The following is a 43,216-nucleotide window of genomic DNA, read 5'->3' as shown; positions in this document are numbered from 1 at the left end:
ACCGAATGGGGCATAGTTATTAACGGCATAAAGCAATCGAAATCCACTCGTTCGAAAATCATTTTTAAGCAAAAAAACCGGCCAAGATAATTGACGCGAACCGGACAAAGTAATTGACACCTGATACCCTCGCAATCATCCGGGTAAAAATCATCTAAATTGTCAAAAAAAGCCCGTTACCCCTACGCGTTGCGACATCTGTCCGTAAAGCCCACCAAATGGCCTATATTGGGCTTTATTTAAAAGGCATACGCTTGTATGGACCATGGCATAAAATCACTGTTGTAATACGCTGACGGCTTCGTTTTGAAGCGGGTCAAAGATCATTATATTTACGTATGGTTATTTAGAACCGATAGGATGAATTTTGGAATAAGGCCAGATATGAAATGGATACAACCGGATGTCTGGCTTAGGAGTTAACTTGGCATATATAGCAGGTATCTGCAATTGGGGGGGGGAAATTGTTAGGTGGATAGCGATTAACAATTTAATGGCCATAGTCCAGAATTACGTAAACGCTTTGAGCAGTATCATATAAAATTTGAATAGAATAAATGAAGATGCCAATTAAAATCGCCTCGAATATAAACTCAGACGGTTTAAAAGAAGCGCAAACAACCGGACTACCTTTTAAAATTTGAACAATGGCAGCGATGCCAATTAAGCATAAATGTTCAATTGTTGATTGACGCATGGATTTCCGAGTATTTTTAAAATCAGCTTCTGCATTTTTATCAGCAATTTCACGCATTTTTGTGAGAATTACGCTTAATGTTGTTGTATTTATAGCCAGAATGGCAACCAAAATAAGAATTAGATTTTGTTCTAAAAACGTACAAATAAAAGGGCTTTTCAGCAAAACCGAAATCCCATTTATTATCGCACCTGCAACGAAAAAAGTGCATGCCATCATTATCACTTTTTTCATTTCATTAAATCCTTAAATATTCCAACTAAGTTTTCATTCGTTGCACCTTCAATTACTATTTCATCAACACTAATTTCGTTAATACCTTTGGAGGTATGGATTCGCTTTTTAACACCTTTTGCTCTCATAGAAATATCGCCACCACCTTGTGCAGAGTATTCTACAAGGCTATGAACAAGCTCATCCTCTTTGCTCGGTGTTAAGGAGGAGCTTTTATGGCTATTTAACTGTAAATGCGTCGTCTTAGTGTTTGTACTTCTATTCAGCGCTCCCAAATCAAGTTTAAGACCGTCAGATATATTAGACATGTTCGGCGAAATTAGCTCAAAATCAATCTGGGTTATTTTGCCTTCATACTTTTCAATGAGGGACCAAAAATAATTTTTTTCGTAAATCGGTTGAAAAGAAATAGACAGCTGATATTCTTTCAAATGCTTATTAAAATTATCTTCAAGTAATTTTGCTAAGGTCTTTGTATCCTGAAAACCAGCATATTGCTGAATGAGGCATTTTTGAACATCCGAACGATTGTTAATTGCAACCAAAGATGGTTCCCAATTTTCGATATCTTCAATCTCGAACTCCTTAGTTTTTCTTTTTAGATCTCGCTCAACTCCGATCTTTAAAATTAGAATGTCGTCTCTATCCGATAGTTTTTTGTGGATAATAGAACCTCGCGAATAGGAAAATGTATTTATTTTTCTGAATATTTTCGTAAGAATGGAATTCTTATTCTTTTTAAGCTCTTCGATGCTTTTGAACCCGCCGAACATACCAACTTGAAAATGCTGAGAAACAGGTAAAATTTGATATCGATATAAATTGAATGCTATCTGTTTTGCCTTGACCATAATGATTTAACTCCAATGTTCTATATGCAGAACGCTGCAAATAACCGGTGCAAATGGAGCGCAGCGGAATTTGCATCCGAGTTAATTTGTCTTGTTAGGCATTCATTTCAAATCAATTTCGGTAACGCCTTTGCGAACAGGTCACTGAAGTTCGATAGATATGACAGCAGTTCCAGCCACGTTAGCGGCTCGCACTTGCAGCTTTCCGTAAGTATGTGCAGGTGCGAGATCGATCTGGGAAACTCTTCTATATAGGCTCTTCGATAGACCGTCTCTTATTCCACTTAATTGCGCAATACTCGGATCGAAAGTTTTGAGAAGTTCTAATACAAACGACATTTTCGAGCTATCAAGACTGGTCGTTCCTCGAAACATTACTCCAGCGTCGACTATATTTGATCCTTTAGTGCTAGCTGACAACGTAGTCTCTTGAAGACGAGAAACCGATAACTCGTTGTTGTATGAACCATCTCTTAATGCCCACCCATCCTGTTTAGTGATCCCATATTGTTTCGCAAATCCACTCATGAGGAATAAATCTATATTCAAAGTTACACGAGCGCCTTGAGGTGGAAGATCATCTTTTGCCGGGCCTGACGGTGTACCGGCGCAATCTTGCAACATATTGTATGCCTTTGTAAAACCTAAGAGTGAGAACGTATGAATGTCGAGGGGGCCGCCTCCAAAATCTATTGTTATTTTTGCAGTCATCCCTTTCATCATATTGTCAACAATGCTCTTGCCTGGCATAGGTGTTTCCGGGATTATAGCGATTTTCTCTCCATTATCGACTTGCAACATAGCTCGCTTGCTTATTTTGAAATATGCCCCAATATTTTCACCAGAAAATGTGACATTGTCGCTTGGGTAACTTATTTTTAGATAGGTAGTTCCATATTTTGGATTTTTGCCATTATCAAGATAAAACGGTAAAGACCTAAGCGCGCACTGCTTGCTTTCTCCATTTATCCCCACCTCCAATACTGTCCAATTTTTTCCTTTATAAAACGTCTTAACATATGGATCACCGGCATAGGCAATAGTACTCGAAATCAGGATTAAAACGATTAAAATATTTTTCATTATTTTATCCTCCAATTTTCCCTAGGACAGTTCTCTGCCAAGTCGCCTAACGAAAAGCTTAGCCGGAGCGCGCCATGGGCGCGCGATCGGCTGTAGCGAAGGGTTAGGGGCTTGTACTTATGCACGTGACACACGTACGCCCATAGCCCTTGGTCTCTCTGGATCGGAAAATTTGGAATCGCAAACAGGACACTCCCAACCATAAGAGCCATTTTTTAATGGGGACAAATTGTTTTTTGCTTTGCATTTTGCGCAATAGCGTAGACCGTCAGCGGAATTAATAAATGTTCCGGTTTTTTCATCAAACTTGAATGGATCATTATTGTGAGAGAGTTTTTCTTCGAGTACTCGTACCGTCTCTTTAAGCTTGCCGTTATCGCGACGAAGTGTCTCATTCTCAGAGCGGAGAGCATTTACCTCCACTTCAAGAGCCGAATACTTGTCATTCGCCAGAGCAATGCGCTCCTTGAGTATGACCGCAGAGCCGTGTTCGTTAATTAATTTCTCAAAACCATCAAGTAAACCCATGTAATACCTCCTATTGTGGATGCTCCCCTAACGATAGAACTCACCTGCCAAAAAGCGCCAGCTTTTTGGTCGGGTGCAGTGATTTGTTATACGCCTCTGCCGTACCATATCATTTCATCTTGAATGCCATTGGTAGTTTGAAAGCGAAAATAGAAATAATCAAAAAAACTGCAGCTAATAAATCAACCACCATCCATAAATCCCTACCCAAATGTAAAAGAATTAAAGGATTAAAGACAAGTGAAATAAAACCAAAAGTCCAAGTCCAAACTTGTCTTTCGCTTCTATGCGCTAACCAAGAAAGATAAACTGTTGTTCCAAAAACGACCAAGCGAAGCAACGTAAAAAATCCATAAGGCCACCCCTCAATCATAGCCAAAAAGAGAAAAACAACAGAAATAATAATCGCAACGTTTTTATTCTTGTTCACTTTCATACTCAACCTCTTGGACTTTTGGCTTACGGTGGAAAAGTCCAAAAAATCTGCCTATTAAGGCTACTATAAAGAAGGCGTTAAGCCAGAAAATAACTGCTGTTGGTGCTTCAAATTTTTGAAATACTGCATAGAGAATATTTGTAAAAAAGAATCCAAAAATATAAACCCAAACTGAAGGTTTATATAAATATTCCTTCTCTTCTATAGAAAGTTTCTTTTTTAGCGATCTCCATTTGAATGCAGAAATTAAAGCTAAAATCAAAAATATAGCACCGCCTAAATCCGAAACCATATCCCCAACGTTAAACAGTTTGAACTGGTAGAAAGGTAATGCAATAACTTGAAATGAGAGCGCACCAAGTAAAAATATTTGTGGTGAATAGCCCAGAAAATCCTCAGGGGTAGATGAATAATCCTCAGAAAAAGCCAATTTTGAAAATCCAAAACAAAACAAAGTCATCAAAAGGAAAAAGCCAGTTCCTATAAAAAGAGCAAATCCTTCCTTGTACCAAACTAAAAATGGAGCAGATAGAATAGCTATAGGCCCTAATCCAAAAAGAAAGGTTAAAAGAAATGTCCAGAAAAATCCTATTACAGAGGCCCAAATTACAAAACTCAATATAAAAACCCAAATAGAAAGTATCATTTGAGCCGTTGAAAAAGAGATGGCAGAAACCAAAGCCATAGGTATAAAAATATATTTTTTACCAAAAGGCATGCTTTCAGCTTCTCTAAAATGCTCTATTAAAGACGACACTAAAACAAAAGCAGGGGAAAATAACTGAATTATAAACGGTAGAAAAATCATTAAAGCGAACGGAATTGCAATAATGTATACTATGTATTTAAAAATCGGTATATCTGTAAAAAAATAACCGATACCAACAAAGATTAAAAGTGCCCACCAATATTCCCCCAAAATTTCTATAAAGCGTTCTCTTATGTTCATGAAGTTACCCCATCATTCATTTTAGGTATGGCGTATAACGACAAACTCACCGGCCCGGCTTTTTGGGTCCGGTGAAGTGACGGGTTATGGCTTTCCACAAGTTGTAATTAATCCCTAATTCTGAAGCCAACGCTGAAATTGCTAATATGCGGCTTTCCTCGAAATCAATATTTGGGACATTCTCAATTGAGACCTCTTCTCTCATTGCTTTATCAACCTTTTCAAAAGTCTCTTTTGAAAAGAATGCCCTAACCATCCCACGGGCTCTTTCCTTTACAATGATTGTCTCTGGACGAAATTCAACTATACGTGTGCGCCCTTTGTAGGACTTTTTATTTGATTGAAGTTCAGTATCCAAAGCATCTGTTTCAAGTGAACTCAAGGCGGTCAGTGTATCAATGAATGCGTTCATTTTTATTTCATCTCTTTTTTGCGCTTTCCATATAATTTTGTGACGCAGCCAAGCAAGTATTAACGGGGACATGAACCCTGAAATTACGCCAGCAATAATTGCATCTTTCACTGATTCACCTCAATTGTATTGTGAGCCATAACGCCCGTAATGCCGATGTTAGGGCTTTAACGTAAAAGCATAAACGAACCAAGAATTTTATTAAAGCTCGGCTTTAAAATATTAAATCGAGATCTTGTTTCATCTGCACTGAATGATGACGCACCGCAATTCAATGACCAAATTGTACTTGAAGTAAAAGTCAAAACGACAATTTGTTTTCGCAAATACTTTCCTTCAAGGGCTTCTAAATTTGTTTCGATAACACCAATTAGAGCTGGAATATCAATTATATTAGCGATCCGGCTTTCGATCACACGGACTTGGGAACTCGGCAGGCCAATGTATTCTGCCCAGGCATCTTGGTCTTGGGGGAGCGATTCTATTATACGGTTTAGCTCATCTTGGCTCATATCGCTAATTTCTGGATTAACTCGCGCTAAGACATTACAGTTCCCAGGCCCATCGGGAGGGTTTACAGAAAATTTTATATTTCGGCCTTTTGGTTGGACAACTACCCAAGAGGGGGGATAGCTAATTCGAAAGCCTGTTTGATTGTTTCGGTACACAGGCCAAAAGTTAGAGTTTTCTTCTTGTAATTGAGCCCAAATCGACGTTGGAGAAATTAACAAGAGTAAAAAAAAAAGATAATGAAACTTGATTTGGTGGCGACCTAAATATATTTTGAACCAACTCATTTTTTCATATCCTCTTTTTATTTCAATGATGGACGGACTACCAACAGTACGAATCCAATTGCAAAGCCGAATGTGAGAAGTAAAATTGGGATACCCGAAAGATTGTATTGGCCAATAAGCCACAAATTAAAAATGAGAACCGCACCACCGAATAGCCTCAACTTTGCAGCTTTCTTCACCATGCCTCCTTGTTTCTTGACTTGAGCATTATCGTTATCTACAGGTTTCTTTACTGACAACTATCTCAGCAAGCTTTTCACCATAAGTATTTTTGTATATGAACGTATAAAAAAGGCCCCGATCGAAGGCAGGGTTATTTGCATTTTGAAAGCATGCGTTTGGCAATATCTCACGGCGTAACTCATCTGAATATTCTTTCAACTCTGAAGGTGAAAGCCCTTTTTTAACCCGCAGTACATACAAAAACTTAACATTCCTTGAAATCGCAACGGCTCGCGTAGAAACAGTCATGTCGTCTAAGAGTGCTTCTGAGTTTGCATTGTGCTGTGATGCGATAGCCATTGCGATTTCTTCTATTTGTTTAATCTGTGCAGTAGTTAAAGATTCAGCATATACACTCGGACAAAAAATAAGTGCCATCGCGACAAGCAAGAGCAAAACCTGAGCTTGAGTTTTCATGTGCAGAACCTCCCTTAGTTTGTATTTGCCATAACGCTCCGGCTCATGGGCCGCAAAAGGGACTGGGTCTTAACCAGAGAAAAATTAAATGATGCTTTCGAAAAACGTACAGCCACCCTGCTTTTGCGGTCCAATGGAGCCGGTTGTTGGGCTTGGTCTGCCCTTTTTTACAACCTGACCTCCAATGACAGATTGGGGAATTCCAGGAACTGAGATAGAAACTTAGCGCTCGGTTCATCAGGATCGATGTCGCTAAGTATGGAGCCGAGTTCGCCAATGCATCGAAAAGCGTTCAGGGCTGCGTCAATAATTGACCAATTCTCGGAGATGATCCGCTCTTTCTGCTGGTTCCACCTGTCAGGTGAAATGTTAACCGCCTTAGCATGAACGATGTCGTTTCGGGCAGCGATAAGCTTCTGAAGAAGAGCGATAGCCTTGTGATCGGCAGGTATTCCTTTCCCAGTAGCCAATTTCGGGACAAGCATCCATTTTGTGTGGTGTCGCATTGAGTCAACGTGTTTCTTGGAGAAGCTCTCGCCAAGCTTTCGAGCGGCGTAGTTGTAGATGTAGCACTCCAAGGCGATGATTGTGTATAAAACCACGATGGTCGCTTGACCGTCCGCTGTATCCTCAAAGCTGTCTGTGTCAAGTGAGGTCTTTCCTGCTGCTTGGATGTAACGCACCAGTTTATCTTGCGCATCAACTGCTATGCGCAAGTAATTCAGGAACGGCGTGTAGATGATTTTGCCCATGGTCTTCCTCGTGAGCCCAACGCAGAACTTTGCTTCCGCACCAGTGACATGTTGGACGCATTTTTTTTACTCGCCATGAAAACCGAGGTAACGTACTGCTCTAGTTTCTTTAGATACAGCAATATATTCGGCACTGCCGATCGATGAATGTCCAACTAACCGAAACCTAAATAAAAATTCCTTTGATCGATTGAACGCATACAGCCCGTCCGGTGGATCAGCGCATTGTTCAATCTCTATATTTTCACAGAGGAATTCATGAGCTATTTTATTTGCCTCTGCCTCGTCCATGGCGCACCTATTATCATTTTTTATTCACCAATGTGATGCCATTCACTCTCTGTCAATTCAACAATAAACCTGTACACTATATCAAGGTCACCATGCGCTGAAGCCCATTTTATATGTTCACAAAAGCGCACCTTTTTTTGAAGCGCTGACGTATCCCACCAAGCTGCCAGAATTAATGGAAGCGCAGGTTCCCACCCACCACCCTTTCGTCTTTTATCAGGCAACATTTCATATAGTTCCTGCCATCGCATAGGCTGAGGACAAACACGACTATTTTTCCGAGCCTCTTTCATTGCTTCTTCGAGGGTTGCCATGAACATTCTCTCTTTACGCCAAGCTTCAGCCGCGCGGCTTTTTGCGTCGGCTGGAAGCTTTGGTTGGGCCAGTATCCTTGTCATAGTCATCGAAAAACACACGATCTCCTATCTGAACCGAACCGTCTTCATTCAACCCAGCAATCTGGCTAAAGGTACGAGTCGGTGTTGGATTATCATGCGACCCTCCCAATATCCACTTTTCACCAAGAATAGTCCATATAAGTCTAAGCCCAAGTCTGTCGAGTCGTTCTAAAAGATCGTCTAAATCCGCAATTAAGGTTCTTGGACCGGCGTCTAAAACCGATATATCACGAAACACGTCTTTTCCATTCTTAATTTTGTAACCATCTTTACCATTCCACCAAAGATCAGAGGGTGAGAAAAAGACACGGGCAGGTACCAGCATATGAAAATTTTCATCGAGAGTTGCATCATATTCCCATTCCACTGCAAGCTCATTCCAAGCAGGAGTATAAATGACAGGAAGCTTATGGCCAAAACCACCTGTGCTATGATACTCATCTCGCTCAATGTTAAAGGGAGTGGCCCAAGGATATTCACCAGCAAAACCATAAAGCCATGAGGCACCTTGTTTCATCCATTGACCAAAAAAATTCCTGCGGTGAATGCATTCATAGCCAATTTTGAAATCATCTTTTGCAACAAGATGACTTTCAATATGCATCCACACTTGACGATATTGCTCATCCCAGCCAACATCCTCGGGTCGATCATCCCAAGCAGGATAACTGACAAGCAATAGCCATCGCTGACCGCCATATTCTTTCACTGATAGCAATTTCTCTAATGAAGGTAAGTCCCTATCTATGTTGACCCAATCTTCATCCGACAGCTGCTCCCCGATTTGAAGGTTTGCTGAGTCACCCATCCACCAGGCATCAGAATTTCTGTCACGACGAACAATTCGACAAGGCAGCGTGGGATCGAGCTTCCGTTCCTCAAGTAGGATGAAAGGTGTTCGTAACGGTGCCGGTGTCCAACTGTCTTGATTCCTCTCTATGTGATCATGTAGCCTCGAAGCCAAATGATACATTCCAATCCACTGATATTTCTTTCCGATTCTTTCAGCCCAACTTGGCTTGGCCCTACCACCTCCATGTTTGCCAAGCATATAGCCATCGTATCCTTCACATCCAGAACCTTCATAGCCGAAGTCACGGGCTATTCTTTGGAGGATCCATGCACCCATATCTTTCTTGGAGAAAGCGTGTACCCAAGGACGAAGGCAGTTCATCGAATACTTAAAGAAATCACTGAAAAATTCATTTGGTCTGAAACGTAATAGCTTGCCCCAAGCTTCTATCTGATCATCAGAGGGTAACACCTGAGGCCATTCTGAATCTATCGGTTGCATCGTCAATAGAGGATCACAGTTTTGAGGGAGAGCGTTAAGTTCGCTGGCCGCTTCGCTGATGCATCTAATCAGATCGCGGATCAACGCATTCTCAAATGCTTTAGGTTCAGACCGGTAAGCTTCCTGTAATGATGCCGTGGCATGTTGTAACATGTTGACATCTTTAGAAAGAATCAATGCGCCGTAGCAACACAGAAGAGTTCGCTCTCGAACCTTGTCATCATCACTAAAAAGCAACCGTTGCAAAACGTTCGGTAATATTCGTGGCTTGGCAGTTAGAATTGCAATCGAAGCCCGTGTTGCCGAGTCTTTTACTCGACGATCAGCGGCTGCGGTAAACCATAGGAGTACCGTACACCATCGTTCTGCGGTCTCATGTTCAAGCTGCTCCAAAGGCAGTTCAAATGCAGCATTTATCAAGCGTCGGACCGTGCTTTTTGATTCAAATCGGTCGTGAAGATATCCACACCAATAGGCGTCACGTTTGGCCAAAGGTTGCTCTTTTAAAAGCGCGTCAAACCATATTGCGTCAATAAAAGAAGGTTGCCATGATATGGCAAGCAAGGAGTCCATGGCTTCAAAGGAGAAATCCTCCCAAGCCAGTGCTTCCCGAATCAGTACTCCTGACCTGGCAGTGAAGGATCTGGGATCTCTTGAAGGAAATGATCGAACCACAATTCGTATTAGTGAGTTTCGTATTGAAGCATCATCAACAAAATTTGGGAGTTCAACTCCAGGATTTTGCTCTGAAGCGAGGATAGAAAGCGCAGCAAGGACACCGCTATGCTGTTCCAGAGCATCATGATCCCCAAACAAACTGTGGAGCACTCCTCCGGGCTGGCACTCCACAACAAGGCCCTTTTGGTTACTTCTTTCCAGCAACTCTGCTGCGATTAGAAAATCTCCTAGTCGCTCAAACGCTGGTCGAACAACACTTTCATCACCAAACAGAGTATCAGTGGATGGAGCATCCTCCACCAGCAAGTCTGCACGCACGAGCCAATCAAGAACAGGCAATGTGCTGGCTTGGGGTCGCACGTCAGAGATTAACCTTTGTGCTTGGGACCATGAAAGTGATGACTCCCCTATGTCAACTATTGCGCGCACGATTGCCATAAGACATCCACTTACAATCTTTGCGCCCTCGCTGGTCTCATATTCTGTTGCAAACTGTCGTTCTTTTTCGTCAAGGAATGCCCGAATGGTTGGTGCTAATCCGTGCCAGCCTGATGGCATACGCCGGAGGCCACGTGAACGCAAAGTTTCGCAGACCAGCCGAAGGTAGAGGGGGTTGGATAATTCGGGTTGTAGGATAGGTGAGATCGGTGGTTCGAGGTCGTAATGGCGAAAAAACGCCTGACATGCGTCCCGTTCGATGCCCGAAAATCCTGTGTGCTCTATGATAGGCAGATTATGGTTTTCAGGAAGGCAATACGATAGAAATGAAGTTCTGCAGGTTACGCAAAGCCGCAAATACTGCCTGCGCTGAATTGCTTGTGAGACTGCGGATATACGATCTCGCCAGTATCGCAAGGGGCGGGTTTCATTTATCGCGTCAATATTTAAAATGAGTAGCGAGCCAGATGCTTTACCAGCTGCGTTCAATGCATCAAGAAAGCCATTCATTCCAAGTGTGACAGGGAGTCCAAGAGTTTCCAAAATCCTTGTCCAAGGATCAGGCTCACCTCTAAATTCATGCCCAAAACATATACACGAAAGGAGATTATCACTAAAGCGATAGTCGGCAGCATCGCATACCCCGTGTGTCTTTCCAGATCCCGCAATACCTGATATCACAAACACCGTATTATACGCGAGGAAGCAAGAGGGCGAAAGAAGCCACTCATGTAGCTCCGTTAGCACGACAATCGCTTCTCGTGTGTAGTCCAAATTGGCAGCAGGAAAAGAAACCATGTATTCTGCCATGAATTGGCGAAAACCAGGTGAGTCAGCTTTTCCCTCACCGTGTTGTGTTTCAAGGTCTTTAATTAAATTTGATTCAACCGACTTAAAGCGGTCCAAAAGGTTACTAAGTTTATCAACAGAGCATTTGTAGAGATCTTCATCGCCAATTGTGGCAAGACTATCACATTCGTTTAGAAGTCCCCCGGTATCTGCTATTAAGGTCTGTATCTGGTCACGTGAGGTCTCCGGCCATGCTGGTGACATCGAATCAGAATCACTTCTGTTTAATGCGGCAACCAAGTTTTCATTAGCTTTCCGGCACGCAAGGATCTTGCCTTTAAACTCATTCGACCATGTGGCTGTTCGACCAAACGCTGCAAACCATTTCCACAAATCCGTTTTAACATTTAATGCGGGCGTGTATCGTGGGCCGGCAGTTTTATTTGCAACTCCAAGATGCTCTAAAAACCATTCGTTTGTTAAGATTGTCTGATTAAAGAAATACTCTCGAACACCTCCATGTACATCATGTTCCAACAGCAATTCTATAAGCCTGGATGCAGGCCAAGCAACAATATCGAGTTGGCGACCTTCCGCTTTGGCTTTCTGCTCATGACTTTTTCGCCAGTTGTCGAATTTCTCCTGGGCACTCAGACCTTTTCTGCCCGTTGGGCCTGTCAGATCGAAAGGGAAACAGACAAAGTATCTTGTCAGCGCAGGGTGAATATTTAGAGCGGTGGTCAGTGATCCAGTGGCTTGTGTGAGGAGAGACCCTATGTCAAATACACATTTCGCTTGCCAGCCAACCCGGCCATCTGAATAATCTGCAAAACATTCTACACCGCCATCGCCTCCGGCACCATGAAGACGGATAAATGCGGCATCGCTTGGAATTGTGCGACGGGCAAGTTGGCAGCAAAGCTCTTCAAACGCCTCACGCTGTCCACCACAACGAGGCGCAATCAGCCTGAAATCTATTTCTGTCACCTTTTCCACCTACTCATAGTTTAACATTTATCAATTAAGGCCCAACGCCAAGTTAAGCTGCAAACGGGTAAAAAAAATAAAAGCAATTTACTTTGAGATCTCTCAGTGATGTAATCCTGCAAATTATCCGAAGCAGCCAGTTTGTCAGCTTGAACGTTTGGTTCAAGTCTACTGACATTATATATGGTGAAAAGTACATAGCGGTTTTATGACCGGCTATGAAGTGTCGGGCAAAACGCCACAATTCATTTTAATATTACTGAGACAGACAATCCGCCCAAACCCATCTTTTATAAACCATGGAACCATCCGGCCTTTTTTACATTCGGGGCATTGTTTATGGGTTTTCTCCGACTTCGTATTATTCTTATCGACGGTATCGCAGTGCAATACCCCTCTGATATGAGAGACCATCTTCTTGCATCGGCCGTTCGCTAAAAATCCGTAATGGCGAATCTTATGAAACCCTTTTGGCAGAACATGAGAAAGAAACCGGCGGATAAACTCCGATGCGCTTAAATCCATTTCCTTCCATGTAAATCTACTGGCCTTGTAATCCTTGTAGCGGAACAGAACACGCCCGTTATTTACATCGATAATCCGTTGATTGCTGATGGCCACCCGGTGGGTGTAACGACCGATGTATCGCACCACCTGCTCGGCATCTCGAAATGGCGTCTTGCAATACACAATCCAGTTGCGGCAGACGAGATCATCGATCCAGCGTTCAAAATGAAATTTTTCCCGCAAATGAGAAAGGTCATCAGGAAAGACGATTTTTTTATCAGCGTATGCTGTTTTTAACCCCTCTATGAATTTACCCCGAAAGACTTTAGACAAGGCACGGACCGGAAACAAAAACTTGCTCTGATACCTTGGTGTAAGCCAGCGATCATCATCACTCAATGCCCCTCCGGGTACAATAAAGTGAACGTGCAAATGCGGCCACATGCTCTGACCCCAAGAATGCAGTATTCCGTAAAATCCGAGTTCTCCGCCCAACCACTTCGGGTCTCGTCCGAATGTCAGAAGCGTTTCTGCCGCAGTAGAAAACAGAAGGTCATATATAAGAGCCCTGTTGTATGAAATGAGGGCGTTAAGAAGATGCGGCAGTGTAAAAACGGCGTGATAGTATGGAACCGGGAGAATATCTTCAAGCCTGGCTTCAACCCATTTGCGCCGGTTTATGCCCTGGCATTTGGGACAATGTCGATCACGACAGGAATTAAAATCGTCTTCAATATGCCCGCAGGCATCACACTTGTCTACATGGTAACCGTAATGAGATGTCCGACAGTGCTCAATCGCATACATAACTTCATGCTGCTTTTTAGTCATGCCGTTCTGGGAACGATATTCTTCACCATAGCAACGAAAAATATCGGCTACTTCTTTATGGTTGGAATGCTCGTCAGTAGTGCATATTTCTTTCATAATTGACCACCAAAACGACACGAAATAGACATAACTATTTAATATTATACACTATCCTGAATTTATTCTTACTTGAACAAGTTATTAAGCAGTTTCTGTTTAACTACACAACCCAGAAATTCTTTCCGACTAATTTCCGGCCAAATCATGTTAATTTCTAACTGGATAACACTCATTCCGGAATGATAACCGGAAACCGTATAACTATTCACGAATTGTGTTTTATCCATTGTCCTGCATGAAAAACCAGCTGCAGACAAATCGAGTACAGATGTAAAGTAAAAAATATTTCGAGATCAGATGAACTGGAATAATGGACAAAATACTGTAGAACTGAGGTGCTGTTATTTTCTCACGATAGGGATAGTATAAACAAGATGGGCAATTTGCAAGGGAGAATGTCTTTTTTCAACTTTTTCCCGGGAGTATGGACTTCAAAGCGTGTTGAGATACCTTGCCAGTGTTCAAAATTGAATAAATTCAGGAATGATGACAGATATGAAACGGACATCTCAGGAAAGGTGCTAAGATTGATTACCCAATTTCATTTAACAACACGTCACACACCTCTTTGTCTTCAATGCCGACATAACGCATGGTAACTGCCGGGTTACTATGATTCAACCGTTTGGTTATGATTTCAATCGGAACATGAAATTTAACCCGCTGCTGATAAGCCCAGGTCTTACGCAGGGTATGGCTGCCATAATTGCCCGACAGGTTGATTGCCTTTGTCCAGCCTTTAATCAATCTACCTGTGGACTGTGAGGACATATGGCTGCCTTTCCGTGAACTGAAAATGTAATCATCTGCATCCGGTTTGATCTGCTCAAGATAAAAATCCAAGACTTTCCGAACTGATTTATTAACAATGAGAATATTCTGCTTGCCGGTCTTCCGTTCCGTAATATGGAAAAACTCCCCGGCTTTCAGGTCTTTCAACTGGTGAACTTTGAGTGGTACTAAATCGGAGCATCTCAACCCGTTATTGATACCAAGTACCCACAACAACAAATTACGTGGTTCAGATTTTAATAGTTTGCCGATTGATTTGATATCTTGAATTTTCCTGACTGGTTCAACCCGGACTTTTGTTCCTTTTTTTATCCCATTCCTGTTTGCTGCCATTAAAGCCTCCTTTAATATGAATGTGTAGTTTATGCCAAATACTATGATAAACTACACATTAAAAAACAAGGATAAAATAAAAAATCGGGTAAAAGCCGTTAAGAGTATCTATCCATGGGCTTCTTGGGTTTTCTGCGAATGTGTAGTTTTATGTAAAAGTACACATTCAGAATTTTTTTCCTCAAATATAAAATTGTCTTTTTCGATAAAATCAAAATTGTCTGTGTCAAATTCTGCCCTGGTATCTTCCTCATTTTTTTTCATGATTTACCTTTTTCCCTTAAATACCCCCATTCAGGGTAATTAAAATTTAAACCGGATTTGAATCCTAATTAATCGGCGCCATTTTGTGCCGATCTTTTCAAAGGGGAGAATCCTCACATTAGAATACCAACAAAACTCAATATCTCATGGGTTTTGTATGCAGCCACAAGCCCTATCAAACCCTACATATCTTGATATCCAGCCACAAGCCCATTAAGCCCTCTAAAATCCTCATATCAGCATTTTATATAAAAGCCTTGCCACCATATGAACAATGTCATGAAGCCCTGATATTTAGCCGCTGAGCTGGTCGTTTTAAAGCTGGGACGGGTTTGAGCTCACGGGAGTTTTATCCCCCTGTTTAAGGCATGAGGTTTGCCTCGTCTTAGCCTCAGCCCTTTACGGAGGCCAGAAATTAACCGTTGCCCTGATATCTTTTAACCGCCTGAACCCCTTTTGCCGACAATCTATGACCACACATAGAGCTCCGTATCATCAACCCCCTTCCCCGAAGCCTGGTTAGTGACCGGGACACAGCAACCGATGCAGCCGAGTATTTTTTTACGCCAATCTGGGCCCGACTAAACTTGATCGCCCGATATGCATATGCAGGTTTAAACTTGTACCATTTGATTAAAATATCGGCATTTTTAACAATGCCATTCAGGTACGCTTCGGATATGATAAATCGCTGTAGCTTAGAAAGCCCCTGGTCTTTGCCCCTTTTTATTGTTGTCATGCTGCCTGAATACCATGTTTCTCGTATGTGTAACGCCGTGCCGTTGCCGATGCTCGAAGCGGCCCGATGTTTGTATCAATATAATCGAATACCCGCGCCTTGGTTTTGCCTGGTGCCGGTCTGAGGACTCGCCCCGCACACTGGATGACTCTCCCGGAAAATCGAATCGGGGTCGCCATGAAAAGCGTTGTCAGGCTTTGACAGTCAAAACCTTCAGATAATAGGGATGTCGTGCTTATCAACACCTTGATATTGCCTGCATTCAACTGTTTGATGATCTCTGCCCGTTTCTTCGTGGACAGGCCCCCGGTCAGAACTGTTGACGGTGTGCGGAAATCATCCGCCAGAATAGATTGAAGCGTTTCACAATGCGTTTTACGGTCGGACAGTACAAGACACACGCCTTCAGCTTTGCGCGTCTCCCGCGCTACATCAGAGGCAATCAGGTTATTCCTTTCGGCATCCGCGCAAAGCTCCGATAACATCTTGCTGTATTCCACTGAAGGATTCAGGTCAGTTCTAAAATCTGTCTCCCGGGTTACGATCTCGGCCCGTAACACATCGCCCGTTTTCTGAAGCGTCCCGGGCTCAATCTTGTGGCATATATCGCCCAAGGATAAAAATATTAAACGACTGAGCTTGTCCCGTCGGTAGCAGGTAGCAGATAACCCGGTCAGATATTTACAGTCAAAGGAGGTTACGCATTCGGTAAACGTCCGGCTCGGCGTTCTGTGGCACTCATCCACCACCACATGGCCGAACCTATCGGATACTTCAGCGGCACATTTGTATAATGATTGAACAAGCCCCACCGTGATCCTGCCCCCGATCTTTTTCTTGCCGCCGCCGATGATCCCGATCTCGTCTTTTGGGACACCAAGAAAAGAAACAATCCGGTCCCGCCATTGGTTCAGAAGCTCCCGGGTGTGTACCACTATCAAGCAGGGCTGCCTCCGTTCCGCTATAATCTTCAGAGCCATGATCGTTTTACCGCTCCCCGTCGGTGCTGATAGAACTCCTTGCGTATGTTTGAGCATATCTTGGACTGCTGTTGTCTGGTACGGCCTGAGCTGTGCTGAAAAGGTGAAGTCAACCTCTGATAGGACTCGCCGCTGATCCACATAAATTGGACTTACGCCATAGGCTCGGCATAGATTAACCAGCTGCCGGCCGAATCCTCTCGGAACAATCAAGCCACCATGGGAAAGTGCTGTGTAAAACCTGAGGAGTCTCGGCGTTTGATAGTTGCTGAACCCGCGCCGGTCATTTTCGATCCATTTCGGATTTGTAAGAGTCAGCTTTTCCCGGATCGCGTGGGGCAGGGAATCCGGAATCTCTGCCAACTCTAAATGGTTTGAAATTCTGATTTTCATGTTCTGCTCCGGTCCGGTATCGGGAAGCCCTTCTCGTCCTTTTCCCAAAAACCAAGAGGGCACCTCGGTAAATCAATAACCGGCCCGCCAACCTTGTCACACCATAAAAAGATAATGTCCTTTTGTTCGTACCGGCAAAATTGGCAGCTGGTTCCCAAACATCGTGGGCGATAGGTGTCCCCTTGGTTGTTTTTATTATCCTTGCTACCGCTATTTCCGCTATTTCCGCTATTGTTATCACTATTTGCAATAAATCCAATGCCTTGACTAATTTGCGAATCTGCTATTCCGTTGCTACGGGCTGCTATTTTTTTGCTATTCTCTGCGGAAGCAGTGGCCTGTTTATCCAAAATAGCAGGCAATAGCAACTCATTCGCAACCGTAACTCTTTGCTTTTGTTCATTAATAGCGGAAATAGCGGGAATAGCAGTAGCAGAGGGTTTAAAAAAGGTATTTTTTGTTTCCAACTCGTCAAGATAGCTCATTGAAACATCTCCCTGCTTCCGGGTTCAGCCGGTAGTATGTTGTTCTGGTTTCGTTAAATTCAATTAACCAAAAATTATCACGTAAGAGATTAACAGCTCCATCCCTGCGCTGTTTTTTCCGTAGGCTGTTAGGCCCGTATCTCAGTAAATCTGCCGGGGCTATTTCCTTGTCTTGGTATTCCCGATCAATTAACCATTGCAGAAGTGTCTTGGCGTCTCGTTCTTCTTGGGTCTGGTCTATAAGGCCAAATACCCGCTTCGACTCTCTGAGAAACCATAGCGCAATCCTGGCCGCGCTTTCCATAACCTCTGATGATATGCTGCCGGTGGCTCCGTGTAAAAAAATATGAAAGAGTCCTGACAGCCTCGCTGCATTCTCTGCTATTTTGGCCCCAAAGTCCGGCACCTCATGAAAGATACCTTCCGGCCCTAGCTCAACCTCAATGGCATCGTGGAATTTAATCCATTTTTGTTTTGCATCTGTGGATAGCTTTAAAATTGGAAGAACCAGACGGCCCAACTCATCCATGGGTAAGGGCATATTCAATAGAGTTTCAATCCTTCTAAAAAAAGGCTTGCTCATAGGCCATGTATCCGGTGGCTCTTTATATGGTCGCTGCCCAATGGTAGAAATGGGATAAGAGATTAGATACCGCGCCAGCATGCCGATACCGCGCGCAATACCTTTTTGACCGCTTAATAGTTCTTCGATAACTGCTGGCTGCATCATAAGCGAACAGGACAACCGCCGCCCCTGGATATCAATGTTTTCCGTTGTTCTTCGGCTGTTTCGGTAGCCACCCCCGTCCCATAATTTATTAAGCATCGACAAGAAAAGCAGCCTGGTTTCCGCTTGAAAACCATTACCGCCAACAACTGAACCCGCCTCATCGGACCATATCGACGCGCTCGGATAGCCTTGTGATAAGTCGGCCCCCAGGCTCGCCGGGTTAGTATCCCCATAAAATATTTCAGGCATTTTTTTTAGTTGAGGTTTTTCTTGATATAAATTTTTAAATTCAGCCTCAAGTTTGGCTGTGGGTTTCCCGGCCTTGGTTGCTGTCTTTAAACTTTCAGATAGCCCCTTGCACTTTGCGGCCCATGCTTCATGCTTGGCCTCGCTTTCGGCAACTTCCGCCCGGCTGCGCTCCCGGAATAACTCAAGCCATTCTGAAATAGGTGTTTTAAAGTGTTTGTCACTCGCCGTTTTACGTTCCCCGGACACACCAAGAATTATTAAATTTAGGGATAACGGCCCTGTTAATGCTGTGTCTCGCCCAACATCTGCAAATCCCTGACACACAAGCGACAGGGCAGCCAAGGCAGAACATGCGACCAAGGATAAAGGTTGTTGTCCATAAGCTTGGTACTCAAGTATTGCGGCCCTGATATTTTCAGGGAAAGCATTCACGGGAAACGGCCCGCCGCCCTTATTTTTTGACCATAAATCAATCGGCGGCTGGATCGTATGGCGTGCTTCTGCCAGCTGCTTTTTCACGGCATCGATGCCCTCCAGGTAAGCAAGATCATTGAAATCTGTCGGCTTGCTGGAAATGTCCTTGAACTTCGGGCTTACCATCCGCGCCCCAATAGCATCCGCCGCCGCTCGTGCAGCTGTCAGTCCCGAATTGTTTGGCTTCCATTGGTCGTCATCGGCTGCAAGAATAATCTTTGAATTAGGGTGTTTTTCCCGGATCACCTCGGCAACTGGTTTCAGGTTCCCGCAATCGAGAGCGCAAACGGTATGGTGCCCTGTTGCCTGGTGGATAGTGGCCCCGGTTGAGAATCCTTCAGCGATGTAAACGGTTTCGGTGCTGCCCGGGATCTCAAAGAAATTTCCCTGCTTTGCACCACCAAGAAGGAAGCGCTTTACACCGTCTGGCGTGATCCTCTCTATTGTGTGAATGGTGCCGTTCGCATCCCTGGCGGGAACCACAAGCCGCCCTTGCTCATCGACCTTGACGCCATGAGGCTGAACCTGTTTTCTTTTCAGATATGGGTTGTCTGCTGTTGCTGGCTTAGCTGATTCCCAGACCTTCAAGGCTTCCTGTCGGGCTTTTCCGTGAATTTTTTTTTTCTCGGCATCCCGCGCTTGCTTCTGAGCTTCGATGTGCCGGGTGTACTCGGCACATTCAGTCTGTGTCATTTTACTTTGGGATTTCGCGCACCAGGTAAAGGACTGCTCGGCCCTCCAGTCCCCGAAAGATCCCGCCGGGATTCCGTCCAGGTGAAGACAATACCAGGCATCAGAATTCTTGCGGCCCTCTGGCTTGAACCTGTGGAGTTCGCCATCCGGTATGATTTCAGTTTGGCAGCTGATCCCGTTTTTCAGCATCGCCGCCCGTAAGGAGGAAATGATTTCGCTGCTGTCGAGCGCTGCGATAATCATCGCTGGATCAGGAGTTACTTTCACGGACGCCTCCATTATTTTTTGGAGGGACAAGTCTTGCGCGCTTTTTCATATAACGGACCAGACTTTTCGTCGGATAGGCAACCGTATTCCCGATTTTTATCCGGCCTTCTGGGCCGGCGCCAAGACTGTCTGCATTTGCCAATGTCCGGGGGTTGAGGATCCCACCGCTGAATTTTCCGACTTCCTTACGCGCTACAAATGGCGCAGACCACATTTCCGCGAACATGTCGAGATTAAGCTCGTTAACCATATTGAAAATATTCCCATCACCATTGAACACTCTTTTAAATACTGATGGCTGTGTTCCCCCTGCAATATTGATTCTGGAACCTTCCAGGGTAAGGGTATCCTTGACCCTTATTTTTCGTGCCCGTTTGCCATCATATAATTTTAACATTCCCTGCCGGTCTGTGCCCTTGCCCCCAGATTTATACTGATTTTGACCATCAAAAAAAACCGATGCCTCATCATTGATAATCATGGTACCCGCATTAAGTGGCTGATCTCGGAAAAGGGCCTCAATTGTGTAATCCGTTGTGTAAAGTCCACCCGGCTGGATGGGTTCGGGAATGTTTTTGCCCGGCCTCTTATCTGGATTGACAAGTTTCATTTTTTCCCTCCAGGGAATTTAGGAGTAGGCTTTAAAGTTTCCGCTGCTTCGGTCTTCTGGATTTTATCAGCTATGGCAGGGTGGAGTTTCGTTCTGATTCTATGAATAACGCTTTGGACAGGGTAGATCACCTGGTTCCCAATCATGTACCGACCCTCGATACCACATCCAAGGGAATCCTTGTTGGCCTCGGTTCGTCCATGCAGAACTTCGCCGGTGGCCTCTGTAAGTTTTTTCCGGGGAATCCCAAACGGGAACCGCTTTTCAAGGTCTGTCTGCAATTTTTGTAAAATTTCTTCGTTCATGGATCTTTTCTCCCATTAATAGACATAAAAAAACGCAAGCATCACAATGTTGCTTTGTGATCTTGCGTTCCGTTTTAAATGAAAATTTAGGAAGAAATAAAGCAGGTGAAAACGACTTTTATTCCGTCGTTTTCACCCTCAGTCTATTGGAGGGCCTTTATCCTCTTGTATAATTTCTCAAGGTCTTTGGCATCTTTGGATAGTGCATATGTTGATGGCTCCATATCAATTAGCATTGCCCTTGCAATGCTGGCCTTTATGGTTTGTGCTGGGCGCTCACCACCATATTCACCCTTTTTGATATGCTCAATTGTCATTAGTTTAAAGAGTGGTTTTTTCATTTTAGAAGCATTTTTTGCATGCTGCGAATTTTCTGCTTTAGAAGCATTTTTTGCATGCTGCGAATTTTCTGCTTCAGAAGCATTTTTTGCATGCTGCGAATTTTCTGCTTCAGAAGCATTTTTTGCATGCTGCGAATTTTCTGCTTCAGAAGCATTTTTTGCATGCTGCGAATTTTCTGCTTCAGAAGCATTTTTTGCATGCTGCGAATTTTCTGCTTCAAAAACATTTTTTGCATGCTGCAAATTTGCTGCTCCTATACCATCATACTTTTTCATGGTATGTTTAAGGAGCTTGTAATAAATCTCAATTTCTGGGAGCACTTTCGTTAAGAAATCATCTAGTTGCTTTTCAGGGTTGTCATCCTTAGCATCTAATCTTTTTGATGGCTTTTCATCTGAGCATGGATAAAGACATTGTTGTTCATTTTCTTTTACAAATTCATCTACGTCTTTATTATAATCTAAAATATCTTCTCCGGGACTAATGGTGAACCATAACCAGTTATCGATACGCTTGCTATATAGAGAGGTATTTTTAATTTCGTAAAAACTCGCTATATATTTTATAATATGTTCGCACGATCCTTGTGTTGCCAAATTATTGTGGTAATCAAGAATATATTCCAATTTTGGATACTGTTGAATCGCTTTATAGGCAAGACTATCAATGCCATCTATTGCCTTGATTTCCAATGTAGCATCATGGCATTCAAAGGTGACTTCCTTCTCCACAATACCCTTTGGGTATCGGGGCAGTTTTGGAAAGGACTCGGTGCATAGTGTTTGTGTGGGAAGTTCCTTTATTTTTGCATCCAATTTGATATCTTTGTACTCAAGGGAAAGATTATACGATCCATCTTTATTCTTTTTAAGAGAAAATGGATTCGGAGGTGCTTTTACAACTATGATATATTTTACATCATTGTCATCTTCGGGAATGCTTTCGAATCCGTGTCCTGCTTGGCACAATAAAACACTTTCAATGCAAGGGTATCTTTGTACCCATTTTTTTGCATGATAACGGAGTACATCTAATCTCAGTTCCTTAAAATGATTTTCCTCGGACATTTGCCAAACTCCTTCGGTTTGCCTGATTTATTGATTCTGGGAAAGGTGCTCAGGATACCGCCAGTTCAACCCTAGTGATTAGCTAGAGTCTATCCCAGGGAATAGAAAATCATATCTGCTTAAATTTTATCACCTTGCAGTCCCTGCTTTCTCTTGCGGACTCTTCAAAACCGGTCATGGCAAGTCGCAAGTGGGCAGCCGAAACATGGGAGTAACGTTCAGTGACCTTAATCGTTGAGTGTCCCATAAGCTCCTTAAGGACATTGGGAGGGGTTCCCCTCTGGGCGTGCCAGCTCCCAAATGTGTGGCGGCATGTATGGAAAACAATTCTCTGACGTGGGTCATCAATGTCATCATTGAGGCCGAGTTCATTTATGACAGTTCTAAAAGTTTGGGGAGTTTCCTTCACGTGTTCACCACGGCCATTTTTAAAAATTCGTTCATTTCTCAAGCCACGTTTACGATTAGAGAACATTCTTTTAACCTCTTTGGTTATGTAGACGTGTCGGTTCTTTCCGTTTTTTGTATCTTTCAAGAGGATTGTTTCTTGATCAATATCAACACACCCCCAAGTTAAATCAAAGACCTCTCGTGCTCTGGCCCCGGTATGAATCGACATCAAAGCCATATCATGCATGTCAGTGTTTCGCTCTGCAAGTCTGGCTATAACCATTTCCGCTTCTGCATGTGTAAGATATCTCAATCGGCCGTTATCGGTCTTGGGAAGCTTGATTTTTTTCCCAGGGTAGGAACCGATAACAAGCCCTCTATCACGGGCCATTTCCCATACGACCCGGAATGTTGAGAGAACGTATTCTTTGTACCGGATGGAAAGTTATGTTAACAGGTGGATCTGGTGTCAGAATTTGGTTTTTATTTCACATTGATTCATTTAGTATCATTTATTTTTGAATTTTTACATATAAAAAAACGACGGTATTTTTGACGGTATTTTTTAAAAATGGTTTTTATAAGCATCTGTTTTTATTTTAGATTATGACCTATTTGGGTGGACGCCGCCTCCACCATCAGAAAAAAATTAACCCGTCTTTCCAGGATCAGATTTCCAGGAAGGGCGGGTTTTTTTGTCTTGTATTCAAAGGGCTTGCGCCCGGCTCATATTTTTTTCAGAATCGCTCTCCGCCCGGCTGTTTTTTTCCATTCTGTCGGCTTTCATTCTCTGCTCGGCCCCAGATATTCGGTTCCGCCCGTATGAAAATATCGGGCTTGATCATAATTGAGGCCATATTTTGCCGTGCGTAGCCTCGGAGTCCCGCCCGTTGCCGGCGTACGACATGGCGCGATCCGGGGGATGTCGGGGCCATGAAGCGTTAAGAAGCGCAAACGGTTTGAGGCTTGCCGAGTTTTTGCGCTTTAGCTTCATGGCCCCGGCATCCCCCGGATCGTGGTGGAGAAGCCGGCAATGGGCGGGACGGACCCCCGTGACATTGTGGCCACAGTTATGATCAAGCCCAAAATATCGATATTAATTTCATGCGGGTTTCAGAGATGCGCTCTTTGGGGGCCGAACCCGTGTTGCCTCAAGCAGGCAAGCGATGGTAAGGTGATCAAAGCGCCGGAGCGCTTCTCCGATATGGTAAAAACCGTCCGCAAGCAACTGGGTCTGAGCCGGGAAAATTTGGTTGAAAAGTTGCCTGATTTATCAAAAAGTTTGTTTTCAGACCCGATGGGGCGTTGTCCCCGGATATTATATTAAAAAACCAGAAAATTATTTCCAATCCTGCTGCCTTCATCCGTTCTTCATCTTGTCCTGCTACATTTCAAATCAAAATCGGCTGGGAAAATGTAAGCCGTTTTTTTAGTGGCCCACTGTGAAAAAAATAGCATTCAAATGAAGGGAAAAAAATGAGGTCCTCTTTTATTCCGTTTTCCAAACCGGCCATCAGCGAGCTGGAGATTCAGGCGGTCGCCGAAGTCCTCCGCTCCGGCTGGATCACGACCGGTCCGAAGACAGCCGAGTTTGAAGCGGCTTTCCGGGGATACTGCAATGCCGAAGGGGCGGTGGCATTGTGTTCAGCCACAGCGGGTATGCACCTTTTGCTTGCCGCACTGGGCATTGGCCCGGGGGACGAAGTGATTACCCCCTCCATGACCTGGGTATCAACGGTGAATTTAATCGTGCTTGCCGGCGCCAAGCCGGTTTTTGCAGATATTGACCGAGATACGTTGATGGTTTCCGCAGAAACCATTGCGCCGCTCATCACCGATCACACTCGGCTGATTATTCCGGTGCATTTTGCGGGCGCCGCGTTGGATATGGATCCTTTGCGGCGACTGGCTTCGAAAAAAAATATCCATCTGGCCGAAGACGCTGCCCATGCGGTCGGCACCGAATACCACGGGGAAAAGATCGGCCGGCACGGCAGCGCCATTTTTTCCTTTCATCCCATCAAAGACATGACCTGCGGTGAGGGGGGGATGTTTTGTTCCGACGATTCTGATCTTGTTGAACGCGTCCGCCGGTTGAAATTTCACGGCCTCGGGGTGGATGCCTATGACCGGACCATCCAGGGCCGATCCCCCCAGGCAGAGGTTCTGGAGCCGGGGTTCAAGTATAACCTGACCGACATGGCTGCGGTCATCGGACTGGGACAATTGGGCCGGCTGGATCGTTTTATTGAAAAACGGGCACTGCTGGCCCGACGCTATCAGGCACTGCTGGCCGACGTGGATGAGATCCTTCCCCTTGCCGTGCCGTTCTACCCCATGCGCCATGCATGGCACCTGTTTATTGTCCGCCTGGATATCGAACGGGCCGGCATGAGCCGGGACACCTTCATGACGGAATTGAAAAAGAGGAATATCGGAACCGGGCTCCATTTCAAGGCGGTGCACATGCAGAAATATTATCGCGAAACCTTGCGGCTTCCGGATGGCGCCCTGCCTGCGACCGAGTGGAATTCGGAACGGATCTGCTCCCTTCCCCTGTTTCCGGACATGGCCCTGGAGGATGTGGATTCGGTCGTTGCGGCCATCAAGAAGGTGCTCGCATGAATGTGCCGGATTTATCCGTGGTCATTCCGGTTTATAACGAAAAAGACAACCTGCCGGAACTTATCGACCGCTGTCTTGCCGCCTGCAAAACAACCGGCCGGCACTTTGAGATCATTCTGGTGGATGACGGCAGCCGGGACGGCTCCCGAAACTTTATTTCTCAGGCCGCGGACCGCCACCCGGAGGTAATCGGCGTGATGCTGAACCGCAATTACGGCCAGCACGCGGCGGTCATTGCCGGCCTGGATCAAAGCAGCGGGGAGATTGTCGTTACCCTGGATGCCGACCTCCAGAATCCGCCCGAAGAAATTCCAAATCTCGTGCGGGAGATGGACCGCGGGGTCGATGTGGTGGGTACCGTGCGTGAAAACCGGCAGGACTCTGTCTTTCGCCGCGTCCCGTCTGCGCTGATCAACTGGCTTGTCCGGCGGACCACCGGCGTCATGATGCATGACTACGGCTGCATGCTCAGGGCCTACCGACGCCCGATTGTCGATGCCATGCTCCAGTGCCGGGAACGCTCCACCTTCATCCCCATTCTGGCCAACAGTTTTGCCGGCAGCACCGCCGAAATCCCGGTCAGGCATGCACTGCGTGAAAAGGGAGAATCCAAGTACGGTTTTTTGAAACTGATTTCCCTCCAGTTTGACCTGCTCACCTCCATGTCCACCTTTCCGCTGCGCCTGCTTTCGTTCATGGGGGCGGTGATTGCGGCATGCGGCATTGGTTTCGGCGTTCTGCTCATGGTGATGCGCTTTGCCTATGGGGATATGTGGGCTGCAGAGGGCGTGTTCACTCTTTTTGCCGTGCTTTTTGTTTTTATCGGGGCTCAATTTATCGGCCTTGGCCTGCTCGGCGAATACATCGGCCGTATCTATAATGATGTTCGATCCAGGCCCCGCTTTTTTATTCAGGAAATCTGTGGCGCAAACCCATCGGCGGTCGAGGGGAAAAGCACCTTATCAAACTGACAGGAGAAACTTATGAGAGCCGTCGTACTTGCCTATCATAATATCGGATGCACGGGAATCAAAGCACTTTTGGCCCACGGATTTGATATCCGGGCGATATTCACCCACCAGGACGAGCCTAATGAAAATATCTGGTTCGAGTCAGTGGCCGAGCTGGCAGCGGCCAATGATATCCCGGTTTATAACCCGGCGGATATCAACCATCCCTTGTGGGTTGAGCGGATAGGGGAAATGGCGCCGGATATCATTTTTTCCTTTTATTACCGGGATATGATCGGCAAAAAAATTCTCGATATACCGCCGGCAGGATGCCTCAACCTGCACGGCTCGCTCCTGCCCCGTTATCGTGGCAGGTGTCCGGTGAACTGGGTGCTGGTCCGTGGTGAAAAAGAGACCGGCGTTACCCTTCATTACATGACACCTCGACCGGATGACGGTGATATTGCCGGCCAGAAGTCAGTTTCCATTGACGATGACGACACGGCCCTGAGCCTGCATAAAAAGCTTGCCGTTGCGGCAGGCGACCTGCTGGACGAGCTGCTGCCGGAGATTCGGGAAAACCGGGCCCGGCGGATTCCGCAGGAACAATCATCGGCAAGTTATTTTGGCGGGCGAAGACCTGCTGACGGTGAAATCGACTGGGGAAAGGATGCCGCCGGCGTCCGGAATCTGGTGCGGGCGGTGACGCGTCCCTATCCCGGCGCCTTTTCCTATCTGGGAAATTTGAAGTGTATGTTCTGGCAGGTCAAGCTGGCGCAAACATCGATGGATGCCGTTCCCGGCACGGTACTCTCCACAAATCCCCTGACGATCGCCTGTGGCGAAGGCGCAGTGGAGGTGCAGTTCGGTCAGAGCGAAAACGGGTTGTACATGAGCGGCAGGCAGCTTGCCCTGGAATTTAATCTGGCAGCCGGCATGCGGTTCAACGGCCGGACTGAACGAATCGTGGAGCGGCAGCGCAAAAAGAACGTGCTCATTCTGGGTGTAAACGGCTTTATCGGTAACCATCTGAGTGAGCGGCTGCTGGAAAGCGGACGCTACACCGTGTACGGCATGGACCTGTGTTCAAATACGATCGAAAGACTACTGGAGCATCCGGATTTTCATTTCAAGGAGGGTGACATCTCCATCATGCGGGAGTGGATCGAATATCATGTCCGCAAATGTGACATTGTCCTCCCGCTGGTGGCCATTGCAACGCCCATCGAGTATGTCCGCAATCCCTTACGGGTGTTTGAGCTCGATTTCGAGGAAAATCTGCGCATTGTCCGATACTGCGTTAAGTACGGAAAACGGCTGATTTTTCCGTCCACCTCGGAGGTCTACGGCATGTGTGAGGATTCCGAGTTTGACGAACAGCGTTCAAATTTTATTCTGGGCCCGATCCATAAACAACGCTGGATCTACTCCTGCAGCAAGCAGATGCTCGATCGCGTGATATGGGCCTACGGCGCCGACAGGGGCCTGCAGTTCACCCTGTTTCGCCCCTTTAACTGGGTCGGGCCGAGACTCGACTCTCTGGATTCGGCGCTGATCGGCAGCTCCCGGGTGATCACCCAGTTTATCCTCAACCTGGTGGAGGGCACGCCCATCCGGCTGGTGGATGGCGGCAGCCAGAAACGGTGTTTCACAGATGTCAGGGACGGCGTCGAATGCCTTTTCAGGATTATTGAGAACAAGGATGGGTGCTGTAACGGCCGGATTTTCAATATCGGAAATCCGGACAACGAGTACAGCATGCAGGCGCTGGCAGATATTCTCCGGGAACAGTTTGCCGCTCATCCGCTCCGGTCGCATTTTCCCCCTGATGCCGGCATCAAATACATCGAGGCCCGGACGTTTTACGGATCAGGCTACCAGGACGTGCAACACCGGCGCCCCTCCATCCGGCAGGCGCGCAAAATCCTGGGATGGGAGCCTGAAGCGCCCTTTGAACAGTCTGTTGGCCAGACCCTGGATTATTTCCTTCAGGATGTGGTCGGCAGGAAAGAGAAAAAATCATGATTCCTGTCGGTTTGCGTATCGATGTCGATACCCTGCGGGGCACCTGCACCGGGGTTCCAAACCTGATTGATCTTCTGGCCCGCTACGATATCCGGGCGAGCTTCTTTTTTTCCGTGGGTCCGGACAATATGGGCCGTCATCTATGGCGCCTGATGCGGCCCTCATTTCTGGTAAAGATGCTCAGAACACGGGCCGCAAGCCTTTACGGCTGGGATATTCTGCTGCGGGGAACGCTGTGCCCCGGTCCGGTGATCGGGAAGCGATGCCCGAAACCGATACGGGAGGCCGCCGGCGCCGGACATGAAGTCGGACTCCATGCATGGGACCATCACCAATGGCAGACACGGGTGGCTCGGATGGATCCGGATGCCGTGACCCGCCAAATTCAGCGAGGCTGCGATCTGCTGACGGACATCCTGGGGCGCCGCCCGGATTGTTTTGCGGCACCTGCCTGGCGGACCACGGCTGCCGCACTTCAGGCGCTTGATTCATTTGAATTTCGGTTCACTTCCGATTGCCGCGGCCGTTCGATTTTCCGGCCGATCGTTGACGGTCTGAGTCTGAAGCACGTCCAGGTGCCGACCACCCTGCCCACCTATGACGAACTTGTCGGTCTGAAATGCTTACCGGAAACCTATAATCAGTACCTTCTTGAAATGATTCGTCCAGACCGGCTCAATGTATTGACCCTCCATGCCGAAGTCGAAGGGATCAGTTGCCTGCCCCTGTTCCAGGATTTTCTGGACAAAGCCCGGCAGCGGGATATGGTCTTCAAACCCCTGGGTGACATTCTCGGCCAAACTCAAAAAATAGGGGGGGCAGTAATCCATAAATCGATAGCAGCCGGAAGAGACGGATGGATTGCCTGCCAGGGAGAAGTATCCAACCCGTTTGAATCCATGAAAAATTCTGTCAATGAAGGATAAATTGAATCAAGAGCAATCCGTTTACGCGGAAAAACAACATGCTGTCCTGCTGCTATTATTTTTTTTGGTTTTATACATCCTGCCCCTTGGGGTCAGAGATCTCATGGTTCCGGATGAAACGCGCTACGCCGAGATTCCCCGTGAAATGATTGCCGGCGGGGACTGGGTGGCGCCTCACCTCAACGGCGCAAGGTATTTTGAGAAACCGGTACTGGGTTATTGGGTGCACGCCGGCTCCCTCCTGCTTTTCGGTGAAAATAATTTTGCCGTCCGCCTGCCGTCCGCTATGGCTGTCGGGCTGTCGGCCTTATTGATATACATGCTGGTTTGCCGGGCAACCCGTGATGGTGTTAAAGAATCGAACCGGCGGGGTATTCTGGCTGCGCTCATCTTTCTGACCTGCATCGAGGTGTTTGCGGTGGGAAACACGGCGGTACTGGACAGCCTGTTTTCTTTTTTTCTGACCGCAACCCTAACCGCCTTTTATTTTGCCGCTGAAGCGCCGCCGGGCTCTGCGAGGGAAAAACGCTTTTTACTGCTGTCCGGTGTATTGTGCGGCCTGGCCTTTCTGACCAAGGGGTTTCTTGCTTTTGTTGTGCCGGTTCTGGTCCTGACACCCTACCTTGTCTGGCAACGCCGCCGACGGGATTTGTGGCGTATGGGCTGGCTGCCGGTGCTTACCGCCATTCTGGTCGCACTGCCCTGGAGTATATGGATCCATCTGAGGGAGCCTGATTTCTGGCGGTATTTTTTCTGGAACGAACATATCCGCCGGTTTATGGCCGACGGCGCCCAGCATAAACAGTCCTTGTGGTTTTTCCTCCTGGCCGCACCGGCCCTGTTTATGCCCTGGTCCTTCATGGTCCCTGCGTCAGTGTCAGGCATACGGGAAACATTAACCGATAAGGGGGCGCAGGGACGGTTGATCCGGTTATCCATTTGCTGGCTGGTGCTGCCCTTTTTGTTTTTCTCGGTTTCCAACGGCAAACTGATTACCTATATTCTTCCCTGCTTTCCCCCTTTTGCCGTTCTCATGGCCTTCGGGCTTTTTCATGCACACCATAAGGAGGGAGGAAAGAAACTGATTCAGTGGGCAGTGGCCGGATTTGGTATGCTGTTCAGCCTGCTCCTGGTTGCCTTCCTGTACGTTCAGCTTTTTGGCTATGAGGGGTTTCGTCTGTACAGTCAGCCCTGGAAAGCGCTGATGCTCGTCAATGCCCTTGTCTTTGTAATTTTGTTCTGCTTCTGGGCGTTCAGAAGCCAGGAAAGAATCAAAAAAGTTTTATTGTTTGGCCTTTCGCTATTTCTCTTGTTTTTGACTGTCCAATTGATTCTGCTGGACCTGACCATTGAAAAAAAATCACCGGGCATCCTGCTGGAGCGCTACCGGCAAAGCATCAATCAGGATAGGATTATCATTTCCGATGAAGATACGCTTCGGGCTGCCTGCTGGTACTTGAAACGCGTTGATGTGTATGTGCTCGGGGATCCCGGAGAACTGCGTTACGGACTGGCGTATGAAAAAGCACCCGGCAGAATGCTTGACACAGGATCAGCCGCCCGACTGATAGACGCTAACCGGGGGAAAACAGTTCTGGTTGGCCGGGCAAGAAATATCAGAAGATGGCAGGATCAACTTCCCAAACCGGTTTCCCATGATGACAGCGGCCCTGAGGGGTATGTGCTGTGGCAGTATTGACCGATATTTTATTAAACAAATTGACATCATTTCAGTTTGTTATATCATGGCAGCCGTGAATATGTGTGATACATATCACATGACTTGTAATCCCTACCGGCCATGCACCCCGGGATTATTTTGGCTTTGCATCCGTGAAGAAAAATCGTCCGGACGGCTGTCCGATAAAAAAGAGAATTTATGATCAGCTATTTACCACTCATTGTATTCGGCGTAATGCTCAACGCTGCCGCCCAGCTGGCGCTTAAGCAGGGGATGCGAACCATCGGCTATTTTGATTTCCGGCTGGCAAGCTGCGGCCGTATTTTCCTTGCGGTTGCAACCAGTCCCTATGTCCTGGCCGGACTGGCATGTTACGTGATCAGCGTAGTGGTCTGGCTGCTGGTGCTTTCCCGGGTGGAGGTCAGCTATGCCTACCCGCTGCTTTCCATCGGCTATATCGTCGTCTCTGTTGCCGGCTGGCTTTTTTTCAATGAATCCATGGGGATCATACGCTGGACCGGGATTATCGTCATATGCCTGGGCGTCTGGCTGATTACCCGGACAGGATAGACAAAAAAAACTGATGAGTGTCCGTCCAGAAATGAGATAGTTTTTTTAAGTTCAAGGAAGGCGAAGATTTTAACCGGAGGAATACATTGAGTATTTCGAGGATTAAAATCTGAGCCTGACGCAGCAATTTGGGGAAAATAATCATTTCTGGATGGACGCTAACGAGTTCAGCGGAACGGGTAAACAATCTTTCAGGACCTGCGATCATGAAAATTTTGATTGTTGATGATGAATCCTCGCTGCGGAAACAATTACATCAGAGCCTGGAAAGCCAGCGTTATATCGTAGAGACGGCGAGGGATGGCGAAGCGGCGTTGAACAGATTGTTCGAAACCGCTTTTGATTTGATTATTATGGATATCATGATGCCCAAAATGGACGGGTTGACTGTTCTGGAAGAGGCGCGAAAGGCCGGAATCAAAACGCCGGTGCTCATGCTCACCGCAAAGGGTGATGTAGCTGACAGAGTGAGGGGGCTTGATATCGGCGCCGATGACTACCTGGCCAAACCGTTTTCTCTGGGCGAGTTGCTGGCACGCATACGTGCCTTGCTCCGACGATCCGGCAGCCAGGCTGAATCCGTGTTGCAGGTCCTGGACCTGCAGCTTGATACGGTGAGCCGTGCAGTAACCAAAGGCAAAGCGCCAATCGAACTGACCCATAGAGAGTTTTGCATTCTTGAGTTCCTCCTCTATAATAAAAACAGAGTCGTATCACGCTTCAGTCTGGCTGAACACGTATGGGGGGATGACTTCGACCCCTTCAACATGTCTAATTTTATGGATGTTCATATCAAAAATCTGCGTCATAAAATCGGGGATTCCGGCCAGGGTAACATGATCCGAACCATCCGCGGTGTGGGATATATGATCAGGGACCCGGAAGAATGACGGTTAAGAAAAGGATTACCCTCCTCGTTGCCTGGACCGGTTTTATTACCACCTTATTGTTTTCCGTTGTCTTGTTCTATGAACTGATCGAACAGCCTTTCGACATTCTGGACAGGGAACTCAAGGAGGAAGCGTACAGGGCCATCAAAATGCGCGTGACAGGGCAGAGCAAATCGGAGTTCCCGCCTGCCGATCCCGATGCTGCTGAATTTTATCCGTATTGGCTCAGAATCTATGAGCAGGATTCCAACAGAATGCTTTACCAGTCACAGTTGGCAAAACGGGTAAACCTTCCTTCCGTAGAACCTGATGCCAGTGCGATTGCCAGTGCGATTGTCCCGCCTGAACGAATCGACCCGGGTCAGGACAGCGGCCGCGAAGTGACCTTCCGGATCAGGACGTTCTTGCTTTCGTTGGAAGGGGGAACGTTCGCTGTGCAGATCGCCCGTCCCATGGAAAAATTGGCAGAAGAAATATGGGAACTGGTTTTCAGCATTGGCGCCGGGCTTATCTTCTGCTGGATGGCATTGGCAGCTATCAGCCAGTTTGTAGCCGGAAAGATCCTGGAACCGATTGGTAAAATGAAGGACCTTACCAGAGAAATCAGTGAAAAGAATCTCGATCAGCGGATACCGACCGGGCCGGGACGGGATGAATTCAGTGAGCTGGCGAGGACGATTAACTGGATGCTGGATCGGCTGCAAAATTCTTTTATGAAACAAAGAGATTTTCTCTTCGACACCTCCCATGAGTTAAAAACGCCGCTGACCACGATGCGGCTGGCTATCGAGGAGATTTTCACCTCCGATATGGGGAGTCTGCCGGCCTCTGTAAAGGAGAATCTTTTCCAGTTAAATGATCAGGTATTGCGCATGGAGCGACTGGTCAAAGACCTGTTGAATCTGTCCTCCCTGGAATCGTTAGCCGGCATCGACCCGAAGCCGGTTGATATCTCCGGGCTATTGTCCTCCCTGTCAGAAGATTATCGTCTTCTGGCTACCGCTCAAAACGTTCAAATGGACATCCGTCTTCCCCGCCGGCTCATCATTCAGGGGGATGCGGGGAAGTTGAACCGCGCGTTTTCAAATATACTGGATAATGCCATCAAATATAACGTGGCAGGTGGTCGGGTCGAGGTGGATAGCGATGAATCCGATGCCGATCCGGCAGATTCTGATTTGACAATCACGGTAACCAACACGGGACCGGGTGTTTCAGAGGCTCAGATCGACAAGGTGTTCGACCAGTTCTACCGGGTGGAACAGCCCAGATCGCTTCAGCACGGCGGCTCCGGCCTGGGTCTGGCGATCGTGAAGAGAATCGTCGAACTTCACCATGGAAAGATAACATTTGAGAGCAAACCAGAGGTTTGGACACGGGTAACGGTTTCTCTGCCCCGGTCTCAGGAAATGACTTCACAATGAAACATGCCGGCTGGCAGGTAATGAAGTCTTTACCATGGTATTTTTCCCCCTTATCCACGATGACGCTTTTAAACCGGTCTCCCCAGAAATAACCTCTGTGGTTGTGCCGTTTGTTGTAATACCGAGCAAATCCGATTCGGTAAAATAAAGCTTCGAGAACCGTTTGATCAGACCCGGCAGAAAATCCTTTTTAACATCCCCCACAGAAAAACCGTCCAGCGCCGTCCGGGCCATGACATGGTACACGGCTGTTTCATCGGATGCGATCATTCGTGATGTGCACGGCATTTTTTAGAATCGGTCTTTATCCGTAGCAGGGTCACTTACGCCTGCCTGCCATAATTTGCCTGCCCCCTTTTCTATAACCGACTGAAAAGGCTCAAACAACGGTCATAAAGGGCAAGTAAAGAGCCTTGAGCCTTTCAGAAAAGTCGAAACAGCATTTTTATCCCCAGCCCCAGGATAACCAGTGCAAGAAACCGTTTCACCGTAGCCGGGCTGAGGCGGGTCTGCATAAAATGTGTGCCCAGGTAACCGCCTGCGCAGGCAGCGCCTCCCACCGGCAACACCAGTGCCGGATTGAAATGTCCCATGGACCAGTAAGCAATGAATCCGGTAAGGGAGGAGAACGGGACAACAAAGGCGGTAACAGCAGCAATCTTTTTCGGGTTAAACCCCAGCATAATCATCAACGGCGAGACAATACCCCCTCCACCGACGCCGAGCATGCCGGAAACCATTCCGGCCAGCGCACCAATGCCGAGCATGGCCGGAATCGGTCGATCCGAACGATACTGGTCCGCGTATTTGGAGCCTTTGAAGAAAAACATCATGTTCCCTGAAAAAAGCAGAAACAGCACAAAAAGCCCCAGCACCGTTTTTTCCGGCAGAAATGTTGACACATAAGCGCCCAAAGGAGCGACAAAAACCGAAGCGAGAATAATGGGGATACCCATCGAAAAATCAAGCTTTCGATTTTTGATATTTGAAATGCTGGCACCAATAAGGCTCACTGTATTTACGAACAGTCCGGTAGGCTTGGCTTCGTTCAGCGGAATGCCAAGCCAGTGCAGTACCGGAACAAGCGCAACGGCTGATCCCACGCCCCCAAGGGCAAAAAGAAAGCTGAGAATAAAAGAGAGCAGTGCGATCCAGATTGTTTCCATGCCGGTACCTTTCGCTATGCTTTCTGCTTTCGTTTAAAGATTGGTCCAGGCTTCAGAAAAGCTGCCATCTGTTCTATGCCGGCCGCAAGACCTTTTACCTGTTCAAATCCTTTATAACGCAGATAGGTATAGACCATGGCAGCCCGAAACACCGAAGAGCAGATCACCACGATAAGTTTATCCGTCGGAAGTTCTTCCAACCGTTTCGGTACTTCATTCACCGGAATGTTTACGGCAAACGGAAAGGAGAGCAGAGAAGTTTCTTCACTGGAACGGACGTCCAGAAAAAATACGTCCTTCCGGTCGGCCATATTCACGGCGCTTTCAGCTGAAACCGCATGTGAGCTGGTGCCGAAGAATTCTAAATCCATTTCAGAAAGTAGTGCGTCAAATCGATCCATAGTTCATCACCTCGTTTTTTATTTATCTGATATTTCAGTTTTCTGAAATCAGCTTTCATATTTTTGCGCAAGCTGATCGCTGATAAACCGGTTTCAAAAAGTTACCTTGTGGACTTGCTCAATTCTGTATTTTCAACAAAAAAAGCCAATTGAATCCATAGACATAAATAGGATTATATATTCTAATGTATCTATATGCATTGCAAGATACTTGCTATCAAATAGGTTTTATAGACATAAATCTGTCTACAAATATTCTTTTTTGGAAATATACGTGCCGGATAAATCTATGTCAAGCTTTTTATCCTCGCAGCCGAGTCTGAATGCTGTTGAACGCCCATGCAAAAAATGTTCGGACAGAGACAAAACTCCAGACCGCGCTGACGGCTTCCCCGTATTTGATAAACTCCAGAGCAAGCGGGTTGGATACATTCTAAACAACCGATATTGTTTTTTTCGGAAATCTTATACAGGCAGCCGGCATGAGGATTGATTCTTTCGAGCATGAAAGACAGATTTTAGGCTTGATCATAACTGCGGCCATATTTTGCTGTGCGTAGACTTGAAGTCCCGCCCGTTGCCGGCATCCCCCGGATCGCGCTGGAGAAGCCGGCAATGGGCGGGACGGGCCCCGTGACATTGTGGCCGCAGTTATGATCAAGCCCCGGATTTTAAACCATGCACAAAAACGATCCGGCTTTGGACAACCGTCAATGCCGGATCATTTTTGGCAGAACCACCAACGAGTTTATATCTTACATTTCAATTGCGGGCGCTTGCTGCACTGGCTCCACGCTCTGATCCGTTTGATTTTTTCGGGCCCGGACAACGGCTGTTCTTTTTTGACTGCCGAGCAGAGCACCCAGATTCTGAATTACGGATTTCATTATTTCCGCCTGCGAATTCAGTTGCCGGGACGCAGAAGCGGTTTGCTCCGAACCGGAAGCATTCTGCTGGACCACCGAATCCATCTGAATCAACGACTCATTGATCTGAGCAATTCCCAGGGCCTGTTCTTCAGAGGCTGAAGCAATTTGTGTTACCAACGCTCCCGCCTTTGACGTGATTGACATGGCGTCTGAAAACGCTGCTTCGGTCTGTTTAACCATTTCACAGCCCTCGTTGATTTTCATGACGGTTCCTTCAATAAGCCCCGTGGTATTTTTCGCAGCCTCCGCCGATCGAATCGCCAGATTTCGTACTTCATCGGCAACCACGGCAAATCCGGCACCGGCCTCCCCTGCACGAGCAGCTTCTACTGCCGCATTGAGTGCCAGCAGATTGGTCTGAAACGCTATTTCATCAATCGTTTTAATGATTTTCTGGGTCTCCTGGCTGGCCGATGAGATGCCTTCCATTGCAAGTGTCAGGTTTTTCATAAAGTCACTGGCAACTTCGGCTACCCCGGTGGATTTGCTCATCAGCCCGTTGGCATTATTGGCATGATCGGCATTTTGTTTTGTCATGATCGTCATCTCTTCCATGGAAGCCGAAATTTCCTCAAGCGACGCTGCCTGCTGAGAGACTCCCGCAGCCAGGCACTGGCCGGCGGAAAGAATTTCTCCGGATGCGGCATCGATCTGCTCCGATCCATCCGATAGATTTTGTATGATTTGCAGCAGGGGCCTGACGATATAGTTACTGATTGCCAGCCCGATGCCGCTGCCAATAACGGCTAATATCAATGCAATGATCACGATCAGCTTGATGACGCCGCCAACATGATGTCGGGCATTTGATTTGACCGTTTCAGCAAGTTCAAGAAACTCGTCGGCCGGACCCGTTGCCGCAATGCTGTAGGTCAATTCCCCCATTTTTAATGGCGCAAATGCGATAAATTTTTCAATGCCTTCAAAACGGGTTACAGCCGTACCGGTTTTGCCTTTAAGCATGCTTGTCTGAACGATTTCCGCTGTTTTTGCACCATTTTTCGGATCGCTCAGATCCTTTTTATCTGCAACTGCGTATCGGGGATGGCTGAGCAATATCCCTTTATTATTTATAATGTACGGATAGCCGGTTTTCCCGTAAACATGATGCTGCAGCAACTTCCACACCAGAGACCAGTCCATATTCATTACCGTGACTCCTTTGAACACATCTCCCTGATAAACCGGGGAGATGATCCGGACTTCGGCCATCCCGGTATTGGCTGCAATCGTAACACCTGAATTAAAAATCTTACCCTGTCCCAGATTCCGGCAGGACTGAAACCAGGCTTTATCTGCCTTGGTTTTAAGATCATCCGACAATTGGCCTTCTTGAAGTTTGACGATTTCCTGCCCTGTTTCATCAATGTAGCGTATCTGGTTATACAGGTATACTTTATTTCCATGGATGTTTCTGGCAGCATTCTCATAAAATGCCATAAACTCTTTTTTCAGCATCTCGATCGATACCTGGGCGGACTCCTGTGAAAATTCATCCCAATACCCGCTGCCGCAAATAATCCAGTCACAACCCTTGAGATACGAATACTGGATAAATTTATTTCGGTTTTCGAACGGATAAGACACCGTTTGAACGCGGTCTTCCTGTCGATTATTCAAAACCTCTTTAAGTTCGGTCAGATTCAGATCGGAAATGACATGTTTTCCTGCCAGCTCATTGTGTGGATGATACAATAAATTTCCCGCTGAATTCATCACGAATAAATATCCGGATTGACCGATCCGTGTATCTAATATGGTTTTCACCAGATCCGACGTAGCTTCCTTTTCCTTGATGCCCACGTACAACATGCCTACGATCTGTTTGTTCAAATCGTATATGGGCTTATAAGCGGTAAAATACCAGTCATTTACCACAAACGCACGACCCAGGAACGTCTGGCCGCTGAGCACTTTTGAAATAACCGTATTTTTCGTACCATCAGAATTTGCGGCCGGGATATAGGTTCCGATAGCGCGTTTTCCGTCGAGCTTCTTGACATTGGTTGCAATTCTGAGCATATCGCCCTCAGAATTCATCTTTTGAAAAATCGTGCAGGTTCCCCCCAGCGCTTTTTGTGCATCATCGACGATCGGGGTCTTTTTTTCAAAACTGTCATTCAAGGCAATGACCCTATCCCCGATTTTCATCAGCGGAAGCTGAATTTGTTTTGTTTTTTTGGAAAACTGATTCACGGCGTTCCAGCTGTGGCGCGTATTGGTTATTCCAATTTTTTTCTGATCCATCAGCATACTTTCAATAACAGTCAGATCAGACTGCAATTTTTTTTCAAGCACCTTCTGCTGAACATGGGATGATCTCACTACGCCTTCTACGATGCTTTTTACTTCGTCTTGTGCCATTTTATTCAGCACTTCGTTTTTCCCGGCTGTAGATTCCAGATAACCGGTCATATTGGAGGATGCAGCCAGCTTTTTACTATCATTTTCGACGGTATCCAAAAGGGTTTCGATGCGTTGCCGGTCGCTTTCAACCCCGGCCTGCAATGTCTCGAGCGCTTGTTTTTCAAGCGCCGAATACGACTCATCTGAAGTGCTTTCACCGAAATCGTCAAACGTCTTGATACTGACGCCTCCGATCACGAGAATCGGAAAAATTACCAACATCAGGCAAAGAAGCGTTAATTTCAATTTTAAGGATATGTGCTTTAACATTGTTACCCACCTTTCCTTTTTTCCCGACCGATGTTTTAAGCCAGCTTCATCTTAATCATCTTTATTCTACTATATTTTTTTGAGTGCAACAGATCGAAACCACTTTAAATAAAAAATAATAAGTAAATTACCACCTGAATCATGTATAATAAAGTTATTTCTTAAAATCTTCAAAAAAACTGAACACCGCTGAATCAAAAGGCAACTGAACCTGTCCCCGAAATGTTTTTTACAGTTATTAAAAAATGAAAACTTCGTTCAAATATTTTTTATTTTACGTATTTGTTTAAATTTGGCGAACCATGTTATGGTTGGAAAATAAATACAAATATAAATACAACCAATTTTACTTATTTCAATGCTACTGGGCGGAAATGAACGATTAAAGGCAGCAGTTCCCGCGTATTGAAAACATCAGCAAACGACCACGTCGCTGGTCTTTATATAACGTTTTAAATTCAAAATAGACATTTTATATCCGCGGGGTAACATCATGGCGAGTCAGGTGCTTTTAATTTGGAGATAAACACAAACACAGGGGGGTGAAGCAATGAACGACAAGGAAATTTTCTTTGAAAAACAGCAGAACATCGGCATTATTACCCTGAACCGACCGGATGCGTTTAACACCTTCAACATTCCGTTCGCCCGTCAGTTAAACGACGCACTTGCGGCCTTTGACGATGACGACGACATTCGGGTCGTTATTGTTCGGGCAAACGGCCGCCAGTTTTCAACCGGCATTTCCCTGGATGAATTCAAGGGTAAATCCCACAAGGAAATTCGTGAATTTCTTAAAGGAATGGACGAGCACAACCACACGATATCCAAAATGAAAAAGCCGGTGATTGCTTCGGTCAAAGGCCTGGCTATTGCCAATGGAGCCGGGCTGGTTTTTGCCTGCGATATGGCAGTTGCATCGGAAAATGCCAGATTCGGCACCACGGCCATCAATGTGGGGCTGATTTGTCTGGGACCGGCCGCTCCCCTGATGCGTCAGGTGGGAAGAAAGAAGACCCTGGAAATGGTGCTGACCGGCGATATGATCCCTGCTGATGAGGCTCTGAGACTGGGTCTGATCAACAAGGTGGTACCAGAGAATCAGCTGGAAGAAGCCACCATGAAACTGGCCGAAAAACTGGCGGCAAAAAGTCCGCTGGCCCTTCAGATCGGCAAGAGAGGGATTTACGGAATGGAGGACATGCCGTATCACAAGGGGTTGGATTATTTAACCAATCTATTTGCGTCGCTGTGCGCTACGGAAGATGTTCAGGAGGGTATAGCAGCCTTCCAGGAGAAACGTCCTCCGGAATGGAAAATGAAATAGCCGATTGGGCTTGATCATAACTGCGGCCATATTTTGCTGTGCGTAGCTTCGGAGTCCCGCTCCTTGCCGGCATCCCCCGGATCGTGCTGGAGAAGCCGGCAAGGGGAGGGACGAACCCCGTGACATTGTGGTTATGATCAAGCCCAGCCGATTTATCAGAAGGCAGGCCTCGTTTTCCGGCTGCTGCCGGGTTAAGATTTATATTTTCCGGTTCCCACGCTTCTGCGTGGGAACCGGAAAATTGGGTTGAATTTGAAAAAGCAACAGGCTTACATCATTTAATCAAACGCCATTTCGGTTTTCCAAACCTCCCAGACCTTTCCAACCAGTTCCGGACCCGGCTTCAGTGTCATTTTACCGGGTTTCCATCCGGCCGGCGTAGCTTCGGTTCCTTTACTGTTTCTGATCAGCTGAAGCGCATGAACCTGCCGCAAAGTTTCCGCCACATTACGGCCCATAGCAGGGGTGAGCACTTCATAGGCTTGAATCACCCCTTCCGGATCAATGATGAATCGGCCCCGTGTTTCAACCCCCGCGTCTTCATCGTAGACGCCGAATACGTTGCCGACCTTTCCACCGGCATCGGACAACATGGGAAACGGGACCCCGCCTTTGACCATTTTTGAAATCTCGTTATCATTCCACATCTTATGAACAAAGACACTATCAACGCTCATTGACAACACCTCAACCCCCAGGTCCTGAAACGTATCGTTTGTTTCGGCAACTGCCGAAATTTCCGTTGCTCAGACGAATGTAAAGTCACCCGGATAAAAACAGAGCAGAACCCATTTGCCCAGATATTCAGACAGTTTGACCGATACGAATTTACCTTTTTGATAGGCGGGTGCCGCAAAATCGGGTGCTTTCTTTCCAACTTGTATCATCGTTTTGACCTCCCTTTTGATAATTGTGTCCGCTCCAGATTCATTTAACTTCTTTTCAACGATTTTTTCTCCGACCGGACCGCCGGTCGGCCGGGCGCAGCCCATTTTTATTTCCTCTCCCATAAGATCATCCTTTCCCGTTGACGGTTGTTATTTTATCGTAAGGATTATTTCTAAAGATGTTTTTTTTCGAAAAGCCAAAACAACAGGACTGAAAGTACGGCAAGCACCAAAATTACCGTCCAATGGTTGAGGCCTGTCAGCTGCGGCAATCCGATTTTTCCATAGTCTCCGATACGGATGATATGGGCATTCATAAAAGGATGAATCTCGGCATACAGCGCCCCGCCGAACAACATCCCCAGAATTCCCCACAGAGCATCCATTCTGCCTTCTCCAAGCGCGCCTGCCGCCGTCCCGGGGCAGTAGCCCAAAAGAGCCCAGCCGATACCGAAGATCAAACCGCCGATTACCTGGGCGCCGATGGAGGTCGGTTTCATACTCAGTTTAATCAGTCCAGCATCTTTGAGCAGGTAAATACCTATCGATCCTACAATGATCGCGCTCAGCATGAATTTTATGATGGTCATATCTATGAGCCTCAACGCACCGATCTGTCGATCATATCTGAGTACCTGGGCTTTTTGCATAAAAAATCCAAAAAGGATGCCGGTCACCACCCCGTAAAATAAACTCATAGTTATCTCCTTTGAATGCCGTAAATCAGGTTGGCTATGATCATGCCGCCGACAAAAAAAGCGACCAGTGCGATAAAACCACTGAGTGAAAGCTGAGCCAGACCGCTCAGTCCATGACCGCTGGGTCAGCCACCGGCAAGCCGGGCTCCGACAAGTGCGACCGTGCCGCCGGCAAAGGCAACAATTCCCCGTTTCAGCGGCCCGGGGCCGAACCTTTCACGCCACATATCAGGGACCATCTGCATCTTAAACTCTCCGGAAAGCTTTGAAGAAATAAATGCACCGATGACAATACCGATCACAAACATCAGCTGCCAGTCCGGAAGGGCGGATGGACCATATTTGCCCTTTTTCATAGTAAAATATTCGTTCGTCGAAGTGTCGATACCCATGTTTTTTTCAATTACCGATGCACTGCGGGAAAAGGTGGTCGATGCGCCAAAAAATTGGCCGCTGATCAGCACCGATAAAACCAGCAAAAGCCCTGTCAAGCCGCCGGCAAGATAGGGACTCCAGTTTTTTTTGAACATAGTTCCTCCTTACGAATGACACATTAATGTTACAAAAAAAATAAACTAACAGACAATGATTGGATTCCTGAGTTTGCTCGTTTTGTCTATCAGGCCTGCCCTCCGTGCTGCAGCAGTAAAAAAAACAATATACGCCATTCGGATAATCCTAAAAGCAGGACGTTAGGTACAACAGACAGGTAAAATTTTTAAAAAAATAGTTTAAGGATTGAAAAACGTTTTTGGGCACCCGACTTCTGGAAAACAGTCCGGCGCAACGGCAATTTTTTTTCAAATTGAGTTTGAAAGGGTTGGTTCTATCATCGGCCCTTTCGTCCTTCCCGCGGTGATCCAGTTCGGTCGGCCTTTAGATTTCCGCTTTTTTGGGAATGACGAGAACGGGATGCAACGCGGTAAAAATGAATTTGGCCGAAGTTAGAATCCAGCCCGGTGTGAATGGAAAACCGATTAGATCAGCACCCTGCGGGCGGACTGAGGAGCGCTTTTTATCTTATGACATCCTCAAGGGAGCAAAAATCCCGCTTCTCAATCACAGCGTTCCTCAGACTGTAATATGCTGATAAAATTAATTAAAAAAATAAAAATTCCTATGATCACAATATTCAGTTGGATTAAGCTAACGAATGCGCGTCGGCAATTAGTTGGATGATTTGATCAGGGAGAGAATGATTTTTTATCAGCTTTCCAAAACCCGGCAATATTCGATCT

38 protein-coding genes are annotated in these 43,216 nt (G+C 46.4%); 9 read left to right on the top strand and 29 right to left on the bottom strand.

Annotation, left to right across the window (positions count from 1 at the left end; genetic code table 11):
• Positions 1–490: 490 nt before the first annotated feature.
• The 22 genes from PHQ97_12695 to PHQ97_12590 all read right to left on the bottom strand — a co-directional run bounded on the left by PHQ97_12695 (position 491) and on the right by PHQ97_12590 (position 23,194).
• Positions 491–931, bottom strand: coding sequence for a hypothetical protein (locus PHQ97_12695; GenBank protein MDD4393592.1), 441 nt, complete (start codon positions 929–931; stop codon positions 491–493).
• Positions 928–1,782 (bottom strand): hypothetical protein, encoded by an 855-nt coding sequence (locus tag PHQ97_12690; GenBank protein MDD4393591.1) that lies wholly within the window; start codon positions 1,780–1,782, stop codon positions 928–930. Before PHQ97_12690 ends, PHQ97_12695 begins: the two co-directional genes overlap by 4 nt.
• A 141-nt stretch (positions 1,783–1,923) precedes the next feature.
• Positions 1,924–2,865, bottom strand: a complete 942-nt coding sequence (locus PHQ97_12685) for a hypothetical protein (protein MDD4393590.1) — start codon at positions 2,863–2,865, stop codon at positions 1,924–1,926.
• 117 nt (positions 2,866–2,982) lie between these two features.
• Entirely contained in the window at positions 2,983–3,393 is a 411-nt protein-coding gene (locus PHQ97_12680; protein MDD4393589.1) for a hypothetical protein, read from the bottom strand.
• 109 nt (positions 3,394–3,502) lie between these two features.
• Positions 3,503–3,829, bottom strand: coding sequence for a hypothetical protein (locus PHQ97_12675; protein MDD4393588.1), 327 nt, complete (start codon positions 3,827–3,829; stop codon positions 3,503–3,505).
• Positions 3,810–4,778 carry a hypothetical protein gene (locus PHQ97_12670; protein MDD4393587.1) on the bottom strand — a complete coding sequence of 323 codons (969 nt, stop codon included), beginning with the start codon at positions 4,776–4,778 and terminating at the stop codon, positions 3,810–3,812. Before PHQ97_12670 ends, PHQ97_12675 begins: the two co-directional genes overlap by 20 nt.
• 46 nt (positions 4,779–4,824) lie before the next feature.
• The gene (locus tag PHQ97_12665; GenBank protein MDD4393586.1) at positions 4,825–5,301 is read right to left on the bottom strand and encodes a hypothetical protein; all 477 of its coding nucleotides are present in this window, start codon (positions 5,299–5,301) and stop codon (positions 4,825–4,827) included.
• A 56-nt stretch (positions 5,302–5,357) separates the two neighbouring features.
• Positions 5,358–5,987, bottom strand: coding sequence for a hypothetical protein (locus tag PHQ97_12660; GenBank protein MDD4393585.1), 630 nt, complete (start codon positions 5,985–5,987; stop codon positions 5,358–5,360).
• A gap of 213 nt (positions 5,988–6,200) precedes the next feature.
• On the bottom strand, positions 6,201–6,626 hold the full coding sequence (locus PHQ97_12655; GenBank protein ID MDD4393584.1) for a hypothetical protein: 426 nt from the start codon (positions 6,624–6,626) through the stop codon (positions 6,201–6,203).
• A gap of 167 nt (positions 6,627–6,793) precedes the next feature.
• Positions 6,794–7,378 carry a hypothetical protein gene (locus tag PHQ97_12650; protein ID MDD4393583.1) on the bottom strand — a complete coding sequence of 195 codons (585 nt, stop codon included), beginning with the start codon at positions 7,376–7,378 and terminating at the stop codon, positions 6,794–6,796.
• A 311-nt stretch (positions 7,379–7,689) separates the two neighbouring features.
• Positions 7,690–7,983: a hypothetical protein gene (locus PHQ97_12645; GenBank protein MDD4393582.1), complete on the bottom strand. Its 294-nt coding sequence runs from the start codon at positions 7,981–7,983 to the stop codon at positions 7,690–7,692.
• Positions 7,984–8,008: 25 nt separating this feature from the next.
• Entirely contained in the window at positions 8,009–12,253 is a 4,245-nt protein-coding gene (locus PHQ97_12640) for a hypothetical protein (GenBank protein ID MDD4393581.1), read from the bottom strand.
• Positions 12,254–12,469: 216 nt separating this feature from the next.
• The gene (locus PHQ97_12635; GenBank protein ID MDD4393580.1) at positions 12,470–13,687 is read right to left on the bottom strand and encodes an IS91 family transposase; all 1,218 of its coding nucleotides are present in this window, start codon (positions 13,685–13,687) and stop codon (positions 12,470–12,472) included.
• A 534-nt stretch (positions 13,688–14,221) separates the two neighbouring features.
• Positions 14,222–14,815, bottom strand: a complete 594-nt coding sequence (locus PHQ97_12630) for a tyrosine-type recombinase/integrase (protein MDD4393579.1) — start codon at positions 14,813–14,815, stop codon at positions 14,222–14,224.
• A 108-nt stretch (positions 14,816–14,923) separates the two neighbouring features.
• Entirely contained in the window at positions 14,924–15,079 is a 156-nt protein-coding gene (locus tag PHQ97_12625) for a hypothetical protein (GenBank protein ID MDD4393578.1), read from the bottom strand.
• 735 nt (positions 15,080–15,814) lie between these two features.
• Positions 15,815–17,191, bottom strand: a complete 1,377-nt coding sequence (locus PHQ97_12620; GenBank protein MDD4393577.1) for a DEAD/DEAH box helicase — start codon at positions 17,189–17,191, stop codon at positions 15,815–15,817.
• The gene (locus PHQ97_12615) at positions 17,188–17,676 is read right to left on the bottom strand and encodes a hypothetical protein (GenBank protein MDD4393576.1); all 489 of its coding nucleotides are present in this window, start codon (positions 17,674–17,676) and stop codon (positions 17,188–17,190) included. The genes PHQ97_12620 and PHQ97_12615 overlap by 4 nt, the downstream gene beginning before the upstream one ends.
• On the bottom strand, positions 17,663–20,089 hold the full coding sequence (locus PHQ97_12610; GenBank protein MDD4393575.1) for a DUF3987 domain-containing protein: 2,427 nt from the start codon (positions 20,087–20,089) through the stop codon (positions 17,663–17,665). The genes PHQ97_12615 and PHQ97_12610 overlap by 14 nt, the downstream gene beginning before the upstream one ends.
• The gene (locus tag PHQ97_12605) at positions 20,073–20,699 is read right to left on the bottom strand and encodes a DUF3987 domain-containing protein (GenBank protein MDD4393574.1); all 627 of its coding nucleotides are present in this window, start codon (positions 20,697–20,699) and stop codon (positions 20,073–20,075) included. The genes PHQ97_12610 and PHQ97_12605 overlap by 17 nt, the downstream gene beginning before the upstream one ends.
• A complete protein-coding gene (locus tag PHQ97_12600) occupies positions 20,696–21,004 on the bottom strand; it encodes a hypothetical protein (GenBank protein MDD4393573.1) in 309 nt (102 codons plus the stop codon). Before PHQ97_12600 ends, PHQ97_12605 begins: the two co-directional genes overlap by 4 nt.
• A 143-nt stretch (positions 21,005–21,147) precedes the next feature.
• Positions 21,148–22,413, bottom strand: a complete 1,266-nt coding sequence (locus PHQ97_12595; protein ID MDD4393572.1) for a hypothetical protein — start codon at positions 22,411–22,413, stop codon at positions 21,148–21,150.
• A gap of 109 nt (positions 22,414–22,522) precedes the next feature.
• A complete protein-coding gene (locus tag PHQ97_12590) occupies positions 22,523–23,194 on the bottom strand; it encodes a site-specific integrase (protein ID MDD4393571.1) in 672 nt (223 codons plus the stop codon).
• A 1,085-nt stretch (positions 23,195–24,279) separates the two neighbouring features.
• On the opposite strand from PHQ97_12590, the gene PHQ97_12585 reads away from it, so the two are divergent.
• The 8 genes from PHQ97_12585 (at position 24,280) to PHQ97_12550 (ending at position 33,894) form a co-directional block, all read left to right on the top strand.
• Positions 24,280–25,428 (top strand): aminotransferase class I/II-fold pyridoxal phosphate-dependent enzyme, encoded by a 1,149-nt coding sequence (locus tag PHQ97_12585; protein MDD4393570.1) that lies wholly within the window; start codon positions 24,280–24,282, stop codon positions 25,426–25,428.
• Complete coding sequence (locus tag PHQ97_12580; protein MDD4393569.1) at positions 25,425–26,399, top strand: glycosyltransferase; 975 nt, start codon at positions 25,425–25,427, stop codon at positions 26,397–26,399. The genes PHQ97_12585 and PHQ97_12580 overlap by 4 nt, the downstream gene beginning before the upstream one ends.
• 12 nt (positions 26,400–26,411) lie before the next feature.
• Positions 26,412–28,403 carry a bifunctional UDP-4-amino-4-deoxy-L-arabinose formyltransferase/UDP-glucuronic acid oxidase ArnA gene (gene arnA, locus PHQ97_12575; GenBank protein ID MDD4393568.1) on the top strand — a complete coding sequence of 664 codons (1,992 nt, stop codon included), beginning with the start codon at positions 26,412–26,414 and terminating at the stop codon, positions 28,401–28,403.
• A complete protein-coding gene (locus PHQ97_12570; GenBank protein MDD4393567.1) occupies positions 28,400–29,329 on the top strand; it encodes a polysaccharide deacetylase family protein in 930 nt (309 codons plus the stop codon). The genes arnA and PHQ97_12570 overlap by 4 nt, the downstream gene beginning before the upstream one ends.
• Positions 29,319–31,028: a phospholipid carrier-dependent glycosyltransferase gene (locus tag PHQ97_12565; protein MDD4393566.1), complete on the top strand. Its 1,710-nt coding sequence runs from the start codon at positions 29,319–29,321 to the stop codon at positions 31,026–31,028. Before PHQ97_12570 ends, PHQ97_12565 begins: the two co-directional genes overlap by 11 nt.
• Before the next feature lie 180 nt (positions 31,029–31,208).
• Positions 31,209–31,580 (top strand): EamA family transporter, encoded by a 372-nt coding sequence (locus tag PHQ97_12560; GenBank protein MDD4393565.1) that lies wholly within the window; start codon positions 31,209–31,211, stop codon positions 31,578–31,580.
• 206 nt (positions 31,581–31,786) lie between these two features.
• The gene (locus tag PHQ97_12555) at positions 31,787–32,470 is read left to right on the top strand and encodes a response regulator transcription factor (GenBank protein MDD4393564.1); all 684 of its coding nucleotides are present in this window, start codon (positions 31,787–31,789) and stop codon (positions 32,468–32,470) included.
• On the top strand, positions 32,467–33,894 hold the full coding sequence (locus tag PHQ97_12550; protein ID MDD4393563.1) for a HAMP domain-containing sensor histidine kinase: 1,428 nt from the start codon (positions 32,467–32,469) through the stop codon (positions 33,892–33,894). The genes PHQ97_12555 and PHQ97_12550 overlap by 4 nt, the downstream gene beginning before the upstream one ends.
• Here PHQ97_12550 and PHQ97_12545 read toward each other — a convergent pair.
• The 4 genes from PHQ97_12545 to PHQ97_12530 all read right to left on the bottom strand — a co-directional run bounded on the left by PHQ97_12545 (position 33,886) and on the right by PHQ97_12530 (position 39,066).
• On the bottom strand, positions 33,886–34,182 hold the full coding sequence (locus PHQ97_12545; protein MDD4393562.1) for a hypothetical protein: 297 nt from the start codon (positions 34,180–34,182) through the stop codon (positions 33,886–33,888). The genes PHQ97_12550 and PHQ97_12545 overlap by 9 nt on opposite strands.
• A 134-nt stretch (positions 34,183–34,316) precedes the next feature.
• Entirely contained in the window at positions 34,317–35,060 is a 744-nt protein-coding gene (locus PHQ97_12540) for a sulfite exporter TauE/SafE family protein (GenBank protein ID MDD4393561.1), read from the bottom strand.
• Positions 35,061–35,074: 14 nt separating this feature from the next.
• Positions 35,075–35,461 carry a rhodanese-like domain-containing protein gene (locus PHQ97_12535; GenBank protein MDD4393560.1) on the bottom strand — a complete coding sequence of 129 codons (387 nt, stop codon included), beginning with the start codon at positions 35,459–35,461 and terminating at the stop codon, positions 35,075–35,077.
• A gap of 755 nt (positions 35,462–36,216) precedes the next feature.
• Complete coding sequence (locus tag PHQ97_12530) at positions 36,217–39,066, bottom strand: Cache 3/Cache 2 fusion domain-containing protein (GenBank protein MDD4393559.1); 2,850 nt, start codon at positions 39,064–39,066, stop codon at positions 36,217–36,219.
• Between the two features lie 550 nt (positions 39,067–39,616).
• Between PHQ97_12530 and PHQ97_12525 the strand changes: the two genes are divergently transcribed.
• On the top strand, positions 39,617–40,393 hold the full coding sequence (locus tag PHQ97_12525; GenBank protein MDD4393558.1) for an enoyl-CoA hydratase-related protein: 777 nt from the start codon (positions 39,617–39,619) through the stop codon (positions 40,391–40,393).
• 278 nt (positions 40,394–40,671) lie between these two features.
• Here the strand turns inward: PHQ97_12525 and prxU are convergent, their stop codons facing one another.
• The 3 genes from prxU to PHQ97_12510 are packed head-to-tail and all read right to left on the bottom strand — an operon-like array spanning position 40,672 to position 42,508.
• Entirely contained in the window at positions 40,672–41,403 is a 732-nt protein-coding gene (prxU, locus tag PHQ97_12520) for a thioredoxin-dependent peroxiredoxin (GenBank protein MDD4393557.1), read from the bottom strand.
• Positions 41,404–41,453: 50 nt separating this feature from the next.
• Entirely contained in the window at positions 41,454–41,978 is a 525-nt protein-coding gene (locus PHQ97_12515) for a YeeE/YedE thiosulfate transporter family protein (GenBank protein MDD4393556.1), read from the bottom strand.
• 2 nt (positions 41,979–41,980) lie between these two features.
• Positions 41,981–42,508 carry a YeeE/YedE thiosulfate transporter family protein gene (locus tag PHQ97_12510; GenBank protein MDD4393555.1) on the bottom strand — a complete coding sequence of 176 codons (528 nt, stop codon included), beginning with the start codon at positions 42,506–42,508 and terminating at the stop codon, positions 41,981–41,983.
• Positions 42,509–43,216: the final 708 nt, after the last annotated feature.

It is taken from the genome of Desulfobacterales bacterium, assembly GCA_028704555.1.
Taxonomy (GTDB): Bacteria; Desulfobacterota; Desulfobacteria; order Desulfobacterales; family JAQWFD01; genus JAQWFD01.
Note: the sequence above shows the minus strand (reverse complement) of the source record. Positions and strands in the feature narration are given on the sequence as shown.

What these genes read in the sequence shown, in the direction of transcription:
- PHQ97_12695 (MDD4393592.1), bottom strand. Translation starts at nt 931, where the DNA reads ATGAAAAAAGTGATAATGATGGCATGCACTTTTTTCGTTGCAGGTGCG.
- PHQ97_12690 (MDD4393591.1), bottom strand. Translation starts at nt 1,782, where the DNA reads ATGGTCAAGGCAAAACAGATAGCATTCAATTTATATCGATATCAAATT.
- PHQ97_12685 (MDD4393590.1), bottom strand. Translation starts at nt 2,865, where the DNA reads ATGAAAAATATTTTAATCGTTTTAATCCTGATTTCGAGTACTATTGCC.
- PHQ97_12680 (MDD4393589.1), bottom strand. Translation starts at nt 3,393, where the DNA reads ATGGGTTTACTTGATGGTTTTGAGAAATTAATTAACGAACACGGCTCT.
- PHQ97_12675 (MDD4393588.1), bottom strand. Translation starts at nt 3,829, where the DNA reads ATGAAAGTGAACAAGAATAAAAACGTTGCGATTATTATTTCTGTTGTT.
- PHQ97_12670 (MDD4393587.1), bottom strand. Translation starts at nt 4,778, where the DNA reads ATGAACATAAGAGAACGCTTTATAGAAATTTTGGGGGAATATTGGTGG.
- PHQ97_12660 (MDD4393585.1), bottom strand. Translation starts at nt 5,987, where the DNA reads ATGAGTTGGTTCAAAATATATTTAGGTCGCCACCAAATCAAGTTTCAT.
- PHQ97_12655 (MDD4393584.1), bottom strand. Translation starts at nt 6,626, where the DNA reads ATGAAAACTCAAGCTCAGGTTTTGCTCTTGCTTGTCGCGATGGCACTT.
- PHQ97_12650 (MDD4393583.1), bottom strand. Translation starts at nt 7,378, where the DNA reads ATGGGCAAAATCATCTACACGCCGTTCCTGAATTACTTGCGCATAGCA.
- PHQ97_12645 (MDD4393582.1), bottom strand. Translation starts at nt 7,983, where the DNA reads ATGGCAACCCTCGAAGAAGCAATGAAAGAGGCTCGGAAAAATAGTCGT.
- PHQ97_12635 (MDD4393580.1), bottom strand. Translation starts at nt 13,687, where the DNA reads ATGAAAGAAATATGCACTACTGACGAGCATTCCAACCATAAAGAAGTA.
- PHQ97_12630 (MDD4393579.1), bottom strand. Translation starts at nt 14,815, where the DNA reads ATGGCAGCAAACAGGAATGGGATAAAAAAAGGAACAAAAGTCCGGGTT.
- PHQ97_12625 (MDD4393578.1), bottom strand. Translation starts at nt 15,079, where the DNA reads ATGAAAAAAAATGAGGAAGATACCAGGGCAGAATTTGACACAGACAAT.
- PHQ97_12620 (MDD4393577.1), bottom strand. Translation starts at nt 17,191, where the DNA reads ATGAAAATCAGAATTTCAAACCATTTAGAGTTGGCAGAGATTCCGGAT.
- PHQ97_12615 (MDD4393576.1), bottom strand. Translation starts at nt 17,676, where the DNA reads ATGAGCTATCTTGACGAGTTGGAAACAAAAAATACCTTTTTTAAACCC.
- PHQ97_12605 (MDD4393574.1), bottom strand. Translation starts at nt 20,699, where the DNA reads ATGAAACTTGTCAATCCAGATAAGAGGCCGGGCAAAAACATTCCCGAA.
- PHQ97_12600 (MDD4393573.1), bottom strand. Translation starts at nt 21,004, where the DNA reads ATGAACGAAGAAATTTTACAAAAATTGCAGACAGACCTTGAAAAGCGG.
- PHQ97_12595 (MDD4393572.1), bottom strand. Translation starts at nt 22,413, where the DNA reads ATGTCCGAGGAAAATCATTTTAAGGAACTGAGATTAGATGTACTCCGT.
- PHQ97_12590 (MDD4393571.1), bottom strand. Translation starts at nt 23,194, where the DNA reads ATGGCCCGTGATAGAGGGCTTGTTATCGGTTCCTACCCTGGGAAAAAA.
- PHQ97_12585 (MDD4393570.1), top strand. Translation starts at nt 24,280, where the DNA reads ATGAGGTCCTCTTTTATTCCGTTTTCCAAACCGGCCATCAGCGAGCTG.
- PHQ97_12580 (MDD4393569.1), top strand. Translation starts at nt 25,425, where the DNA reads ATGAATGTGCCGGATTTATCCGTGGTCATTCCGGTTTATAACGAAAAA.
- arnA (MDD4393568.1), top strand. Translation starts at nt 26,412, where the DNA reads ATGAGAGCCGTCGTACTTGCCTATCATAATATCGGATGCACGGGAATC.
- PHQ97_12570 (MDD4393567.1), top strand. Translation starts at nt 28,400, where the DNA reads ATGATTCCTGTCGGTTTGCGTATCGATGTCGATACCCTGCGGGGCACC.
- PHQ97_12565 (MDD4393566.1), top strand. Translation starts at nt 29,319, where the DNA reads ATGAAGGATAAATTGAATCAAGAGCAATCCGTTTACGCGGAAAAACAA.
- PHQ97_12560 (MDD4393565.1), top strand. Translation starts at nt 31,209, where the DNA reads ATGATCAGCTATTTACCACTCATTGTATTCGGCGTAATGCTCAACGCT.
- PHQ97_12555 (MDD4393564.1), top strand. Translation starts at nt 31,787, where the DNA reads ATGAAAATTTTGATTGTTGATGATGAATCCTCGCTGCGGAAACAATTA.
- PHQ97_12550 (MDD4393563.1), top strand. Translation starts at nt 32,467, where the DNA reads ATGACGGTTAAGAAAAGGATTACCCTCCTCGTTGCCTGGACCGGTTTT.
- PHQ97_12545 (MDD4393562.1), bottom strand. Translation starts at nt 34,182, where the DNA reads ATGCCGTGCACATCACGAATGATCGCATCCGATGAAACAGCCGTGTAC.
- PHQ97_12540 (MDD4393561.1), bottom strand. Translation starts at nt 35,060, where the DNA reads ATGGAAACAATCTGGATCGCACTGCTCTCTTTTATTCTCAGCTTTCTT.
- PHQ97_12535 (MDD4393560.1), bottom strand. Translation starts at nt 35,461, where the DNA reads ATGGATCGATTTGACGCACTACTTTCTGAAATGGATTTAGAATTCTTC.
- PHQ97_12530 (MDD4393559.1), bottom strand. Translation starts at nt 39,066, where the DNA reads ATGTTAAAGCACATATCCTTAAAATTGAAATTAACGCTTCTTTGCCTG.
- PHQ97_12525 (MDD4393558.1), top strand. Translation starts at nt 39,617, where the DNA reads ATGAACGACAAGGAAATTTTCTTTGAAAAACAGCAGAACATCGGCATT.
- PHQ97_12515 (MDD4393556.1), bottom strand. Translation starts at nt 41,978, where the DNA reads ATGAGTTTATTTTACGGGGTGGTGACCGGCATCCTTTTTGGATTTTTT.